Origin of the sequence: Streptomyces sp. ACA25 (assembly GCF_028200735.1) — a bacterium.
Taxonomy (GTDB): Bacteria; Actinomycetota; Actinomycetes; order Streptomycetales; family Streptomycetaceae; genus Streptomyces.
The window spans coordinates 336,267-392,841 of the sequence record NZ_JAQKPV010000004.1 but is presented as its reverse complement, the minus strand read 5'-3'; the positions used below and the strand labels follow the sequence as shown (position 1 = coordinate 392,841).

The following is a 56,575-nucleotide window of genomic DNA, read 5'->3' as shown; positions in this document are numbered from 1 at the left end:
CCCGGGCAGCGGACCGGTGCCGTCGTAGGCGCCGCTGGCCACCAGCAGCTCGCCGGGGACGGCGAGTGCCCCGGTCAGCTCCACCGGTTCTGCGGTGGTGTTGGCGGCGCAGACCACCGCGGTACCGTCGGCACCCCTGCGGCGGAAGGCCAGGATGCCCTCGGGGGCGTCCAGCCACTCCACGCTGTCCCCGGCCCCCAGCGCGGAGTGCTCCCGGCGCACGGCAAGCGCGGTGCGGTACAGCTCCAGGGTGGAGGCGGGGTCTCCGGTCTGCTCCTCGACGGAGAGGGCGGCCCACTCCGGCGGCTGCGGCAGCCAGCTGCCGCCTTCCCCGAAACCGTACGAGGGGCCCTGCGCGGTCCACGGGATCGGCACCCGGCAGCCGTCGCGCAGCCCGTCCTGGCCGTTGTCCTTGAAGAACGACGGGTCCTGGCGCACCTCGTCCGGCAGCTCGGTGACCTCGGGCAGGCCGAGCTCCTCACCCTGGTAGACGTAGGCCGAACCGGGGAGTGCGAGCATCAGCAGGCTGGCGGCCCGGGCACGGTCCGGACTGCCGCCGAGCCGCGTCAGGTGCCGCACGACGTCGTGATTGGAGAGCACCCAGGTGCTGGGAGCTCCCACCGGACGCATCGAGTCGAGCGAGGTGTCGATGACCCGCCGCAGCTCGGCTGCCTCCCAGGGGGTTCCCAGGTAGTGGAAGTTGAACGCCTGGTGCAGCTCGTCGGGGCGCAGGTACAGCGCGGTCCGGTCCTCGCTGGGCGTCCACGCTTCGGCCACGCCGATGCGCTGGCCGGGGTACTCCTCGAGGATCTTGCGCCAGCTGCGGTAGATCTCGTGCACACCGTCCTGGTCGAAGAACGGAAGACGCTGGCTGCCGAGGAGCTTGAGCTGGCCCGCGCTGCCCATGTCGGGCAGGCCGTCGGCCTTGACCAGGCCATGGGCCACGTCGATGCGGAAGCCGTCGACGCCCAGGTCGAGCCAGAAGCGCAGCACCGAGCGGAACTCGTCCTGGACCGCGGCGTTGTTCCAGTTGAAGTCGGGCTGCTCGGGCGCGAACAGGTGCAGGTACCAGTCGCCCGGGGTGCCGTCGGGGTTCCGGGTGCGGGTCCAGGCCGGGCCGCCGAAGATGGATTCCCAGTCGTTGGGGGGCTCCTCCCCGGCGGGGCCCTTGCCGGGGCGGAAGTGGTAGCGGTCGCGCAGCGCGGAGCCGGGGCCCTCGCGGAGCGCACGCTGGAACCACTGGTGCTGGTCGGAGGAGTGGTTGGGCACCAGGTCGACGATGATGCGCAGGGACAGCCCATGGGCGTCGGCGATCAGTGCTTCGGCGTCCTGCAGGGTGCCGAACATCGGGTCGATCGTCCGGTAGTCGGCCACGTCGTAGCCGGCGTCCGCCTGTGGGGAGGCGTAGAAAGGGCTGAGCCACACGGCGTCCACACCGAGCTCGGCCAGGTACGGGAGTCTGCTGCGGACGCCCGCCAGGTCGCCCATGCCGTCGCCGTTTCCGTCGGCGAAGGACCGCGGGTAGACCTGGTAGATGACCGCGTCGCGCCACCAGCCGGGCTGGTCGCCGGGGACGGCTCTCGACTGTGCCGGGACGGCGGCGCTGTTCGGCTGGGTACGGTCGGCGAGGTGCTGCGTCATGTCATCCCTGTAAGTCGTCGGGGGGACCGCCGAGGCCTGCGATGGCCTCCGCCGGGCCGCGCGGCTGCGTGAGCCGTGGCGTGGGAGCGGTGGGCAACGGTCAGGCCTTGGTCGCGCCGGCGGTGAGGCCGGCCTGCAGGTGCTTCTGCGCGTATCCGAACACCAGGGTGGCCGGGATCGCGATGAGGACGGCCGCGGCCGTCATGTGGTGCCATTCCTGGGTGTGCTGGTTGACGAAGGTCTGGAGTCCTCCGGCCAGGGTGAGGTTCTGCTCGCCGGTCATGAAGGCGGTGGCGTAGGCGACCTCGGCCCAGCCGGTGACGAAGCTGTAGAACGCGGTGACGGCGATCCCCGGTTTGGCCAGCGGCATGATCAGGCGCCAGAACGTGCCGAACGGCGAGAGCCCGTCGACCCGGCCCGACTCGTCGATGGAGACCGGGATGGTGTCGAAAAAGCCCTTCATCATCCAGGCGCAGAACGGGACCGCGATGGTGAGGTAGGTGACGATCAGGCCCACCGGCTGGTTGAGCAGGCCGTACCGGGACATCAGGTTGTACAGCGGCACGATCAGCACGGCCATCGGGAACATCTGGGTGATCAGCAGGGTCCACATGATCGAGCGCATCCCGGGGAACCGGAAGCGGCTGAGGGCGTAGCCGGTGGTGGAGGCGATGAACACCCCGAGGAACGTGGTGACCACCACGATCAGCACCGAGTTCCCGAACCAGGTGAGGAACGCCGTGTTGTTCAGTACGTGGTCGTAGTTCTCCAGCGTGAAGTCCGACACCAGCGACAGGGAGAACGTCTCGCTGCGGGGCTTGAAGGAGGTGATCAGCAGCCAGAACGGCGGAAAGAGCGCGAGGAAGGCGGCGAGAAGCAGGCCGGCGTGCAGCCCGAAGGAGGCCAGCGGTCCTCGCTCACCGCGCAGGAGCACCCGGCGCGGCCTGCCGGTGGGCGGGGCGCCCGCCAGCCCGGCCTGACGGGCGTCGGGAGCCGCGGGAATGCTCTCGTGCGGTCGTGCGGTCTTGGTGGCCATGGTCACCACACCTCTCCTTGCTTGCGGAGCACCCGGCGGTAGGCCATGGCGAACAGGATCAGGAGCATGAGGATGAGCACACCCCAGGTCGCGGATTCCGCGAAGTCCCTCGGGCTGCGCTGGAAGGCGAGCTTGAACGCCTCGGTCACCAGGATGTCGGTGGAGCCGGTGGGCCCACCGCCGGTGAGCAGGAAGATCACCGGGAACATGTTGAAGGTCCAGATGGTGCTGAGCAGCACCACCGTGGCGCTGACCGAGCGGACGCCGGGGAGGGTGATGTTCCAGAAGCGCTGCCAGGCGGTGGCGCCGTCCATCTCCGCGGCTTCGTACTGGTCGGCGGGGATGCCCTGCAGGGCGCCCAGCATGACGATGAGCATGAAGGGCACGCCCAGCCAGACGTTCACCGCGATGACGGACACCTTGGCCCAGAACGGATCGGTCAGCCAGCTGAGGGCGCTGAGGCTGCCGCCTTCGAGCGCGGCGTTCAGGATGCCGTTGCGCTCGTTGAAGAGCATCCGCCAGGCGAAGATCGAGACGAAGGCCGGGATGGCCCACGGCAGGATCATCGACATGCGGTAGACCGCCCGGCCGCGGAGCTTGCGGTTGAGCATGTTGGCCAGACCGAGGCCGATGACGAAGGTGATGCTCACACAGCTGATGGTCCAGATCGCGGTCCAGCCGAGCCGGTCCCAGAACTGGCCGCCGGTGAGGACGGCGATGTAGTTGTCGAGGCCGACGAACTCGTACGTGGCATCGATGGTGTTCTCGCCGATGCGCCGCTCGACGTTGCGCTCGTCGGCGTTGGTCAGGGTCAGGTACATACCCCGGAACAGCGGCCATCCGACGATGGCGGTGATCACGGTGATCACCGGAGTGACCATGACCCACGCGTACCAGTGGGTGGACAGCGCCTTGCGCAGCCGTCCGCGTGTTCTCCCGGTCCCGCGGCCCGGGCCGGGGGCACTGCTCGTGCCCCCGGCCCCTGCCACCGACCGGCTGGTCACTTCAGCCATCGTCGGTCAGTCCTCGTCTCTCGTGTCCTGGTGCCTCAGAGTCGCTTCACTGCCAGCCGTCGAGCAGGCCCCGGTAGCGGTCGGCGATGGTCTCCGCGGTCTCCTCGGCGGTCGCCTGGCCGAGCAGCATGGCCTCGACCTCTTCGCCCAGCGGGTCGAACAGCGAGTTGGCCTCGGGGATCCAGGCGCGCTCCTGCGCGACCTCGACGGCCGGCTTGAAGAACTCGACCATCTCGTTGGAGGACACCGAGTCGATCTCGTAGACGGACTCGCGGGTCGGGAGCAGGCTGAGCTCCTCGGTGATCCGCTGCTGCACGTCGGCGGAGCTCATGTACTTCACGAACTCGTAGGAGGCGTCCAGGTTGCCGGAGCCGGCGTAGACGCCGTAGTTCCAGCCGCCCTGCGGGGCACCCTGGGTCTCGCTGCCGGCCGGGACCGGGGCGACGCCCAGGTTCTCCTCGCCGATGCCCTCCCGGGCGTCGTTGATGGCCCACGGGCCGTTGATCATCATGGCCACGTCACCGTCGGCGAACATGCCCATCATGTTGTCCCAGCCGTCCACGGTGTCGGTGATCGCCGCACCGGAGTCGAGCAGGTCCTGGACCGCCTCGAAGGCGGCGACGCCGGACGGGTCGCCGATGGTGACCGTCTCGCTCTCGGCGTCGACCAGGTCGCCGCCCTCACCGTAGATGTAGGGGAGGAACCAGTACGGGTCGTCGCCGCGCAGGTAGAACGGGGCTTCCAGATCGGAGAAGGCATCCACGGAGTTCTTGATGTCCTCGAGCGACTCGGGGACCTCCACGCCGGCGTCGTCGAGCAGCTGCTTGTTGTAGAACAGCGCGAGGGTGTCGATGACCTGCGGGACGGCGTACGTGGCGTCCTCGTACTGGGTGCTGGCCCAGGCCTGCTCGAGAAAGTCGTCCTCGTTGTCCAGGGCGGGGGTGCCGTCCAGCGGCTGCAGGTAGCCGAGGCTGGCGAAGTCGGAGACCCACGCGACCTCGGTGCGCATCACATCGGGGGCCTCGTTGGCACCCGCCGCGTTCTTGAACCGGTCCTGGGCGCCGTCCCAGCCGATGTTGACGTAGTCGACCTCGACGTCCGGGTGCTCCTCGGAGAACTCCTCGGCGACAGCCTTGAAGACCGCGGCCTCCGTCTCGTTCGAGGTGTCCCAGAAGGTGACTGTGCCGGACAGCTCGCCGTCCGCACCGCCGCCGCCCGCGTTGTTGCTGCCGCCGTCGTCGCTGCCGCAAGCCGTTGCCGCAAGCGCCAAAGCAGCGATCACAGCCGTCGTCCCTATGCTGCGTCGCATGTGAACTCCTTCTAGCGATATGCCCGACTTCTGGGGTGGTGTACATACACCCCTGGTGTCGCGCCACTGCGGCGCCGGGCTGATCTGGAACGTAACAGGGGGGCAATATTTTGGAAAGACCTTGCGGCAAATTTCTGCAAGGTCGAAACGCAAGACTGTTGCAAGACCTTGCAGAGCTGCTACCTTCCCGCCACCGGCGCCCCGCTCCCAGGGGAGCCCTTGCGCGAGGAGCGGCCGCATGCGTGCGAGCATATCGGTCAAAAAACGGGCAACTGCCGCCGCGGCCCTGGCCTTCTTCCTCACCCTCCCCGGCTGCGGCACCCTGTCCGGGCCGCAGGAGCCGGACCCCCGGGACGTCTCCGGCCGCGTCACCTGGTGGGACACCTCCAACGAGACGGAGGCCCCGCTGTTCAACCAGCTGGTCGCCGCCTTCGAGAAGGAGTACCCAAGCGTCGATGTGACGTATGTCAACGTCCCCTTCTTCGACGCCCAGCAGCAGTTCCTGGAGGCCGCCCGGGAAGGGGCCGCCCCCGACGTGCTGCGCGCCGATGTCGGGTGGACCGCCGGCTTCGTGGACGCGGGACTGCTCGCCGACCTCACCGGAACCCCCGCCGCCCCCGAGCCCACGGAGTTCCTGGAGAACACCGTCGCGGGCGTCACCTTCCACGGCGGGGTCTACGGCATCCCGCAGGTCACCGACACCCTGGCGCTGCTCTACAACAAGCGGATCCTCGAGGAGGCCGGACTGTCCCGGCCGCCCCGTGACTGGGAGGAGCTGCGGGAACACGCTCTGACCGTGCGGAGCACCACGGACGCGGAGGGCATCGTCCTGAACACCGACGCCTACTTCGCCCTCCCCTTCCTGTACGGCGAGCGCAGCGACCTGATCGATCCGGACCGGAACGCCATCACCGTCGCCAGCCCGGCCTCGGTCCGCGGCGTGACGGCGGCCGCGGACCTGGTGGAGTCCGGGGCTGCTCCGATGCCCCCGGCCGAGGACGCGTACGGCGAGATGCAGGGCACCTTCAAGCAGGGCGGGGCGGCGATGATGATCAACGGCCCGTGGGCAGTCACGGAGCTCTTCGACAGCAGCACCTTCGCCGACCGGAACAACCTCGGCATCGTCCCGGTGCCGGCCGGCTCCACCGGCACGGCGGGCTCCCCCACCGGGGGGCACAACCTGGTGGTCTCCGCCCATACGGAAAGCCCCGAGGCCGCACAGCTCTTCGCCCGGTTCATGACCGACACCGCACAGCAGGAGAAGGCCGCCGTAGCTCTCGGACTGCTGCCGGCGCGCAAGGCCGCCTACACCGAGGACGTGCTCTCCGACCCGGTGCGCAACTCCTTCTACTTCGCCCACACCAAGTCGGTCTCCCGCGTCCCGCTCGTCGAGGGTGCCGAGATGTTCGCCGCCTTCCAGGAGCACTACACCGCCATCCTGCGCGGCGAGCGGAGCGTCACCGAAGGGCTGCTGGACACCGCCCACAGCTGGCGGGCCGACCTGCTGCCGGGCTGGACCGTCGACGAGTGAGCGGAGCAAGCCCGACCCACGATCACGGGTACCGTCCGGACATGGCCACTTCACGGGAGGTGCCGGGTTTCTGGGAGACCGCCGGCGCCACAAAGACCTTCACGCACCCTCTGGACCGGGACCTGCTGACCGCCCACGTACCGCGGGGCGCCCGGGTCCTGGACTACGGCTGCGGCTACGGCCGGCTGACCGGTGAGCTGGACCTGCTCGGCTACCGGGCGCGGGGCGTCGACTCCTCCTCGGCCCTCATCGAGCGCGGGAGACGAGAACGCCCGGCGCCGGACCTCACGCACTGTCCGGATCTTCCGCTCCCCTTCGAGGCCGGATCGTTCGACGCGGCCCTGCTCTTCGCCGTCCTCACCTGCGTACCGCAGGACGTCGCGCAGCGCGAGATCCTCCGGGAGCTCGCCCGCCTGGTGCGGCCGGGTGGGGTGCTGTACCTCAGCGACGTGCCGTTGCAGAGCGACCCGCACCACCTGCGGCGCTACGCGGAGCACGCACCGGAGCACGGCGAGCACGGCGTCTTCAGCACCCCCGACGGCGGCGTCTTCCGGCACCACGAGCCGGACCATCTGCGCACACTGCTCCAGGACAGCGGCTTCACGGTCGACGAGGAGCGCACGGACACGGTCGGGACGCTCGACGGCCACACCGTGGAGCGCCTCCAGCTCCTCGCCCGACGGTCACCGGCGGCAGCGGGGGGACCGGCCTGAGCCCGCCGGGCCAGGTTTCCACAAACCGGACAGATCGCCCCATGCGGTGGGCAGCGGCAAGAGCGGCCGGTACAGTCCACTTGTGTGACCGCACGGCTAGCTGACATCGCAGTGCAGGCGGGGGTCAGCGAAGCGACCGTCAGCCGCGTCCTCAACGGCAAGCCGGGAGTCGCCGCGGCCACCCGCGAATCCGTGCTGACCGCCCTCGACCTGCTGGGGTACGAGCGCCCCGCCCGGCTGCGGCAGCGCAGCGCCGGGCTGATCGGGCTGATCACTCCCGAGCTGGACAACCCCATCTTCCCCGCCTTCGCCCAGGTCATCGGCCAGGCGCTGACCAGGCAGGGCTACACCCCGGTGCTCGCCACCCAGACCCCGGGGGGCTCCACCGAGGACGAGCTGACCGGCATGCTGGTCGAACGCGGGGTCTCCGGGATTATTTTCATCTCCGGCCTGCACGCCGACACCAGCGCCGACATGGAGCGCTACGAGCGGCTTCGTGGGCACGGCGTGCCCTTCGTACTGATCAACGGCTTCTCCCCCAAGGTGCGCGCGCCCTTCGTGTCCCCGGACGACCGGACCGCCATGCGGCTGGCCGTCACCCACCTGGTGTCGCTCGGCCACCGGCGGATCGGTCTGGCGCTCGGGCCGGCCCGCTTCGTGCCGGTGCAACGCAAGATCGAAGGCTTCACTCAGGGCATGACGGCGGAGCTCGGCGTCCCGGCCGAACACGTCCCGGACCTCATCGAGCACTCGCTGTTCACGCTGGAGGGCGGCCAGGCAGCCGCGACCGCGCTGCTCACCCGCGGCTGCACCGCGGTGATCTGCGCCAGCGACATGATGGCGCTGGGTGCGATCCGGGCCGCCCGCCGGCAGCGGCTGGCGGTACCCGAGGACGTGTCGGTGATCGGCTTCGACGACTCCCCGCTGATCGCGTTCACCGACCCGCCGCTCACCACGATCCGGCAGCCCGTCCAGGCGATGGGCCAGGCAGCGGTACGGGCCCTGCTGGAGGAGATCGGCGGCACCCCGGCACCGCACAGCGAATTCGTCTTCCTCCCCGAACTGGTGGTCCGCGGCTCCACCGCGGCTGCCCCCAGGGGTGGGTCCGACGCAGGGGGGAACCCGGAAGGGTAGGACCCGACCAAAGGATGATCGGGGGCCGCGGGGGCTCTGGCAGACTGTTGCCCCATGGGGGCAACCAGCGTCAGTACGAGAGACCAAGACCAGGTGAACGCAGCAGACGGCGCCCCAGGAGCCCCTTCGTCACCGGCCGGGAGCTCCGGGCCGTGGCAGTCCCTGCGCGTGCCGCGCAGACCGCGCCTCCGGTTCGAGCTGCTGCTGATAGCCATCAGCTACTGGATCTACTCCCTGATCCGCAACGCCGTTCCCGAGCGGGTGGACCAGGCGCAGGAGAACGCCCGCTGGATCTGGGAAGTCCAGAAGGACATGGGGCTGGCCTTCGAACAGGCGGTCAACCATGCGGTGAACGAGGTCACGTGGCTGATCGTCGCCACGAACTATTACTACGCGACCTTGCACTTCATCGTCACCATCGCGGTGCTGGTGTGGCTGTTCCGCCGGCACCCCGGGCGGTACGGCGCGACGCGGCTGGTGCTGTTCGCGACGACCGCGGTCGCCCTGCTGGGGTACTACTTCTACCCGCTCGCACCCCCACGGCTCATGGACGGCGTGGACTTCATCGACACCGTCAAGGTGCACAACACCTGGGGTGCGATGTCCTCGGAGAGCCTGGCCGAGGTCTCCAACCAGTACGCAGCCATGCCGTCGATGCACGCCGGCTGGTCCCTGTGGTGCGGCATCACGGTCATGGTGCTGGCCCGGCCGGTGTGGCTGAAGGTCCTCGGTGTGCTCTACCCGGTCCTCACCCTGGCGGTGATCGTGGCCACCGCGAACCATTTCTGGCTGGACGCGGCGGGCGGCATCGTGTGCCTCGCCTTCGGCTACGCGGTCGCCCACCTGTGGTACGGCCGCCTCTGCTACCACCTCCCCCGCCAGATCCCGCTCGCGAGCCCGGCCTACCGGAACGGCACTCAGCCGCCGGAGCAGGACGTGAGCCGGGACCGGGCCCCGGACGGGGACGCGAGCCGGGACGGGCAGGTGAGCCGGGACAGGGACCGGGGCCCTGACCGGCCGCCGTCCTCCTGACCTGACCCCCGCACCACCTCGGCACCCTGACCCGCCGCGGCGGACCGGGTGAGGGGACCGCCGGGGCGCACCGTCAGCTGTCGTCGGTGGCGTAGTCGTAGAAGAGGCGTTCCACCACGGCGCGGGCCCGGCGGGTGGTCCGGCGGTAGTCGTCCAGCAGCTCTCCCGCGTGGCCCAGCTGGTAACCGAGGTAGCGGGCCACGCCGGCCAGCTCCCGGGTTTCGGAGGGGAACGTGTCCGCCGGCCGGCCGCGTACCAGCATGACGGCGTTGCGCACCCGGCTCGCCAGCACCCAGGCCTCGTCCAGGGTCTGCGCGTCGTCGGCGTCCACCAGGCCGGCAGCCAGTGCGGCGGCCAGCGCGGGACGCGTGCCGGTGACCCGCAGGGCGGGCACCTTCCAGGCATGCCGCAGCTGGAGCAGCTGCACCGTCCACTCGACGTCGGAGAGCCCGCCGCGGCCCAGCTTGACGTGCAGCGTCGGGTCGGCGCCGCGCGGCAGCCGCTCCGACTCCATGCGCGCCTTCAGCCTGCGGATCTCCCGCTCCGCGTCATCCCCCGGGCCGCCCTCGGGGTAGCGCAGCGGGTCGATGAGCCGCAGGAACCTCTCCCCGAGCTCGTGATCGCCGGCGACCGGCTCGGCGCGCAGCAGTGCCTGGCTCTCCCAGGTCACCATCCAGCGCCGGTAGTACGCCTCGTAGGAGGAGAGGCTGCGCACCAGGGGGCCGCTGCGGCCCTCCGGACGCAGGTCCGCGTCGATCGGCATCGGAGGGTCGGAAGTGGGGAGCTGCAGCAGGCGGCGCAGTTCCCCGGCGACGGCGAACGCGGCCTCGGCGGCCTCCTCCTCCGGCACGCCGGGCCTCGGCTCGTGCACGAACATGACGTCGGCGTCGGAGCCGTAGCCCTGTTCCCGGCCGCCGAACCGGCCCATGCCGATGACGGTGAACCGGGTGGGCAGGGTGTCCCCCCAGGTGGCGGCGACGGCGGCGCGCAGCGTCCCGGCCAGGGTGGCGGCGCTGATGTCGGACAGGGCGTCGCCGATCCGGTCGATGGCCGCCGCCGGGTCCCCGCCCTCGGCGTAGGCACCGATGACGTCGGCAGCGGCGGTGCGGAACAGCTCCCGGCGGCGGATGCCCCGGGCGGCCGCGACGGCCGTCTCCCCGTCGGGGTGCCGTTTCACCGCGGACAGCACCTCCTGCTCCAGGGCGGTCCGGCTGCGCGGCCGGAGCCCTTCGGGGTCGCCGAGCAGCGCCACCGCCTCCGGGGCCCGGAGCAGCAGGTCGGGAGCGAGGCGCCCGGCGGAGAGGACCCGGGCGAGGTTCTCCGCGGCGGCGCCCTCGTCGCGGAGCAGGCGCAGGTACCAGGGGGTGGTACCGAGGGCGTCGGAGACCTTGCGGAAGCCGAGCAGCCCGGCGTCGGGGTCGGCGGAGTCGGCGAACCGGTCCAGCAGCACCGGCAGCAGGGTCCGCTGGATGGCTGCTTTGCGGCTGACTCCGGAGGCCAGTGCCTTCAGGTGGCGCAGCGCGGCGCCGGGGTCGACGTAGCCGAGGGCCTCCAGCCGCTGCTGGGCGGCCTCGGGGCGGAGCCGGGCCTGGGGGGCCTCCAGCTGGGCGACTGCGTCGAGCAGCGGCCGGTAGAACAGCTTCTCGTGCAGCCGCCGGACCGCGGCGGTGTGCTGCTTCCAGGCCCGGGCGAGCTCGGGGACCGGCTCCTTGTGGAAGCCGAGGGAGCGGCCCAGCCGACGCAGGTCCTCCTCGGTCTCGGGCAGCAGGTGGGTGCGGCGCAGCCGGTAGAGCTGGATGCGGTGCTCGACCGTGCGCAGGAAGCGGTAGGAGGTGTCCAGCGAGGCGGCGTCCTGCCGGCCGATGTACCCCCCGGCGGAGAGGGCGGCCAGCGCGTCCAGGGTGGTGACGCTGCGCAGCTCCGGGTCGGTGCGGCCGTGCACCAGCTGGAGGAGCTGGACGGCGAATTCGACATCGCGCAGCCCGCCGGGGCCGAGCTTGAGCTCCCGCCCGGAGTGGGCGGCGGGGATGGACTCCTCGACGCGGCGACGCATCTGCTGCACGTCGGGAACGAAGTTCTCCCTGGCGGCGGCCTCCCAGACGAGCGGGGCGACGGCCGCATGGTAGCCCGCGCCGAGCGCTGCGTCGCCGGCGACCGGGCGGGCCTTGAGAAGGGCCTGGAACTCCCAGGTCTTCGCCCAGCGCCGGTAGTAGGCGAGGTGGCTGCTCAGGGTGCGGACGAGAGGGCCGTTGCGGCCCTCGGGGCGGAGGTTGGCGTCCACGGGCCAGATGGTGCCCTCGGCGGTGCGGTCGGAGCAGATCCGCATCATCCGGGCGGCGAGCCGGGTGGCGGCCTGCATCGCGTCGCCCTCCGGTGTCCCTTCAGCGGGCTCGGCGACGAAGATGACGTCGACGTCCGACACGTAGTTGAGCTCCCGGCCACCGCACTTGCCCATGGCGATGACGGCGAGCCGGCACCGGGCGGTGTCGCCGGGGGCCTCACGTTCCGCGAGACGCAGGGCGGCCCGCAGGGTGGCGGTGGCCAGGTCGGCGAGCTCGGCGGCGGCTTCGGAGAAGCCGGTGGTGCCGGTCATGTCACGGGCGGCGATCATGAGGAGGGCGCGGCGGTAGCCGACGCGCAGGCTGTCCGGGTCGGTGGCGTCGGCCAGCGCCGTTTCGAACTCCTCGAGCCCCGGGTGGAGGTCGGCGGCGGTGCCGAAGAAGGTCAGGGTGCGCCACTCCGCGGGGTGCCGGGCCAGGTGGTCACCGAGCTCCTCGGAGGCGCCGAGCACCGCCAGCAGCCGGTCCCGCAGTGGCTTGGCGGACAGCAGAGTGTCCAGGAGCTCCGCGCCGCTGCCCGCCGGGCCGGCGTTCTCCCGGCTGGTGCTGCGGCGGTCGTCCAGTGCCTCGCAGAGCCGGGCGAGTCCGCGCAGCGCGAGGTCGGGGTCGGCGGTGGCGCCGAGAGCGTCGAGCAGCGCGCCGTCGCTGCGGACGGCGGCCAGGGCCGGCGCGTCGAGCAGTTTCCCGGCTGCGGCCGGGTCGGTGAACCCGGCGCGCAGCAGCCTTCCGAACCGGCTGCCCCGGCGTCCGCCCTGCTCCACGAAGGTGCCCCTTTCCACGGTGAGCCGCGGCCGTCCCGCGCTGGATGCTCGTGGGTGCCCGCGGGGACGGCCTGCCCGCTACCCAGGAGCGTAACCACTGCCGGGCGGCGGAGCCGGGCGGCGGGCGGACGGCAGCGGTGCGCGGCGCGTTACAGGGCGGGGAGGTTCTTGCGCAGCTCGAAGGCGGTGACCTCGGAGCGGTACTCCTCCCACTCCTGCCGCTTGTTGCGCAGGAAGAAGTCGAAGACGTGCTCTCCGAGGGTCTCGGCCACCAGCTCGCTGCGCTGCATCAGGTCGATCGCCTCGCCCAGGTTCTGCGGGAGCGGCTCGATGCCCAGGGCGCGGCGTTCGCCGTCGCTCAGCGCCCAGACGTCGTCCTCGGCGCCCGGCGGCAGCTCGTAACCCTCCTCGATGCCCTTCAGGCCGGCGGCGAGCAGCACCGAGTAGGCCAGGTAGGGGTTGGCCCCGGCGTCCAGGGAGCGGACCTCGACCCGGGTCGACCCGGTCTTGCCGGGCTTGTACATCGGGACCCGGATGAGCGCGGAGCGGTTGTTGTGGCCCCAGCAGATGTAGGAGGGTGCTTCGCCGCCGGCTCCGGCGGGCCGGTTGGCGCCGCCCCAGATCCGCTTGTAGGAGTTGACCCACTGGTTGGTGACGGCGGAGATCTCCGCGGCGTGCTTCAGGAGCCCGGCGATGAAGGAGCGGCCGACCTTGGAGAGCTGGTACTCGGTTCCGCTTTCGTAGAAGGCGTTCCGGTCGCCCTCGAAGAGGGAGAGGTGGGTGTGCATGCCGGAGCCGGGGTATTCGGAGAACGGCTTGGGCATGAAGGTGGCCTGCACGCCCTGCTCCAGCGCGACCTGCTTCATCACCAGACGGAAGGTCATGATGTTGTCGGCGGTGGACAGCGCGTCGGCGTAGCGCAGGTCGATCTCCTGCTGCCCCGGGGCGCCCTCGTGATGGGAGAACTCCACGGAGATGCCCATCGATTCCAGCATCGTGATCGCCTGGCGCCGGAAGTCCATGCCGACGTTGTGCGGGGTGTGGTCGAAGTATCCGGAGGAGTCGGCCGGGGTCGGCCGGGTGCCGTCCACCGGCTTGTCCTTGAGCAGGAAGAACTCGATCTCGGGGTGGGTGTAGAAGGTGAACCCGAGGTCGGAGGCCTTGGCGAGGATGCGCTTGAGGACGTACCGGGGGTCGGCGTAGGACGGGGAGCCGTCCGGCATCAGGATGTCGCAGAACATCCGGGCGGTCCCGGGTGCCTCTGCCCTCCAGGGCAGGATCTGGAAGCTGCTGGGCGCGGGTTTGGCGAGCATGTCGGACTCGTGCACCCGGGCGAAGCCCTCGATCGCCGAGCCGTCGAAGCCGATGCCCTCGTCGAAGGCCTGCTCGAGCTCGGCGGGTGCCACTGCGACGGACTTGAGAAACCCGAGCACGTCGGTGAACCACAGCCGGACGAACCGGATGTCACGCTCCTCCAGCGTACGGAGCACGAACTCCTGCTGCTTGTCCATAAAAACCCATCCTCGCTGGTCAGGCCGTTGGTTACCGGGCCGCGGGGCATATCGCGGGCACCTGAGCATTTCACCACACAGTTTCGGTGGTGTGACGCACGCGTGTCCGAGCAGCGGAGGCGCCGGCCGGCTTCCGCTCCCGATGCTGCCGTCCGCCGGCCGGTCCGCGCCGGCAGGGACCGGGCGGCCCTGCGCGGCACAGCCACCCGTCCGCCGGATTGGTCCGGTTTGACCGGGGTACCGCGGAGAGGTCGTTTTCACGCTGCGCGTGGGAAGGAGCCGCCATGCAGCCCACTCCTGATCCGCTCCGCCGGCACTCCGTGGTCACCGGCGGAGCCGGCTTCCTCGGCTCGCACCTGTGCACCGCCCTGCTCGACGGGGGTGACGAGGTGACCTGTGTCGACGATTTCTGCACCGGCAGCGCGGGGAACATCGCGCACCTGCTGGACCGGCCCGGCTTCACCGTGGTGGGCGCCGACATCACCGAACCGCTGGAGCTGTCCCGGCCGGTCGACCTGGTGCTGCACTTCGCCTCCCCGGCCTCCCCGGCCGACTACCTGCGCCAGCCCCTGCACACCCTGGAGACCGGGAGCCTGGGCACCCGCAACGCGCTCGCGCTGGCCCACCGTCACCGGGCGCGCTTCGTGCTGGCCTCCACCTCCGAGGTGTACGGGGATCCGCTGCAGCACCCGCAGAGCGAGAGCTACTGGGGGAACGTCAACCCGGTCGGCCCGCGCAGCGTGTACGACGAGGCCAAACGCTTCGCGGAGGCGCTGACCACGGCCGAGGCCGCGGTGCACGGCACCGACGCGGGCATCGTCCGGCTGTTCAACACCTACGGCCCGCGGATGCGCGGCCACGACGGGCGGGCCGTGCCCACCTTCATCCGCCAGGCACTGGCCGGTGAGCCGCTCACCGTCACCGGGGACGGACGCCAGACCCGGTCACCGGCCTACGTCGACGACACCGTGCGAGGCGTACTGGCCATGGCGGACTCCGGGCTGCTGGGCCCCGTGAACATCGGCAACCCGCACGAGATGACCATGCGGGCGCTGGCGGAGAAGGTCATCGGGCTGACCGGGTCGGCCTCTGCCGTCCGGCTGGTGGAACGGCCCGCCGACGATCCCGCCGTGCGCTGCCCCGACATCACGCTGGCCCGCGACAAGCTCCAGTGGGAGCCGCGGGTGCCCGTGGAAGAGGGACTCGCCCGCACCATTGCCTGGTTTCGCGAGCACCTCGCGAACTGAGCAACCCTCCGCCCCCGTCACCGGCTCCCCGGTGCGTCCTCCTGCTGCAGCCGGTGGCCCTCCACCGCGTCCGATCGTGGCGCGGTGCCGCGCGCAACCGGGCGGCCGGTACACCCGCGTCGTGTTCCGGCGCACCGTCACCCCACTGTCCTCCCCGCCGGAAGGTCACCTCCCATGCGCGTTCTCGGCATCAACGCCCTGTTCCACGACCCGGCGGCCGCCCTGGTCGTCGACGGCCGCACCCTCGCCGCGGCCGAGGAGGAGCGGTTCTCCCGCCGCAAGCACGGCAAGCGCCCACTGCCCTTCTCCGCCTGGGAGCTTCCGGAGCAGTCGGCCGCCTGGTGCCTGGCCCAGGCCGGGTTGCGGCCGCAGGATCTGGACGCCGTCACCTATTCCTTCGACCCGGCGCTGGCCCGCCCCGCCGACCGGATGGGGCTGGACGACCCCTGGGACCACCTGCGGCTGACGTACGCCCGGGAGGCCCCCGCGTTCCTGGCCGAGGCGCTTCCCGGGCTCGACTCCGGCCTGGTGCGCTTCGTGCCGCACCACCTGGCCCACGCGGCGTCCTCCGCGTTCGCGGCCCCGGACGCGGAGCACTGCTCCGTGCTGGTGCTCGACGGCCGGGGGGAATGCGCCTCCCACCTGGCGGCCCGGCGCACCGGCAACCGGCTCGCAGCGCTGCGGCAGCAGGAGCTCCCGCACTCCCTCGGCCTGGTGTACGAGGAGCTGACGGAGCATCTGGGCTTTCTGCGGTCCAGTGACGAGTACAAGGTGATGGCGCTGGCCTCCTACGGCCGGCCGCGGATGCTCCGGGAACTGCGGCGGTACATCCACCCGACCGGGGACGGCGGATTCCGCGCCGCGGGCGTCCCGTGGGCGGAGCTGGCACCGCCGCGGCACGGTGACGAGGCGTGGACACAGCCGCACGCGGACCTGGCCGCGAGCGCCCAGGCGGTCCTGGAGGAGACGCTGCTCGACCTGGTGCGCTGGCTGCACGGGCAGACGCACGACGAGGTCCTGACCATGGCCGGCGGCGTGGCGCTCAACTGTGTGGCCAACTCGCGGATCGCCCGCGAGGGCCCGTTCCGCCGGGTGTGGGTGCAGCCCGCCTCCGGTGACGCGGGCACCGCGCTGGGCGGCGCCCTGCTCCACACCGCCGAGCGGGACGAGGCGCCCCGGCCGGTCCCGGGAGCGGACCTGGGCCGCGGCTGGTCCGACGCCGAGCTCGAAGCCTGGCTGAAGACCGCCGCGGTACCGTTCGAACGGCCCGTGGACGTCGCGCGTACCGTGGCCCGGGCCCTCGCGGACGACGCGATCGTCGCCTGGTTCCAGGGCCGCTCCGAGTACGGGCCGCGGGCGCTGGGACACCGCTCGCTGCTCGCCCACCCGGGGAAGTCCGGCAACCTGGAGCGGCTCAACGACGTCAAGGGCCGGGAGCAGTTCCGGCCGGTCGCCCCGATGGTCCTGGCCGGGCGGGCGGCCGAGTTGTTCGACGGCCCGCTGCCCAGCCCGTACATGCTGTTCGTGCACCGGGTGCGCCCGGAGTGGCGGGACCGTATCCCGGCCGTGGTGCACGTGGACGGCACGGCCCGGGTGCAGACCGTGAACCCGGACGCCGAGCCGCTGGCCGGGCGGATGCTCACCGCGTTCGAGGAACTGACCTCGCTGCCCGTGGTGGTGAACACCAGCCTCAACACGGCGGGCCGGCCGATGGCCGACGACCCCCGGGACGCGTTGGAGTGCTTCGGATCCGCCCCCGTCGATCTGCTGGCCATCGGCCCGTTCGTGGTACGGCGCGAGACCTTCTTCTCCCACCGGGGCGAGGGCACCCGCGGGGTCGCGGCCGGGACGGACGGCGGCAGCGGGGCGGAGCACGCCGGAACGGGGCCCGGCCGGTGAGCGCCCCGGGAACCGGCCACGGCGCCGGCCCCGCAGAAGCCGCGGTCCGGGATCGGCCCGCCTACGCCGTGGTGGTGCCCACCCTGGGGCGGCCCAGCCTGACGGCCCTGCTGGAGGCGCTGGCGGACGGTGCGGGCCCGCGCCCCCGCCGGATCGTGCTCGTCGACGACCGGCCGCCGCATGTCCCCGATCCGCTGGACGTCCGGGTGCCCGAGGCCCTCCGCGCGCTGACGCACCTCGTGCCGGGCCGGGCGGCCGGCCCCGCCGCGGCCCGCAACACCGGCTGGCGAGCGGCCCCCGAGCCCTGGATCGCCTTCCTCGACGACGATGTGGTGCCGGCCCCGGACTGGGCCCGGCGGCTGGCCGCCGATCTCGCCGGGGCGGGACCCCGCACGGCCGGGGTGCAGGGCCGGATCAGCGTGCCGCTGCCCGCCGGGCGCCGCCCCACCGACTGGGAGCGAACCACCGCCGGCCTGGCCGACGCCCGCTGGATCACCGCCGACCTGGTGTACCGCCGGGCGGCACTGCAGGACGCTCACGGGTTCGACGAACGGTTCCCCCGGGCCTTCCGGGAGGACGCCGACCTGGCCCTGCGGCTGCTCGGGAACGGCTGGGAGCTGACGGTGGGCAGCCGTTCCACGACCCATCCGGTCCGCCCGGCGGACAGTTGGGTGTCGGTGCGCGCACAGGCCGGAAACGCCGACGACGTCCTGATGAGCCGGCTGCACGGCCGCCACTGGTGGGACCGGGCCGGGGCCCCGCGCGGCCGGCTTCCGCGGCACGTCGCGGTCACCGCGGCCGGGCTGGCCGCACTGGCCGGGGCGACGGCCGGACGGCACCGCGGCGCGGCCTGCTGCGCCGCTCTCTGGCTCGCCGGGACCGTCGAGTTCGCCGCCGCCCGGATCCGTCCCGGGCCGCGCACGGCGGACGAGATCACCCGGATGGCCGCCAGCAGCGCACTCATTCCGCCCGTCGCCGCAGCGCACTGGCTGGCCGGTCTGATACGCCACCGCAAAGCCTTGCCCTGGGCGGCACACAGCGCTGTCCGCACCCCCTCCGGGACAGCCGCACGCGTCGCCCCGGAGACCGTCCGAGCGGGTGACCCGGGTGTTTGAGCAAGGGTGTTCCGGCAACCCCGGGCACATGCCGAGCACACCAGCCCCCCGAGCGGGGTTCTCCGCCGACGGCGGTCCCTGGCTCTTCCCCCCGGGGGACAGTCCGCGCCCCGGCGTCCGGTCACCGGGCGGTGCCGGCCGGCCCCGTACCGCCGTCCTGTTCGACCGGGACGGAACGCTCGTCGAGGACGTGCCCTACAACGGCGACCCCGGCCTCGTGCGGGCGATGCCGGGGGCCCGCGGCGCACTCGACCTCCTGCGGGCCCGCGGGACCGCCCTCGGGGTGGTGAGCAATCAGTCCGGAGTCGCCCGCGGCCTGCTCAGCAGACAGCAGGTGGGCGCGGTGCAGCGACGCGTCGAGGAACTGCTCGGCCCGCTGGATGTGTGGGCGGTCTGCCCGCACGGCCCCGACGACGGCTGCCGGTGCCGGAAGCCGGCTCCGGGGCTCGTGGAGGCCGCGTGCGGCCGGCTCGGAGTCCCGCCGCACCGGACCGTGGTCATCGGGGACATCGACGCCGACATGGGGGCGGCCCGCGCGGCCGGAGCCCGGGGCATCCTGGTACCGACCCCGGTGACCCGCCCCGCAGAGACCTCCGCGGCCGGGGAGACCGCACCCGACCTGCTCGCCGCGGTACGGACCGTACTGCGGATCGGCGCACTGATCGGGGGCGGTTCGTGAGCCGCGCCCCGCGCACCCTCGTGGTGCGGCTGGACAGCGCGGGGGACGTCCTGCTGGCCGGCCCCGCCGTGCGCGCCGTCGCGGCCGGGTCCGCGCACACGGCGGTCCTCTGCGGACCGCTGGGCGAGACCGCCGCGCGTCTCCTGCCCGGAGTGCGGGAGGTGCTGGTGCACGACGCCCCCTGGGTCGGCTTCTCCCCGCCCGAGGTACGGCGGGAGGCCGTCGGGGAGCTGGTCGACCGGGTGGCCGCCGGGAGGTTCGACCGGGCGCTGGTCCTGGCCTCCTCCCACCAGAGCCCGCTGCCTGCCGCGCTGCTGCTGAAGATGGCGGGCGTGCCGTGGGTGGCGGCGGACAGCGAGCACTACCCGGGCACCCTGCTGGACCTGCGGCATCGCCGGGCCCCGGCCCGGCACGAGGCCGAGGCCGCGCTCGACCTCGCCGAGGCGGCCGGCTTCCGCCTGCCGCCCGGCGACGACGGCGCGCCGCGCGTCCTTCCCCCGCCGGACACCGGTGCGCTGACCGGCACCGGTCCGTACCTGGTGGTGCACCCCGGGGCCGCGGTCCCGGCCCGGACCTGGAGCCCGGCGCGGGCCGCCCGGGCGGTGGCCGCCCTGAGCGCCGCCGGGCACCGGGTGGTCGTCACCGGCGGCCCCGAGGAGAAGGAGCTGACCGCGACGGTCGCCGGCCGGCACGCCCGGGACCTCGGCGGACGCACCGGCCTTCCGGAGCTGGCCGGTGTGCTGGCCCGGGCCCGGGCGGTGGTCGCCGGCAACACCGGTCCCGCCCACCTGGCCGCTGCCGTCGGCACCCCGGTGATCAGCCTGTTCGCACCCGTGGTACCCGCCGTCCACTGGCTGCCGCACCGTGTTCCGCTGGTACGCCTCGGCCGGCCGGACGCCCCGTGCGCGGGCACCCGGGCCCGGGTCTGCCCGGTTCCCGGGCATCCCTGCCTGGACTCGGTGAGCGACGCGGAGGTGCTGAAAGCCGTCGCATCCCTCACCGCCGGCGAAGCCCGCACCGCCGGCGACCGGCCGGCACACCCGGCCCGGGAGGCGGCCCGATGAACGTCCTGCTCTGGCACGTGCACGGCTCGTGGACCACCGCCTTCGTGCAGGGTCCGCACACCTACCTGATACCGGTGCTGCCGGACCGGGGACCCGACGGCCGGGGCCGGGCCCGCACCTGGGACTGGCCGGACTCGGTGACCGAGGTGCGGCCCGGGGACCTGCGGGACACGGCCGTCGATCTGGTCGTCCTGCAACGCCCGCACGAGGCCGCCCTCGCCGGCCGGTGGCTGGGCCGCCGCCCCGGCCGGGAGGTGCCCGCGGTGTACGTGGAGCACAACACGCCCGGCGGCGGCGTGCCGCACACCCGGCACCCGTGCGCCGGCCGGGACGACCTGCTCCTGGTCCATGTCACGCACTTCAACCGGCTGTTCTGGGACAGCGGCGGCACCCCCACAGCCGTGATCGAGCACGGCGTCGTCGACCCGGGCCACCGCTGGACCGGGGAGCTCGAGCGGGCCGCCGTGGTCGTCAACGAACCGCTGCGGCGCGGTCGGACCACCGGCACCGACCTGCTGCCCGAACTGGCCCGCCAGGTCCCCCTGGACGTCTTCGGGATGGGCACCGCGGACCTGGCCCGGCAGTTGGGCATTCCCCCCGACCGCTGCCGCACCGAGGAGCTCCCCCAGGCAGCCCTGCACAACGCCATGGCCCGGCGGCGCGTCTACCTGCACCCCGTTCGCTGGACCTCGCTGGGCCTGTCCCTGATCGAGGCCATGCACCTGGGGATGCCGGTCGTCGCGCTCGCCACCACCGAAGCCGTCGAAGCGGTACCGGAAGGCGCCGGAGTGCTCTCCACCCGGCCGGGGGAACTCACACGCGCCGCCGCCGGGTACCTGCGCGATCCGGTGGCGGCGTCGGAGGCCGGGGACCGGGCCCGGCGAGCGGCTCTCGCCCGCTACGGGCTGAAGCGCTTCCTGACCGACTGGAACCGTCTGATGGAGGAGGTGGTCCGCTGATGAGGCGAACATCCCGCGAGCGCACGCTCGCGATCGCCCTCGTCTCCGAGCACGCCAGCCCGCTGGCCGCGCTGGGCGGAGCGGACGCCGGCGGCCAGAACGTGCACGTCGCGCAACTCGCGGAGGGACTCGCCGACCGCGGCCACCGTGTGACGGTGCACACCAGGCGTGACTCCCCCACCGCACCGCCGGTCGTGGAACTGCGCCCCGGGGTGCTGGTACGGCACGTGCCCGCCGGACCGCCCCGGCACCTGCCGAAGGACGAACTGCTGCCGTACATGCAGGCGTTCGGCGACCACCTGGCGGAGGAGTGGTCCGCCGCGCCGCCCAACGTGGTGCACTCGCACTTCTGGATGTCCGGCCTCGCCGCACTCCGGGCGGCCCGCCCCCTCGGCCTGCCGTTCGCCCACACGTACCACGCCCTCGGCACCGTCAAACGGCGTCACCAAGGGGCAGCCGACAGCAGCCCTGCCGGACGGATCGCCCTGGAGACCGAGGTCGGCGAAGCCTGCGACCGCATCATCGCCACCTGCCGGGACGAGGTCGGGGAACTGGCCGCGATGGGCCTCACCCCCGAGCGGACCTCCGTCGTGCCCTGCGGGGTGGATCCCGGCCGTTTCACCCCGCAGGGCCCGCCTGCGCCCCGCGGCGACCGCCGGTACCGGCTGATCCAGATCGGCAGGCTCGTCCCCCGCAAGGGCACCGACGTGTCCCTGGCCGCGCTGGCCGCGCTGCCGGACACCGAACTGGTCATCGTCGGCGGGCCGGAGGCCGCGCGGCTCGACGCGGACCCGGAGGCCCGCCGGCTGCGGTCGGTGGCCGGCCGGCTCGGTGTCACGGACCGGGTCCACTTCACCGGCGGGGTGTCCCGCACGGCCGTTCCGGCTCTGCTGCGCAGCGCGGACGTGGTGCTCTGCCCGGCCGACTACGAACCGTTCGGCATCGTGCCCCTGGAGGCGATGGGCTGCGGCGTCCCGGTGGTGGCGAGTGCCGTCGGCGGACAGCGCGACACGGTGGCGGACCCGGGCACCGGACGCCTGGTGCCGCCGCGGGACGCGGCCGCGCTGGCCGGTGCGGCCGCGGCCCTGCTGGCCGACCCGCGCGCACGCGCCGCCTGCGGGGCGGCGGGCCGCCGCCGGGTCCTGGCGCGCTACCGCTGGGCCAGGATCGCCGCGGCCACTGAGGAGATCTACCTCGACGTCCTCGCCCGTCGGCCCGCCACAGCAACCCGGGCCGGCTGACGGCCACGCTCCGGAGCGCTCAACCGGGCGCTCACCCCGCGCGGGCCGGTGAGGCGCTCCGCACAGACCGCACAGCCGCACACCTGGGAAGGAGCCAGGGGCCCGCAGCCGCACCGGCGGAGCCCTGAACACCATGAGCGACGCACTCCGCACCGCGCACGAGCACTGCCGGTCGCTCCAGGAGGCTCTGGGGCACCTCTGCGACGAGGAACTCGAGCGGATCGACGCCTGGGGCCGGCACCTGGCGGCCGTCCTGCCGAGGGGCGGCCGGCTGCTGGCCGCGGGCAACGGCGGCAGCGCCGCCCAGGCCCAGCACCTGACGGCCGAACTCGTCGGACGCTACCTGAGCGACCGGCCGGCGTACTCCGCGCTCGCCCTGCACGCCGAGACCTCCAGCGTCACCGCGATCGCCAACGACTACGGCTACGCCGAGGTGTACGCCCGGCAGGTCACCGCACACGGCCGGCCCGGCGACGTCCTGCTGCTGATGTCCACCTCCGGACGCAGCCCCAACCTGCTCGACGCCGCCATAGCGGCCCGGGCCGCCGGCCTTCGCATCTGGGCCATGACCGGGCCCCGGCCGAACCCGCTGGCAGGCCTGGCCGACGACACGCTCAGCATCCCGGCCGCCGGCACGGCGACCGTGCAGGAAGTCCACCTGGTCGCCCTGCACCTGCTCTGCGAGGCGTTCGACACCGTGACGGCCGTCCCCCCGGCCGCCGTGGCGGAACGGAGCGTCCGGTGACCGGCCGTTCGCCGCTGGTCGTCGTCGGGGACGCCCTTCTGGACCAGGACATCGACGGGGACGCCACCCGGCTCGCCCCCGACGCCCCGGTCCCGGTCGTCGACGTGGTGTCCGACCGCGCCCGGCCCGGGGGTGCCGCGCTCGCCGCCGCGCTCGCCGCGCGCGACGGCCGCGAGGTCGTGCTGGTCACCGCGCTGGGCACCGATCACGCCAGCGACACCCTCCGTGCGCTGCTGCCGCCGGGAGTCCGGCTGTGCGAGATCCCGCTGCTCGGCGAACTGCCCGTCAAGACCCGGGTACGGGCCGCCGGGCGCCCCCTGGTGCGCGTCGACCGGGGCGGCGGAACGCCCGGCCGGCCCGGGGCGGCGGCTCATGCCGCGATACGCGACGCCCACACCGTCCTCGTGTCCGACTACGGCCGGGGCACCGCCGCCGCGGTACGGGCCCGGCTCGTGGAGGCGGCCCGGCACGTCCCGCTGGTCTGGGACCCGCATCCGCGCGGCGGCCGGCCGGCGGTGGCCACCCGGCTGGCCACCCCCAACGACCGGGAGGCGCGGGCCTTCACCGGCCACGTCCCGGGTGTCCCCGAGGGTGACGACTCGCTGCGCGCCCACAGCCGCCGCGGCTCGCTGCTCGCCGAACGCTGGGGGGCCGCCTCCGTCGCGGTGACCCTGGGAGCGCGCGGCGCGGTCCTCACCCGGGCCCACTGCGACGATCCGCTGTACGTCCCGGTCACCTCCTCCCAGGCCCGGGACACCTGCGGGGCCGGGGACTGCTTCGCAGCCACCGCCGCCGCGGGGCTCGCCGACGGCGACCTGCCCGCCCGGGCCGTCGAACGGGCCGCCGGGGCGGCGGCCTCGTTCGTGGGCGCCGGCGCCGCGGGGAACCCGTTGTGCTGGGCACCGCAGGAACCGCCCCGGCGTCCGGTCCGCCCGGACGTCCCCGGCCGGCTCGGTGACGTCCTCGCCCTGGTCCACGCCGTGCACGCCCGCGGCGGCACCGTCGTCGCCACCGGCGGCTGCTTCGACCTGCTGCACGCCGGGCACGTCGAGCTGCTGGAGAAGGCCCGGCGCGCCGGGGACCGCCTGATCGTGTGCCTCAACTCCGACGCCTCCGTACGGCGGCTGAAGGGGCCCGGCCGGCCGCTCAATCCGGCGGCCGACCGCATCCGCGTCGTGGCCGGGCTCGACTGTGTGGACGCGGTCCTGACCTTCGGCGAGGACACCCCCGCCACCCTGCTCCGCAGACTGCGGCCGGACATCTGGGTGAAGGGCGGTGACTACAGCGTCAGCGCCCTTCCGGAGGCAGCCGTGCTGCGCGAGTGGGGCGGGCAGGCCCTGGTACTGCCGTACCTGGACGGGAGATCGACCACCGAGCTCGCCCGCCGGGCCGCGGCACACACGCCCGCCCCTCCCTCACCCGCCTCATGACCTCGCCCAAGCCGGCCCTTCTGGTGCTGCGCGCCCTCGGCCTGGGTGACCTGCTCACCGCCGTGCCCGCGCTGCGCGGGCTGCGCCGGGCCTTCCCCGGGCACCGGGTGCTGCTGGCCGCGCCTGCCCGGCTGGCCGACGCGGCGGCGGCGACCGGCACCGTGGACGGGCTGCTGCCGGTGCACGCCCCCGACCGCGGGGTGCCGGCCCGTATCCCCTGGACCGGGACGCCGCCCGAGCTGGCGGTCGATCTGCACGGCAGCGGCCCGGCCAGCCTCCGTCCGCTGCGCGCGCTCCGGCCCGGCCGGCTGTACGGCTACGCGCGGCCGGACGGGCCCGTCTGGCGGGAGGACGAGCACGAACGGGAACGCTGGTGCCGGCTCCTCGGCCGGTACGGCGTTCCGGCCGATCCGGGCGAGCTGCACCTGGACCCACCGCTGCCGCGGTCCCCCGCACCGGGTGCCGTGCTGCTCCACCCGGGGGCGGACGCCGCGGCCCGGCGCTGGCCCCCCGGCCGGTTCGCCGCCGTGGCCCGCGCCCTGCACCGCGCGGGCCGGCAGGTCGTGGTCACGGCGGGCGCGGGAGAGGAGCCGACGGCCCGGGCGGTCGCCGGTGAGGCCGGGCTTCCGGCCGGGGCGGTGGCCGGTGGCGACCGGGACCTGCCGTTCCCGGAGCTGGCCGCGCTCGTCGCGGAGGCGCGCGCGGTCGTTGTCGGGGACACCGGGCTCGCCCACCTGGCGACGGCGCTCGGCACCCCGTCGGTGATCCTCTTCGGGCCGGTGTCGCCGCGGCTGTGGGGGCCGCCCGAGTCCCCACGGCACCGCGTCCTGTACCGCCCGGGTCCCGGGCCTCATCCGCCGGGCCGCGCGCTGCGACCGGGGGACGCCCACGGTGACCGTCCCGACGAGCGCCTGCTGCGGATCACCCCGCACGACGTGCTGGCGGAGCTGGAGGCGCTGCCTCCGCCGGGCCGGCCGCGTTCGGTCCCCACCGCCGCCCCCGAGCCGTCCGCGTCGCCCCACGACCGAGCCCTTGACGACCCGAACGCACACCCGACGCCCCGAGGAGAACCGCCATGACCACGGACCCCGGCGTGGACCCCGTCCACGACAGCAGCACCGGCCGCACCGGAACAGCGGTGATCACCGCCGGTGACTCCGGCATCGGGCGGGCCACCGCCGTCCGGCTTGCCATGCAGGGCATGGATGTCGGCATCACCTGGAATACCGACGAGGAGGGCGCCCGCGACACCGCCGCCGAGATCCAGGACCTCGGCCGCACCGCCCACACCGAACAGATGGACCTCACCGGGCTGCCGGAGGCAGCCGACGCGGTGGACCGGCTGGCCGACCGGCTGGGCCGGATCGACGTCCTGGTGAACAACGCCGGTACCGGTACCTCGACCCCCTACCTCGAGATCGGACTGGAGACGGTGCGGGAGGTGCTCGACATCAACCTCGTCGGCCCCTTCCTCTGCGGGCAGCGAGCCGCGCGCCGCATGGCCGGACAGGGCGGCGGCCGGATCATCAACGTCACCAGCGTGCACGAGCACGCCCCCCGGGTCGGTGCCGCCCCCTACTGTGCGGCCAAAGGCGGGCTGGGACTGCTGACCCAGGTGATGGCCCTGGAGCTGGCCGAGCACGGCATCTGCGTCAACGCCGTCGCGCCGGGCGAGATCGCCACCCCGATGACCGGACAGGAGGACCAGGACCCCCGCGGCACGCACCGGCCGGGTGTCCCGCTGGGCCGGCCCGGGGATGCCCGGGAGGTCGCCGCCGTGATCGCCTTCCTGGCAAGTGGTGAGGCCGGCTATGTCACCGGTGCCTCCTGGCTGGTGGACGGCGGCATGCTGCGCATGGGTCCGCAGGCCGGCTCCCACCTGGAGAGCGACGCCTGGCGGCGTCCCTGACCGGCCCCGGCGGTGCGGGCCGGCCCCGCCCCGCACCGCCGCCCGCGCCCGCCCGGCGCGGGCGGCGGTGCCCGGTACCGGGCGGCTCAGCCGACGTACCGGCGGGCCTTCGAGGCGCGCTGAGCACGGTCCAACGGCCTCAGCAGGTTCTCCACCTCGGGCGGCACCACCCGGCGTTCGCGCAGCAGCCAGGGCAGGCCGGCCAGCGCGCGGCCGATCGCCCGCGTGGTGGTGCGGTCGCGCGGCGCGGTCCGCAGCAGGTGGCCGGAGCGGCGCAGGGCGGGACCGACGGGCCGGCGCAGCCACGTGGTCCACAGGGTGTTCCGGATCCCGTCCTCCCTCCGCCCGGTGGAGTCGCGCAGCGCGGAGGGAGCGTGATGGACCGTCAGGTGCCCTGCGTGGACGAGCCACCAGCCGGCCGTCAGCAGGTCGCAGGCGAGCAGTTCCTCCTCTCCGCCGAGCCACAGCCGGGGGGAGAATCCGCCGGCTGTCCGGAACGCGTCGGTGCGCAGGACGGTGGCAGCCGCCAGGAAGCTGCCGAGGGCGGGACCGGGCAGGCCGGGCGGGGCGGGCACCGGTGACTCGCGCAGCTCGGCCACGACGGGATCCTCGTGACCACCGGGCTCCACGAGGATGCGGGCGGTGACCGCCCCGACCCGGGGGTGCGCGTCGAGCAGGTCGGCCGCCCCCGCGAGGGAGCCGGGGGCCCACCAGGAGTCGTCGTCGCAGAAGGCGAGGTAGGGGGTGGTCACGTACCGGGCCGCCAGGTTCCGGCCGACCGCTCCCAGGTTGGCACCGGGGCTCAGTACCCGAACGCCCGGGTGACGGCGGGCGACCGCTTCCGCGACGCTCCCCGCGTCGCCGGTGCGGTCGGCCGCGGCGCGGCCGGGGCCGCGGTCCACGGCATTGTCGGTGAGCAGGACGGCGGGCTGCTCGGGCAGCTCGGCCAGCCGGTCGAGGGTGTGCAGCAGCTCCTCGCGACGGTGATGCGTAATGATCACCACGGAGGTCCGGTCATCCCCCACGGCCGCTCCTCGCCGGCTTCTCCGGGCGCGTGCGCTCCAGCCGCCGGACGGCCGCTTCCACCCCGGCCGGCAGCCGGCGGCGGTGGGCCAGCGCCGCGGGTATCCGCGGCAGCGCGCCCCGCAGCGCCCGGCGGGCGGCGGGGTCCCCGGCGGCTTCCCGCCCCAGCCGCCCGGTGCGGCGCAGGGCGACCGGCAGCGGCCGGCGAAGCCAGACGGTCAGCAGTTCGTTGCGCCGCACCAGCGCGCGGCGGTGCGGCCTAGGGCCGTCGGAGGGATGGTGGTGGGCGAGGACGTCGGGGGCGTGGCAGACCAGGTGGCCCCGGGCGGTGAGGTCGTAGGCGAGCAGGGTCTCCTCCGCGCCGAAGAAGAGCAGGGGGTGGTAGCCGCCGGCATCCAGGAACGCGGAGCGGCGGACCACGGCGGCGCAGCCGAGGAATCCGAGGACCAGCGGGCCGGGAAAGCCGGGCGGGCGGCCGAGCGGGGAGGCGGCGAGTTCGGCGTTGAGCGAGTCCGGTGCGGCTTCCGGGCCGACGAGGGTGCGGGCGGCGAGGAGCCCGATCCGCGGGTGGGTGTCCAGGTGGTGCGCCGCGGTGCCGAGCGCGCCCGGCTCCCACCAGGAGTCGTCGTCGCTGAAGGCGACGTAAGGGGTGTCCAGCAGCCGGACACCGTCGTTGCGGGCCAGGGCACCGCGGTTGGCGGGCAGCGGGAGGACGCCGACCCGGGGGAACCGGCGGGCGATCATGTTCCGCGTGGAGTCGGTGGAGGCGTTGTCGACCACCAGAACCCGGGGACGTTCGGGCAGGGCGGTGAGCCGGCTCAGCGTGGTCGCGAGGCCGGCGGCGCGGTTGCGGGTGGCGATGACCACCCCGACGGAGGGCTGTGCCATGGCGGGCTCCGGGTGCCCCGTGCCGGGCTCCGGCAAACGGTCTCCCGCGGGTACGGGGAGCGGGCGTTCCGGGCCGGCGTTTCGGGCCGGGACCGCCGGGGACCCGGCCGCGATGGCGACTCACGGCGGACGGACTCTGCTCACCGGCTGGTTCAGCTTTGTCGAGGGGGAGACGACGGCGGGGGACGTACTGGCGCTGCGGCGCGTGCAGCAGGTGCTCGGCCGCGTGGGGGTGCCCTACGACGTCGCGTGGAGCCCGCGTTTCCGCCCCGGCGGCCTGGCTCTGGCGGACGCCCGGCCGTCGGACTACGCCCGTCTGATCTTCGTGTGCGGACCGTTGCACGGGCCGCAGGTGGCCCGCCTGCACCGGAGATACGCGCAGTGCCACCGGGTCGCTGTGGGCACCTCGGTCATCGACCCGGAGGATCCTGCGGTGACCGGGTTCCACCGGGTGCTGGCACGGGACGGAGGGGACGTCCCGCCGTCCCCGGACCTGGCAGCCCGGGCCCCGCACGCCGCGGAGGTTCCGGTGGCCGGGGTACTGCTGACCCATGGCCAGCACGAGTACGGCGAACGCCGCCTGCACGGGACGGTGGCGCAGTGCGTCACCGGATGGCTGGCCGGCACGGACTGTGCGCGGGTGGCGGTGGAGAGCCGGCTGGACACGCGGGACGGCCTGCTGTGCGCCACCGACGGGCAGTTCCTCTCGCTGCTGCCGAGGCTGGATGTCCTGGTGACCGACCGGCTGCACGGTCTGGTGCTCGGCCTGCGGGCCCGGGTCCCCGTTCTCGCGGTGGATCCGGTGCGCGGCGGGGCCAAGGTGACGGCGCAGGCGCGGGTCTGCCGCTGGCCGGCGGTGATAGCCGCCGAGCGGCTGGAGCCGGAACGGCTGGACGCGTGGTGGTCGTGGTGTCTGACCGACGGGCGGGAGGCCGCCCGTCGGCGGAGCCGGGCCATGCGGGCGGCGGAGGACACCGCGGACCGTCTCGCCGGAGTACTCGCGGACCGCATCCAGGGGGACGCAGGAGTGTCTGCTGGGGACACCGAGGCAGACCTCTGGCCAAGACCCCACGAGCAGTGATGTGCCCATAAGCGACACAAGTGGACATACACCCTCGCGCGCTTGGCGCGCACGCCCCGAATGCAACGACGCGCCAGTCGAGTTCGCGGGAATCGCTGCGCCACTACAGGGAGTCCGCCTACCCTCCCAGTCACACAGAGAGGCGTCACCGCTACCCAACGTGGCGGCCGTTGTCAGTGGCATACGCCCGCTGCCGTTTCCCGTCCCTCGCGAGACCCGTAAGGATTCCCATGGTGCGTGCCGGCGCATTGACGCAGAGCCGACGCCCCGCCTTCCCCGGTGTGTGGCTCGTCCCTCCGCTCCTGGTCGCGGCCAGTGCCGTCATAGCGGTCCTCACCGTCCCCGCTGCCGCCCGGATCCCGGTGATCCTGTCCGGAGCGGTGGCGACGGCGGCCGTGACCGCGCTCGCCCTCGAGGTGGCGCGTCGCGGACGCGTGACAGCCGCCCTCGAGCGCCGGGTGGAGCACCAGCTCGCGGAGACCCACCGTCTGGTCCGGGAGCTCCCCCTCCTCATCGCCGAGCTCGAGCAGGAGGACAGCTCCGGCGAGGCCCCGGCCCGCAGTCCGGAGGCGCACCGCGCCGACCCGCAGCTCGCCCGCGCGCACGAGCATCTGCTGCACCTCGTCGCCACCGCCCTGCAGGACCGCGAGTACCAGCGGGACTCCGCCCGGCGCGCGATCGTGAACATCGCCTGCCGGATCCAGTCCGAAGTGCACCGGCTCCAGGACGACCTGCGGAAAATGCAGTTCCGCCACGGCAGCCCGGAGGTGCTCGGAGACCTGATGCACCTGGAGCACCGCGTCAACGTCGCGGGGCGGGTGGCCACCGGTCTCGCCGTGCTCGGCGGCGGCAGCCCGGTCCGCCAGTGGCAGAAACCGGTGGCCCTGTACGACGTACTGCGGGCGGGCAGCGCACCGATCGTCGAGTACCTCCGGGTAGAACAGCACCGGGTCGCCGACATCGCGGTGATCGGCGCGGCGGTCGAGCCGCTGATGCTGGTGCTGAGCGAGCTGCTGGACAACGCCACCCGGTACTCCCCGCCGAGCAGCTCGGTCGTGGTGAACACCGAGGAGGTGGCCTCCGGGGTGGAGATCTCCGTCGAGGACAAGGGCATGGGGCTGACCGAGGAGGCCCGGGCCCGGGCCGAGTTCCTGCTCACCCAGTCGGTCGACGGTCTCGACCTGGCGGACCTCGGCGAATCCGCCCGGATCGGCCTGCGCGTGGCCGGCATCCTGGCCACGCGGCACCGCCTGCGGATCTCGCTCCGCCCGTCGACCTGCGACGGCGTGCGGGCGGTGGTGTTCGTCCCGCACGAGCTGCTCACCCCGCTGCCGATGCCGGCACCGCTGCCGGGCAGCCGCACAGCACCGGCACCGGTACCGGCCGGCCGTTCGGTCCCGCAGCCGAGGCCCGGGCGGCTTCCTGCCGCTCCCCCGGCGGACCCGCCCGCTCCCGAGGACCCCGGCGTCCACGAGCGCAGCGCCGACGGGCTCCCGCAGCGCCGCCGCGGCCAGTCGGTCGCGGCTCCCGCAACGCCGTCCGGCGGCGGCCCGCGCCCTGCCCCCGGCGGCGGGCCCGGCGCCGGGCCGCCCGCGGAGAGCGGGCTGTGGATGGGGGACTTCTTCGGGCCGGCCGGCCCCGACGAGGCCCCGGCACCGGCCCCCTCCAGCCGTACCAGCAACGATTCCCGAAACTGAGGGTGGAGAGCACGTGACACAGCAGCGGCTCAAGGACATGGACTGGATGCTCGAGGACCTTGCCCTGAGTGTCCCGCGGACCCGCCATGTCGTGGTGCTGTCGGCCGACGGCCTGTGCATGGCCCGGTACAGCACCGACCAGGACACCGGCGACCGGCTGGCTGCCGCCTCTTCCGGCCTCAAGAGCCTGGCGCAGTCCGTGGCCGGGGAGTTCCCGCACAGCACGGGGGAGGTGCGCATGGTCGTCCTCGAGGTGGACGGCGGCTTCTTCTACCTGATGGCGGCCGGGGACCGCTCCTACCTCGCGGTGACGGCCGACGACGGAGTGGACGCCGGGCTGATGAGCCAGCGGATGAGAGATCTGGTCGCCCGGATCGGCGCCCACCTCTCCACCGCGCAGCGACTTCCCGAGCAGGCCACATGAACGCATCCGGCGGCCGTGGGAGCCGAGAGCGTCAGCACTGGGACGAGGGCACACCCGTCCCGCTGTACGTCGTCACCGGCGGGCGCAGCGAAGCAGCGGGCGAGTCCTCGGTGCTGGACCTCGTCACGCTGGTGGTGGCCCGGCATGCACCAGGGCCCGGCATGCCTCCCGAGCAGGCCGCGATACTGCGGATGTGTGTGAAGCCGCTCTCCGTGGCCGAGATTTCCGCGTACCTCGCCCTGCCGTTCAGCACGGTCAGCGTGCTGCTGGCCGATCTGGCCGCCGGTTCGCACGTGGAGATCCGGGAGGCCCGAGAGGCCCGGGAGGCCCGGGAGAGCGCCCCGGACACCCCCCTGCCCGAACCCGACATCGAGATCCTGAAGGCGCTGATCGATGGACTGCAACGGCTGTGACCCCGGCCGGGGCCCCCGGCCGGAGGATCTGCTGCCCGCCTCGACGGCGAAGTCGGTCAAGGTGGTGATCGTCGGCGGCTTCGGCGTCGGGAAGACGACGATGGTCGGAGCGGTCAGCGAGATCAGACCGCTCACCACCGAGGAGACCATGACCCGGGCCGGGATCGGGGTGGACGACGTCTTCGGCGTGGAACGCAAGACCGAGACCACCGTGGCCATGGACTTCGGCCGGATCTCCCTCAACGAGCGCCTGGTGCTCTACCTGTTCGGCACCCCCGGCCAGCAGCGGTTCTGGTTCCTGTGGAACGGCGTGCTCGAAGGTGCCCTGGGCGCGGTGGTCCTGCTGGACCCCCGCAGACTGGAGGACAGTTTCCAGGCGGTGGACCGGCTCGAGGAAAGCGGTCTCCCCTTCGTCGTCGCCGTCAACAGCTTCGCCGACGCACCCGTGCACCCGGTGTCCGCGCTCCGCTCGGCACTGGACCTCCCGGAGCACGTGCCGGTGGTCGACTGCGACGCCCGCAATCCCGACTCCAGCCGCCATGTGCTGCTGACGCTGATGCGCTACCTGTACTCGAACGCGACCTCGGAGAGACTGTGACCCCGCTGCCACCCGACTCGTTCCGCGCCAACGGTGCGACGGTGCCCCCACCCGGCTGCCCCGCACGCGCCGGCAGCACCGGCCCCCGGGCAGCGTTGTACGGCCCGGAGGCCACCACCGACCCGATGGGCCTGTACGAGCGGCTGCGGAACGAGCACGGCGCCATCGCCCCCGTCCTGCTGGAGGGCGATGTCCCCGCCTGGCTGGTGCTGGGCTACGACGAGATTCTCCATGTGGCCCGCAGCCCGCGGAGGTTCACCCGGGACTCCCGGTACTGGCGCGACTGGCAGGAAGGGCTCGTCCCGGCGGACGCCCCGGTCGTTCCCATGCTGGGCTGGCGGCCCAACTGCCTCTCCCAGGACGGCACCGAGCACCACCGGCTGCGAGGGGCGGTCAACGACAGCCTGGAACGCTTCGACCGCCGCGGGCTGCGCCGCAGCGTCAACCGCTACGCCGGGCAACTCATCGACCGGTTCGCCCGCGACGGCCGGGCCGAGCTCATCAGCCAGTACGCCGAGCAGCTGCCGATGCTCGTGCTGATCCGGCTGTTCGGCCTGCCCGAGGAGGAAGGGCCGCAGCTCGTCGGCGCCAGCCGCCAGCTGGTCCGGGGCAGCCGGAAGGCCGTCACCAGCGCCCAGTACATCCAGGACGCCCTGCGCCGGCTGGTGGCGGAGCGAAAGGCCAGGCCAGGCCGGGATCTGGCGACCTGGCTGCTGCAGCACCACTCCCAGCTCACCGACGAGGAGGTCGAGCAGCATCTACGGCTGGTGCTCATCGCGGCCAACGAGACGACCACCAACCTCATCGTGAACACCCTGCGGGTGGTCCTCACCGACCCGCGGTTCCGGGGCACGCTGAACGGCGGGCAGATCACGCTGGCCGGCGCGGTCGACCAAGTGCTGTGGGACGAGCCGCCGCTCATGGTCTGCCCGGCGCGCTTCGCGACCTACGACATGGAGATCGACGGGCACACCGTCCGCCGGGGCGATCTGCTGCTGCTCGGCCTCGCCGCCGGGAACGTCGACCCCGCCGTCCGCCCCGGCCCGGGCGCCGACATGCAGGGCAATCGCTCGCACCTGTCCTTCAGCAGCGGCCCGCACGAGTGCCCGGGTGCCGACATCGGCCGGGCCCTCACGGGCAGCGGCATCGAAGCTTTGCTCAAGCATCTGCCCGACCTGCGGCTGACGCTGGACGAGGAGGATCTGTCCTGGACCTCCTCCACCTGGGCCCGCCACCTGGACGCGCTGCCCGTCGAGTTCACCCCGCGCCGGGTGGGTGCCCGCCCCCCGGCGGCGCCCTTCCCACGGCTGCGGTCCGACGGGCCGGCCGCCCTCCCCGCCGGCCGCGCCGCCCCGGAAGATCCCCTCGGGCCTGCGCGCGGCCGTCCTGCGGCCGGAAGGCAACCCGGAGGCGGCTGACCGGCCGGTGAGACTGCGGCCCGGAGGCCGCCCCTGCCGCGTCGTGGCCTCACCGCCCGACGCACTCTCCGCACCTGGTTCCGGGCCGTACGTGTCCGCTGCCTGCTCCCGCCCCTCGTGTCAGTCGGACGATTAGACTCACCGGTGTGCCTCAGCTACGTCTCGCCCTGAACCAGATCGACGCATGCGTCGGTGACCTCTCCGGAAATGCCGAGGCGGTGGTCCGGTGGACCCGGTACAGCGCCGAGCACGGCGCCCACCTGGTCGCCTTCCCGGAGATGATGCTGACCGGGTATCCGGTGGAGGACCTGTCGCTCCGGTCCTCCTTCGTGGAGGCCAGCCGTACCGCGCTGCGGGAGCTGGCCTCGCGGCTGGTCCGGGAAGGGCTCGGCGGAACGCCGGTCGTCGTCGGCTACCTGGACCGTGCCGAGGAACAGCCCCGGTACGGGCAGCCCGCCGGGGCACCGCAGAACGCCGCTGCCGTCCTGCACCACGGCGAGGTGGTGCTGACCTTCGCCAAGCACCACCTGCCCAATTACGGCGTCTTCGACGAGTTCCGCTACTTCGTGCCCGGCGAGACACTGCCCGTCATCCGGGTGCACGGGGTGGACGTGGCCCTGGCGATCTGCGAGGACCTGTGGCAGGACGGCGGCCGGGTGCCCGCCACCCGCGCGGCCGGTGCCGGGCTGCTGCTCTCCGTCAACGCCTCACCCTATGAGGTGGACAAGGACGACACCCGGCTGGAGCTGGTCCGCAAGCGCGCCCGCGAGGCCGGCTGCGCGCTGGCCTACCTCGCGCTGACCGGCGGCCAGGACGAGCTGGTCTTCGACGGCGACAGCATCGTCGTCGATGCCGACGGCGAGGTGCTCGCCCGCTCCACGCAGTTCGCCGAGGAGTGCCTGCTGCTGGACATGGAGCTGCCCGCCGCCGCGGCCGAGGCGCCGTCCGGGAGGGTCGACGACGGCATGCACGTCCGGCACCGGACGCTGTCCGGTGCCCCGCTCCCCCGGTACGAGCCCCGCTGCACCGGGGGCGAGGCCGAGCGGCTGAGCACCGACGAGGAGGTGTACGCCGCCCTGGTGCTGGGGGTGCGTGCCTACGCCGGGAAGAACGGCTTCCGCTCGGTGCTCCTCGGCCTGTCCGGCGGCATCGACTCCGCCCTCTGCGCGGTCATTGCCTGCGACGCGCTCGGTGCCGACCACGTGTACGGCGTCTCGATGCCTTCCCGCTACTCCTCCGGCCACTCCCGGGAGGACGCGGCCGAACTCGCCCGCCGCACCGGTCTGCACTACCGGACGGTGCCGATCGGCCCGATGTTCGACGCCTACATGGAGTCGCTGGCCCTCACCGGCCTGGCCGAGGAGAATCTCCAGTCCCGGCTGCGCGGCACGCTGCTGATGGCCCTCTCCAACCAGGAGGGCCACATCGTGCTGGCCCCGGGCAACAAGAGCGAGCTGGCCGTCGGCTACTCCACCCTGTACGGCGACTCGGTCGGTGCCTACGGGCCCATCAAGGACGTCTACAAGACGATGGTGTTCCGGCTCGCCCGGTGGCGCAACGAGAGCGCCGCCAAGCGCGGGGAGACCCCGCCGATCCCGGAGAGCTCGATCAGCAAGCCGCCGAGCGCGGAGCTGCGGCCCGGTCAGGCCGACACCGACTCCCTGCCCGACTACTCGGTGCTGGACGCCGTACTGGAACGGTACGTGGACCGCGACCTGGGGCGCGCGCAGATCATCGCCGACGGCTTCGCCCCGGAGCTCGTTACCCGCGTTCTCGGCATGGTGGATGCCGCCGAGTACAAGCGCAGTCAGTATCCGCCGGGCACCAAGATCTCCCCCAAGGGCTTCGGCAAGGACCGCCGTCTCCCCATCACCAACCGCTGGCGCGAGACCGGCTGACCGCGCCCCGCGCCGGGCTTCACGGTTCGATGCGGGCGGCCACCGGAAGATGATCGCTGGTGGTCGCCGGCAGCGTCCAGGAGGACACCGGCTCGATCCCGCGCACCAGGATCTGGTCGATCCGGGTCACCGGGAACCGCGCGGGGAAGGTGAAACCGAAGCCCGCACCGGTCGCGCCCTGGGTGGAGCGCATGTGGGAGGTCAGCGGGGCGAGCGCCCGGTCGTTCATCGTGCCGTTCAGGTCACCGAGCAGCACCACCTTCTCCACCGGGTCGCCAACGATGCTGTGCGCGAGCCGGTCGGCCGCGTCGTCCCGCTGGCCGGCGGTGAAGCCCGCCCGGAACTGCAACCGCACCGACGGCAGGTGAGCGACGTACACCGCGATGTCGCCGTCCGGCGTGCGCACCGTGGAGCGCATCGCGCGTGGCCAGCCCATCCCGATGTCGACCGGCCGGGTGTGGCTCAGCGGGTACCGGCTCCACACCCCGACGGTGCCCTCCATCGCGTGGTGCGGATACGTGTCGGCGAGCGCAGCCGCGTAGGTGTCCCGCTGGCCGTGCGGTATTTCCTGCAGGGCGAGCACATCGGGCCGGGAGGAGATCAGGTCCTGGGCGGTGCCGGTCGGGTCGGGGTTCTCCGCGTCCACGTTGTGGCTGACGACCAGCAGCGCACCGCCGTCCTGTGTCTTGTCCGCCAGCAGGCCGCCGAACAGATTCAGCCAGAGTGCGGCGGGCACCAGCACCGCCAGCACGGCTGTCAGAGAACGCCGCACCACAGCGGCGGCCAGGAGCAGCGGAACGGCCAGGCCGGTCCACGGAAGGAAAGTCTGCAGGAGGCTGCCGAGATGGCCGATCGAGTTGGGCACCCGGGAGTGAAACAGCATCAGCAGGGTGGTCAGCAGTGCCGCGGCGGAGATCACCCACCCGCGTCGCCAGCGGCCCCGCCGGTCCTTCCACCTGGGTCGGCCACTCTGGTCGTCGACCGTGTTGCCCTCCTCCTGCTGCAGCGTGTCCTGGGGGTTCGTCCGTGCCATGGTGCTGCCCTCGCCGGCCCTTGTACGTCAGCCCGGGCACCCTACGCGAACCCGGTCGGACCCGGCATACTCCCTGCTCAGCGCTGCGGTATGCGGCTCCTTGCTCACAAGACGTTTCCGGATCGCCCTGCAGTTCCCGGACACCGCGGCCGTCCCTGTCCGGTTCCGGCTTCCCTCCCGGCGGGTGTCGGTGCGACGATGGGCGTGATCCGGGGACGCCGAGCGGGCGCCTCGAGACGACGAACAGGAGCACTGCGATGACGCAGCGACACGAGCCTGCCCGTAAGCCGGGCACACAGGAGCAGCCGGGGCTCTACGGCGGCAAGAGCAGCCGCCGCATCACCGTCCGGGACATCGCCGCCGCCAAACGGCGCGGTGAGAAGTGGCCCATGCTCACCGCCTACGACGCCATGACCGCCTCCGTGTTCGACCAGGCCGGGATACCCGTGATGCTGGTGGGCGACTCGATGGGGAACTGTCACCTCGGCTACGACAGCACGGTGCCGGTAACCATGGAGGAGATGATCATGCTGTCCGCCGCTGTGGTCCGCGGCACGCAGCGGGCCCTGGTCATCGGCGACCTGCCGTTCGGCTCCTACCAGGAGGGAGCCACGCAGGCGCTGCGCAACGCCACCCGGCTGCTCAAGGAGGCAGGGGTGGGGGCGGTGAAGCTGGAGGGCGGCGAGCGGTCCGCCGACCAGATCGAGCTGCTCGTGCAGTCCGGTATTCCGGTGATGGCGCACGTGGGCCTCACCCCTCAGTCGGTGCACGCCTACGGAGGCCACCCGGTGCAGGGCCGCGGCGAGGAGGCTGTCCAGCAACTGCTGCGGGACGCCAAGGCCGTGCAGGACGCGGGTGCGTTCGCGGTGGTACTGGAGCTGGTCACGGCCGAGGTCTCGGCCGAAGTGACCCGCGGTCTGCACATCCCGACCGTGGGCATCGGTGCCGGTGCTGAGTGCGACGCGCAGGTTCTGGTGTGGACGGACATGGCCGGCATGACCGACTGGGCGGGCGGACGGATGCCGCGCTTCATCAAGGAGTACGCCCAGCTGCGGCAGAACCTCGGTGACGCCGCCAGGGCGTTCGCCGAGGATGTCGTCGGCGGCACCTACCCGGGGCCGGAGCACAGCTTCACCAGCTGACCGCCGGAAGGCGGGAGAGGATGGTGGTCCCGCAGTACCGGCGGGGCCGTCGTCAGGCCCTCGGAGCGTGACGACGGCCCCGCCCGTCCGTCGGTCCGCCCCCGGCGGTCACGTCGCGGGGGTACCGGGCCGCTGCCGGGCCTTGCGGAGGTAGTAGTAGGCCATGTTCGAGGACAGCCCCGCGAGCAGCACCCAGACGATGCCCAGCAGCCAGCTGCTCTGGGCGAAGGCGACCACCGCCGCGACGACGGCGAGCGCGCAGAGAATCATGGCGAAGAGGGCCAGGCGGGGCATGGGACGGCTCCGGGGTCGGGGACGGGACGATGCCCCCATTGTCACCCACACCCCCGCGGCACCGACGCCGCCGCCCGTGCGGTGCCCCGGCCCTCCGCCGCCGGCTCCGGCGGGCGGGGACGGCGGGCGGGGGCCGTCCCCGGGGCGGTGCGGGTCAGACGTCGGTGAGCCGGACGCCCGCGTGGGCCCGGTAGCGTCGGTTCACCGAGATCAGGTTGGCCACCAGCGACTCGACCTGGTGCGCGTTGCGCAGCCGCCCGGCGAAGACCCCCCGCATGCCGGGGATCAGCCCGGCGAGCGCCTGGACGATCTCGCAGTCGGCACGGGCCTCGCCGAGGACCATCACGTCGGTCTCGATGCGCTCGGCCTCCGGGTCCTGGAGCAGCACCGCCGACAGATGGTGGAAGGCGGCCGTCACGCGCGAGCCGGGCAGCAGCGCGGCGGCCTGTTCGGCCGCGCTGCCTTCCTCGGGCCGCAGCGCGTAGGCGCCCTTCTTGTCGAAGCCGAGCGGGTTGACGCAGTCGACGACAAGCTTGCCCGCCAGCTCCTCGCGCAACGACTCGAGGGTCTTGGCGTGGCCGTCCCACGGCACCGCGATGATCACCACGTCGCTGCGCCGTGCGCACTCGGCGTTGTCCGCTCCTTCGACCCCCTGCTCGGCGAGCAGCGTCTCAGCCGCGACGGCCTGAGCCCGTTCCGCCGACCGCGATCCGATGATCACCCGCTGTCCGGCCCGGGCCAGCCGGTAGGCGAGCCCGCGGCCCTGGTCCCCGGTGCCGCCCAGCACACCGACCACGAGGCCGGACACGTCCGGCAGTTCCCACGGGTCCTTCGGCTGCTGCTTCCCTGCGTCTGTAGTCATGCTCCCGATACTCCCAGCATGCCGGGGACGGTGTCCCGGCACGTCCCCCGGGAGGGCACACCGTCGCACCAGGAGGTGGCCGCGTGAGCCGCGCAACCGAGTTGCTGCTGGGCGGGACCGTGCTGTTCCTCCTGGGGCTTGCCCTGCGGGTGTTCACCGCCGGGGTCGAGCAGGGGATCCTCGCGCTGAGCTACGTGGGCACGGTCATGATGGTCATCGGCGGACTGGAACTGCTCGGGGCCGGCTACCTGTTCCTGCGGAAGTGAGCCCGGCAGCGCCGGCCGGGCTCCCGACCCGGGGGCAGGACCCGGTGCGGGACCGGAGCCGTCCCGGCGAGGCAGGTCAGGGCTGCCCGCGAGGTCCGGCGGCCGGGCCGTCGGGGCCGCCACCGCGGCCTTCGTCACCGCCGTCCTCGCCGTCCTCGCGGTCGTCCCAGCGCGGGTCGGTCCGCCATTGCATGTTGCGGTCCCGGGCGGTGTCCATGGCCCGTGCGGCCTCGTCAGGGCTGGGGTAGGGCCCGAAGCGGTCCTTGGCCGGGCATTCGGGGCCTTCCTCGACCTTGCCGTGCTTGAGGCAGTAGAACCACTCACCGGGGCTGCCGACCGGTTTGCGACTGAAGAGAGCCATACCGCCATCCTGCCCGCCGGACGGCCACCCGACCACCGGCGGGCGCGCGCGATTAGACTCACAGGCATGTCTGGCCAGTCTCTCCTCGTCCCCGGCACCATCTCGCCGATGCGTACCGTCCCCTCCTCGATTCCCCGCCCCGAGTACGTGGGCAAGAAGGCTCCGACCCCTTACTCCGGTCCCGAGGTGCAGGACGCGGAGACCATCGAGCGGATGCGGGCCGCCGGGCGCCTCGCCGCGCAGGCCCTGGCGGAGACCGCGGCGCACATTGCTCCGGGGGTGACCACCGAACAGCTCGACGAGGTGGCGCACACCTTCCTGTGCGACCACGGCGCCTATCCTTCGACACTCGGCTACCGGGGCTTCCCCAAGTCCCTGTGCACCTCGGTCAACGAGGTGATCTGTCACGGCATCCCGGATTCCACGGTGCTGCACGAGGGCGACCTCGTGAACCTCGACATCACCGCCTACCTCAACGGAGTGCACGGGGACAACAACGCCACCTACTTCGTCGGCGGCGAGGAAGCCGTGGACGAGGAGTCGCGGCTGCTCGTGGAACGCACCCGGGAGTCCCTGAACCGGGCCATCAAGGCGGTGCGGCCGGGTCGGCAGATCAACGTCATCGGCCGGGTCATCGAGTCCTACGCCAAGCGCTTCGGCTACGGCGTGGTGCGGGACTTCACCGGCCACGGCATCAACACCTCATTCCACTCCGGGCTGATCGTGCCGCACTACGACGACCCGGGCTCCACCACCGTGATCAAGCCGGGCATGACGTTCACCATCGAGCCGATGCTGACTCTGGGTACCTACGACTGGGAGATGTGGGCGGACGACTGGACGGTGGTCACCAAGGACGGGAAGAGGTCGGCACAGTTCGAGCACACCCTGCTGGTGACGGAGAGCGGTGCGGAGATCCTCACGCTGCCGTGATCGCCCCTGACCGGCCGGGATCACTCCTGACCGGGAAGCGCCGTGACGGGGGTCCGGCGAGGTAGCGTCCGGAAATTTTACCGACAGCCCGTCGGGAACAGCTTGACTTAGGTAAGCCTAAGTAGGGAGGATGGCGGGTGCGGCGGTCAGCCGCGCCCGATTCCCGGTTCCGGAGGCCCTCTTGACCGCGTCCGACGCGACCCCGTTCTCCACCCTGATCCGCGATGCCTCGCACGAGCAGCACACGGAGGCCGAGAACTCGTCCTTCATGAGCGACCTGCTCGGCGGCAGGCTCGGACCGGAGGCCTTCACCCGTTACACCGAACAGCTGTGGTTCATCTACCGCGCCCTGGAAGCCTCCGCCGACCGGTTGTCCGGCGACCCGGTGGCCGGTCCGTTCATCCGGCCGGAGCTGGCCCGCACCACGGCGCTCGAACGAGATCTCGGCCACCTGCACAAGGGAGCGGACTGGCGGGCGACGCTCACACCGCTGCCCGCCACCGAGGCCTACGCGGCCCGGATCCTTCAGGTGGCGCGGGACTGGCCCGGTGGCTACGTCGCCCACCACTACACCCGCTACCTCGGCGACCTCTCGGGCGGTCAGATCATCCGCGGCACCGCCGAGAAGACCTGGGGCTTCACCCGCAAGGGGGACGGCGTCCGCTTCTACGTCTTCGAGGACATCGGCAACCCCGCCGCGTTCAAACGCGAGTACCGGACCGCCCTGGACGCCCTCCCCGCCGACGGGGCGGAGAAGCTGCGGATCGTGGACGAGTGCCGGCGCGCCTTCGCCCTGAACACCGCGGTCTTCCGGGATCTGGCCGAGGTCACCGTCCGCTGACGGCCCGTCTGCCGCAGGCGAGCGCCCGCTCCTCCGCACGGAAGGAGCGGGCGCCGCCGTGCTGCGTGCCGGACCGTCAGCCGGCAGCGGGGGAGGCCGTGCGGCGGCGGGTGACCCAGAAGGCCGCACCGCCGGCCGCGGTCAGTGCCGCGGCGCCGCCGATCATGGACAGCACCGGGGAGCCGGTGGCGGCCAGCGCGCCTCCGGTGGCGCCGCCCATCGGCCCGGTGCCACCGGTAACGCCCCCGGTGGACGTGACCACCGAGGTACCGCCGCCGGACGTGCCCCCGCCGGGAGTGCCGGGGGGCAGCTCCGCGTTCTCGCTGAGGGTGACCGTGACGGTGAGCGGGTCGAGTGCGGCGCCGGCGGCGTAGAAGCCGCCGAATGCCTCGGCCCCGTCAGCGGTGAGCGTGGCGGGCAGGGCCTCCAGTACGAGCACGTCGTCCCGGGCCGTCGCTCCGCCCGACGGAAGGGCGAGTTCCGCGACGGTGACGGCGGCGGTCCGCGTCACCGCGCCGGTCTCCCGGTCCTTGGACGAAACATCGGCGACGAGTTCACCGCTGCTGCCGTTCACCTCGACCGTCAGCGCGGAGAACTTCAGGTCCAGCGAGTACTCACCGTGGTGCTCGTGGGCGAGGAAACGCACGCTGCCCTCGAACGCCGCCTCCAGGCTGCCCGCTTCGGCGTCGTACTCGCCCCGGGCGTTCGGGAAGCGGTACCCGTGGGCGTGCTCGGTCGCCCCGCCCACCAGCTCGACAGTGCCGCCGCCGACCGGACCGGTGACGTAGGAACGGAAGGACTCCTTGACCCCCCAGTCCGCGGTGCCGTCCACCACGGTGCCCGGGGCCTCGTCCGGGGTGTCGACCGGAACGCCGCCCGAGCCGCCCGCCGGATCACCGGAGCCGCCACTGCCACCGGAGTCCGTCGTGCCGCCCGTACCGCCGGTGTCCTCCCCACCCCCGGAACCGGTGCCGCCCGTACCGCCGGTGCTTCCCGTACCGCCGGTGCTTCCCGTTCCTCCGGTGCTTCCCGTTCCTCCGGTCTCGCCTCCGGATTCCCCGCCGGTCTCGCCGCCGCCCGAAGTGCCGCCGCCGGAACCGGTGCCCACGGTCAGGGTGGCCGGGTCCAGTTCGGTGCCCGGCTCGTACATCGGGTTGCCCTGGTAGCGGAAGGCGTCCGCTCCGTCGGCGGTCAGCGTCGCGGGAATGTCCGCGAAGGACAGGGTGCCGTCCTCTCCCCGGTCCGGTGAGACACCGGACAGGTCCAGGGTGGCGAACTCGACCGCTTCCTCCCTCGCACCGTCGACGGTGACATCGGCGATGAGGACGCCGTTCACCCGTCCCTCGGTGACCAACTGCAGGTCCGAGAGCTGGAGGTTGAGCTCGCCGTGATGGCTCTCGAAGCGGACGCTGCCCGGGAAGGCGGTGTCCACCGAGTGGGTGCTCGTGTCGTAACTGCCGCTGCCGCCGCTGAAGCGGAAGCCACCGTTCTCGGTGCGCTCGGCACCGTCGGACACGGTGATCTCTCCACGGGCCATCGGGCTGGTGACATAGGAGCGGAAGGACTGCTTCACACCCCAGTCCAGGACGCCGTCGCTCAGGTCGATCGTCCGGGAAGGCTGCGCCGGGGCCCCGTCGGCCATCGCGGCCGGGGCGAAGGCGGTGGCAGCCAGGCAGGTGGCGGTGGCGGCCGCGAGCAGCAGGGCGCTGTTGCGGGCGTATCTCTGTCGGGTGGCGGTCATGACCGGGGTGTCTCCTCGGTGGTGGGAAGGGTGTCGGTATCGGTGTCGGTGCGGGTACGGCGATCGGTGCCGGGTGGTCCTGGGGGTGTGGTCGTAGGGGGCGGGGTGGCCGCGTCCGCCGGGCGGCGGTTGCGGCGCAGCAGCAGGAGACAGACCGTGCTGAGCAGCAGCAGAGCGCCCGCAGCGGTCGTGGCGAGAAGGGGCAGGGAGGAGGAGGACGCGGCCGGTCCGGCGTCACCGGGCTCCGCGTGCCCCGGCGCCTGCACGGGGGCTCCGGCCGGCTCGGGCTCGGCGGGGGGCTCACTGCCCAGGTCGGGCAGGACGGGGAGTTCGGCCTCCGCGTCGAGGGCGACGGCCAGGGTCACCGGGTCCATGCCGGTGCCCGCCGCATAGAGTCCGCCGAATGCCGCGGCACCGGCGTCGGTGAGCCGTGCGGGTGCCTCGGTGACGAGCAGCAGCCCTTCCTCGGGGGCGAGTGACGGCGCGTCGAAGGTGACGAGCGGCCGGCCCTTCTCGGTGGTGCCGTCGCTGCGGACGTCGGCGGACAGGGTTCCCTCGCCGTCCTGGACAGAGACAGTGACGGCGCTCAGCGTGAGGTCGAGGCCGTTGCCGGTGAAGTGCAGGGTGCCGCTGAACCGGGCGTCCACCGTGCGTTGCCGCGCGTCGTGGTTTCCCTTGCCCGCGGTGAAGCGGAACACCGCGCCGCCGTCCCGGGCTCCGTCCGTCACCTCCCATGTCCCCGCGGCGATCTCGCCGGTGACGTACTCCCGGAAGGTGCGCCGCACGCCCCAGTCGACGACCGCGTCGGCGATGGCGCCGGTGTCCGCGGGCCCGGCTTCTTCTTCCGCTGCTTCCCCGTCGGCGGGGTCCGGGTCGCCGGGGGTTTCCGGGGCGTCCTCCTGTCCGGGGTCCGGATCCAAGGTGTCGGCGGACAGGCTGACCGGGTCGAGGGCGGTGCCCGCCTCGTAGTACCCGGCGAACGCCACGGCGCCTTCGGCGGTGAGGGTGGCCGGGATGCCGGAAACCGCAACGCCGGTGCCACCGCGCAGGTCCACTCCCGTCAGGTTCAGTGTGGCCAGCGGGACCTGGGCACGGTCGAGGAAGTCGCCGGAGGCCCGGTCCCGGCTGCGCATGTCGGCATGCAGGGTCCCGGAGCCGCCGGAGAGCCGTACCGTCGGGTTACTGAGGGTGAGGTCGAGGGCGGCTGAGCCGTCGCTCTCCGGGTGCCCGGTGAAGCGCACGCCACCGGCGTAACGGGCGGTGGTGGCTCCGCTGCCGGGGTCGTAGGAGCCCTGGGCCGAGTGGAACCGGAACGCGCCGGTTCCGAGGGTGGCGGCACCGGCGGACAGGCTCCAGCCGCCCTGGGCGACGGGGCCGGTGACGTAGGTCCGGAAGGAGGACTTGACGCCCCAGTCGAGGCGTCCGCCGGAAACCGTGCGCTCCGCGGCGTGCGCGAGGGAGGCCGGCAGCAGCGCGAGCGGCAGGGTGAGCAGAAGAGCCGCCACGAGGGCGCGCGGAAGTGCGGGCAGCATCGGGTCCCTCCGGGAGACCAGGAGTCGAGGAGCAAAACTGAGGTTAGGCTAACCTAACTTCAACGTGTTGCCGCTCCCTCCCCCCTCACCCGGAAAGGCGGTCCCCTGGTGCACCACCGGCCGAGACTGCTCGGATACCTCCTCCTGCCCCTGCTGGTGCTGCCGGCTGCCACCGGCTGCGGCGGCACGGCGGACGCCCGGCCGGAACAGCACCCGGCCGGGGCGACCGACCGGATCGAGCCGCTCGACGGACCCTCTCCCGTGCCGGAGTTGCCGGCCGTGGCCGAGTCCGCGGACGGGCTACGGGTGACCGTGGAGTCCGCGGACCGGATCGTGCCGCTGTCCGGATCGCTCGCCGAGGTGGTGTTCACCCTCGGGCTCGGGGACCGGGTGGTGGCCCGCGACATCACCGCGACCTTCGAGGAGGCCGACGGGCTGCCGGTGGTCACCCGCGGGCACGAGGTCTCCGCGGAGAGCGTCCTGTCGTTGCGCCCCGATGTGGTGCTGGCCGAGGTCACCACCGGCCCCGAGGAGGCCGTCGGACAGATCCGGGCAGCGGGCGTACCCGTGATTCAAATCGGCGCCGCCCTGGAACTCGACGATGTCACCGGACGGATCGCCGCGGTGGCGGAGGTACTGGGGGTGCCGGACGCCGGGGCCGCGCTGACCGAACGCACCGAGGCCCGCATCTCCACGGCGCGGGATCAGGTGCCCGCGCACGGTGACCGGCCCCGAGTGGCGTTCCTCTACCTTCGCGGCAGCGCCTCGGTGTACCTGATGGGCGGCGCCGAGTCGGGGGCGGTCTCGCTCATCGAGGCCGCCGGCGGCATCGACGCGGGCGCCGAGTCCGGCCTGGTCAGGGATTTCACCCCGCTGACCAGCGAAGCGCTCGCGGCGGCCGCACCGGACGTGATCCTGCTGATGGCCAAAGGACTTGACTCGGTCGGCGGCATCGACGGGATGCTGGAGATTCCCGGGATCGCCGAGACCCCGGCCGGCCTGGACCGCCGGGTGGTGAGCATCGACGACGGGGTCCTGCTGAACTACGGGCCACGGACCGACCAGGTGCTGTCCGACCTCGCCGCCCAGCTCCACGCGGACGGCGACGTGCAGGGGCGCAGCCGGCCATGACCCGGCCCGCCTCGACATCCCGGGGGCCGTCCGGGCCGGGACCGGCTCCCGCCGCCCCGGAACCCACCGCTCCCCAGCTCGCCGCCGGCCCCTCCCAGGAACCGGGGACGGCGCTCCCCCGCCAGGCCCGGTCCCGCCGCACGACGCTGCTGACGGCCGCCCTGCTGACCGGAGTTGTCTTGCTGGTGCTGCTGTCCGCCGGGGTGGGTGCCTTCCGGATTCCGCTCGGCGAGGTGCTCTCCTCCTTCGCCCACCGCGCCGGGATCGGCGGTTCGCCACTGGACCGGGTCGGGGAGAGCGTGCTGTGGAACGTCCGGCTGCCCCGGGTGGTGCTCGCCCTGCTGGTCGGTGCCTCCCTCGGCTGCGCGGGGGCATTGATGCAAGGGGTGTTCGGCAACCCGCTCGCCGAGCCCGGCGTCATCGGCATCTCGGCCGGGGCGGCCGTCGGGGCGGTGGGAGCCATCGCCTTCGGGCTGCGCTTCGCCGGCAACTGGACGGTGACGGCCTGCGCGTTCGTGTCCGGGCTTCTCACCGTGCTGCTGGTCTACGCGTTGTCCCGCTCCGGAGGGCGCACCGAGGTCGTCACGCTGATCCTCACCGGCATCGCGGTCAACGCCTTCGCCGGCGCCCTGATCGGGCTGTTCATCTTCTTCGCCGACAACGCCCAGCTCACCGAGATCACCTTCTGGCAGCTGGGCTCGCTGGCGCAGGCCACCTGGCCGAAGGTGCTCGCCGTCGCCCCGTGCGCCCTGCTCGGCCTCGCGGTGGCTCCGCTGTACGCCCGCCGGCTCGACCTCCTGGCACTGGGCGAGCGGCCCGCCCGGCACCTGGGGGTGGACGTCGAACGGCTGCGGATCGCGCTGGTCCTGGTGGTGGCGCTGCTGACGGCGGCTGCCGTCGCGGTGGCCGGCGTCATCACGTTCGTCGGCCTGCTCGTCCCCCACCTGCTGCGGATGGCCGCCGGCCCGGGCCACCGCTTCCTGGTGCCCGGCAGTGCGCTGGCCGGCGCCCTGGTCCTGCTCGCCGCCGATCTCTTCGCCCGCACCCTCGCCGCCCCGGCGGAACTGCCCCTGGGCGTGCTGACCGCGCTCATCGGCAGCCCGTTCTTCTTCTGGCTGCTGCGCCGCACCCGCCGCCGGCAGGGAGGCTGGGCATGATCCGGGATCTGCTGAGGAGGCGCGCCCCTCGACTGCCGGGGACCGCCACGCCGGGCGCGACGGTGGCCGGGGCCCATGGCGTGTCCGTGCGGCTCGGCGGACGGACCGTGCTGTCGGGCGTCGACCTGTCGGTGACCGCCGGGGAGGTGCTCGCCCTGGTGGGACCCAACGGGGCCGGCAAGTCGACCCTGCTGTCCGTGCTCGCAGCGGACACCCCGGCCGGGGCCGGGGAGGTGCGGATCGCCGGACGCCCGGCCGGCGCCTGGGGAGCACGGGAGCTGGCGATGCGCCGGGCCGTGCTGCCGCAGGACGCCTCGCTGTCCTTCCCCTTCACGGTCGAGGAGGTGGTGCGGATGGGCCGGGCGCCCTGGGCGGGCACCCCCGCGGAGGACTCCGACGACGCCGCCGTTGCCCAGGCCCTTGGCGCCACCGAGGCCGCCGAGTTCGCGGAACGCCCGTTCTCCGCACTCTCCGGCGGCGAACGGGCCCGGGTGGCGCTGTCGCGGGTGCTCGCCCAGCGGGCTCCCCTGCTGCTGCTGGACGAGCCGACCGCCGCCCTCGACCTGCGCCACCAGGAGCTGGTGCTGAGGATCTGCCGGGAACGGGCCGCGGCAGGCGACGCCGTGGTGGTGGTCCTGCACGACCTCGGACTGGCCGCGGCCCACGCCGACCGGGTACTGGTGCTGCGGCACGGCACCGTCGCCGGCGACGGCCCGCCGGCGGCCGTACTGACGGAGGAGCTCCTCCGCAACGTCTACCGGCACCCGGTGGACGTTTTCCCGCACCCCGTCACGTCCTGCCCGGTGGTCCTTCCGCGCAGACACGAAAGGAACGCGCCAGCGTATCGAACATTTACGTAAAGGTGTGCCGAACAGCGGGAGAAATCCCGGGGATTGCCCTAGTCTCCTCAAGGCAACGAAGCGCGCCGCACATGGGGAGATGTGGGACGCGCTTCTTCATTGGTGCCCGCCCTGGGGGGTTGATGAGCTACACGGACGTTCCACGTCCCGAGTCCGTCCACACACCGTCCACACCCGTCCGCCCGCGCCGCGGTCCGCACCGGGACAAGGCAGCGTGGTATCTGCCCGTCGTCCTGGCCGCCGACGCCGCGGGCGTTCTCCTGCCGGTACTGCTGGTGTTCCAGCTTGCCGGAGAACCGCACGCCGTACCGGCCGCCCTGGTGGCCACGCTCTCCTGGCTCGCGATCCGCACCGGCTACGGCCGGTACGGCTCCCGCTCCCTCGGCGAGTCCCGCGGGCTGCTCGCCACCCTGCACGACTGGCTCCTGCTCGGCGGGCTGCTCGCCGTGCTGCGGGTGATCACCGGTGAGAGCTCAGCGGTGCTCACCGCCCTGCTGGCCCTCACGCCCGCACTGTTCTTCTCCGGTCCGGCCCGGGCACTCGTGCACGGACATCTCAGCGCCCAGCGCCACCAGGCACAGGCCGTCCGCCGGGTCCTGGTCGTCGGCGAGTGCTTATCCCTGGACACCGTCACCGATCAGCTGGCCGCCCGCACCGATCACGCGTATGTCGTGGTCGGCGCCGTTCCGGTCGGAGCCGGGCGGCTCGCCAGCGGGGTCCCCGAGGCCGGCCGGCTGGACGGCGAAGGAACACCGGGCGGCCCACCCGCCCGCGGCGGCAGCGGCGAGAGCGACGGCCTGACCGTCCTGCGCGCCGCCCGGCGGCATGACGCGGACCTGGTGCTGGTCGCCCCCGGCTCCCGGCTCACCGGGGACCGGCTGCGCCGCCTCAGCTGGGCGGTGCAGGACGCCGGGCTCCTCCTGGTCGTCGCCTCCGGGCTCACCGACATCACCCGGCGCCGGGTGGAGGTCTTCACCGCCGCCGGGCTGAACCTCCTGCACATCACGCCCCCCGTCCGCCAGGGCCCGCAGCTGGCCCTGAAGAGCACACTCGACCGCACCGGGGCGGCAGTCGGGCTGGTCCTTCTCTCGCCGGTGCTGGCGCTGCTCGCGCTGGCCGTACGGCTGGACTCCCGCGGTCCGGCCCTCTACCGGCAGACCCGCGTCGGGCAGCACGGAATCCCGTTCACCATGTGGAAGTTCCGCACCATGGTGCCCGACGCCGAGGCCCGGCGCCCCCTGCTGGAGGAATTGGGCGAACAGAACGGACCGTTGTTCAAGATGCGCCGCGACCCCCGGGTCACCCGGCTGGGCCGCTTCCTGCGGCGCAGCTCGCTGGACGAGCTGCCACAGCTGGTCAATGTGGTCCGCGGGGAGATGTCGCTGGTCGGCCCCCGTCCCCCGCTGCCGCAGGAAGCGGCCGGGTACAACGCCGTGGAGGCCCGCCGCCTCGGGGTGAGACCCGGCATGACCGGTCCGTGGCAGATCAGCGGACGCTCCGACCTCTCCTGGGACGAGAGCGTCGCGCTGGACCTGTCCTACGCCGACAACTGGTCCGTGACCGGCGACCTGGACGTGCTGGCCCGCACTGTCCGCGCGGTCGCCAACGGCCGCGGCGCCTACTGACCGCGCGGTCAGGCACCCGTATGCAGCCACCACTCATAGGTGTCCCGGATCCCGTCCGCGAGCGGGATGCGCGGCGCGAAGCCCAGCTTTTCCAGCCGGGTCACGTCGAGCAGCTTCCGGGGCGTGCCGTCGGGCCTGGACGGGTCCCAGCCGATCCTGCCCCGGAAGCCGACCGCCTCCCGGACGGTCCCGGCCAGCTCCGCGATGGTGAGGTCCTGGCCGCAGCCCACGTTGACCGGCATCTGGTCGTCGTACCCGCGCAGCAGCATCAGGCAGGCCCGGGCCAGGTCGGAACTGTGCAGGAACTCCCGCCGCGGCGTGCCGCTGCCCCACAGCACCACCTCCTGCCGGTCCTCGACCTTCGCCTCGTGGAAACGGCGGATCAGTGCGGGCAGCACATGCGAGGTCTCGGGATCGAAGTTGTCCCCGGGCCCGTAGAGGTTGGTCGGCATCGCGGCGATGTACCGGCGCCCGAACTGCCGTCGGTAGGAGCGCACCTGGGATATGCCGGCGATCTTCGCCAGCGCGTACGGCTCGTTGGTCGGTTCCAGCGGACCGGTCAGCAAGGAATCCTCCGGGATGGGCTGCGGCGCGTGCTTGGGGTAGATGCACGAGGAGCCCAGGAAGAGCAGCCGGTCCACGTCTGCGGCGTGCGACCCGGCGATGACGCTCAGCTGAATGCGCAGGTTGTCCTCCAAAAAGGGCACCGGGTACCGCTGGTTGGCCATGATCCCGCCCACCTTGGCCGCCGCCAGCACAACGGCATCCGGGCGGATGTCCCGCAGATAGGCCTCCGTCCGCGCCGCGTCCCGGAGATCGAGCTGATCCCTGGTGCGCACGAGCACTTCGTGGCCGTCGGCCTCGAGGTGCCGGGCGACGGCGGAACCGACAAGACCCCGGTGTCCCGCGACGAAGATCCGGGCAGCGGCGGGCAGCAGTGCGGAAGCAGTTGTCATGGCACGGGATTGTGCCAGGACAAGACCGCGTGAATGAAGCACACCGCATATTTCCTTCCATGAACGCATAATCCCACCAAGGGGTGTCGATGACCGAGACCGCTGCCAGAACCGCACTGATCACCGGAGTGACCGGACAGGACGGCTCCTACCTGGCCGAGTTGCTCCTCAGCAAGGGCTACACCGTGCACGGGCTGGTTCGCCGCTCCTCCTCCTTCAACACCGAGCGTCTGGACTCCGTCTACCAGGGCCCGCAGGAGCCGTCCCGCACCCTGGTGCTGCACCACGCCGACCTCACCGACGGGGTCGCCCTGGTCAATCTGCTGCGCGAGATCCAGCCCGACGAGGTCTACAACCTCGGTGCCCAGTCACATGTCCGGGTCTCCTTCGACGCCCCCCTCTACACCGCGGACGTGACCGGGCTCGGTGCCCTGCGGCTGCTGGAGGCCATCCGGGCCAGCGGCATCGAGACCCGCATCTACCAGGCGTCCTCCTCGGAGATGTTCGGAGCCGCCCCGCCGCCGCAGAACGAGCGGACACCGTTCCATCCCCGCAGTCCGTACGGCTGCTCGAAGGTCTTCAGTTACTGGGCGACCGTCAACTACCGCGAGGCGTACGGGCTGCACGCCAGCAACGGCATCCTGTTCAACCACGAGTCCCCGCGCCGCGGGGAGACCTTCGTGACCCGCAAGATCACCCGCGCCGTGGCCCGTATCAAGGCCGGCCTCCAGGACCGCCTCTACCTCGGGAATCTCGACGCGGTCCGGGACTGGGGGTACGCACCCGAGTACGTCGAGGCGATGTGGCTCATGCTCCAGCAGGACCGGCCCGACGACTACGTGGTGGCCACCGGTGAGGCCGGCACCGTCCGGCAGTTCCTGGAGGCGGCCTTCACCGCCGCGGACCTCGACTGGTCCGGGTACGTGCGGTTCGACCCCAAGTACGAGCGCCCCAGCGAGGTCGACGCCCTGATCGGGGACGCCACCAAGGCACGGGAGCAGCTCGGCTGGCAGCCGACCGTCCGCTGGCCCGAGCTCGCCCGCCTGATGGTCAGCGCCGACATCGCGGCCCTGGACGCGGAACTGTCGGGCGCCATGGTGCGGGTGGACCGGTGACCGGGGCGCCCTTGTGTCCTTCCGTTCGTCCAAACCGGTGACGGATTGACCGGCGGCGCCCTAACCTTCCGCTATCGACGCCAATAGGCTTCGTGGGGGCGCTACTTGAGAGCGGCAGCGCGGACCGGCAGCCGGCTCCGGCCGGATCACGCACAAGCTGTGGGGACACCATGAGAAGCAGCAGTGGGGGAACACGTATGAGAAGAACCGGAGCGTTCACCGCGGTCCTTGCCCTGACGGCGGGGGCGCTCATCGGCGCCGACGCCCTGAAGGCACCGCCGGCCCAGGCCCTTACCCCGCCGGTGGCCATCACCGCCAACGAGTTGCCGACCTGGCAGACCAACGGCATCGTCTGGGACCTGGCCGAGGCGAACGGTGTCGTCTTCGCCGGCGGCTCCTTCACGGCGGTGCGCCCGCCGGGCGCCGCGCCGGGGACGAACGAGCAGCCCGCCCGGAACTTCATCGCGCTCGACGCGGCCACCGGTGCGCCGATCGAGAACTGCGACCTGTCCTTCACCGTCGGCTCCGGCATCGAGACCGTTCGCGCCCTGGAAGTCTCCCCCGACGGGGAGACCCTGTACGTGGGAGGCCGGTTCAGCGCCGTCAACGGCATCGGGGCGGGCTCGCTGGCCGCCATCGACACCGCCACCTGCGCCCCCAAGCCGTTCCCGGTGACCGCCAGCGCCACTGTCCGCGGCCTCGCCGTCACGGACGACCGCGTCTACCTGGCCGGGGACTTCACCCAGCTGAACGGCCAGAGCCGGAGCTTCTTCGGCGCCCTCGACACCGCCGGGAACCTCCAGAACTGGGTCGCTGATGCCGACGAGGTCGGCCGGTCCGTCGTGGTGACCCCCGACGGCGAGAACGTGGTGCTGGGTGGTGACTACTTCACCGTCAACGGTGCCGATTCCCACGCCCTGGCCATCGTGGACGCCGGCACCGGCGCCCTGGTGCGCGGTTACCCCCTCGGCTTCATCGAACGGCGCTCCGTCGTCATCGATCTGTTCACCGACGAGACCGGCATCTACACCGGCAACGAGGGCACCGGCGGCGGCGTCTTCGACGGGCGCATCGCCCTGGACCACGGCACCTTCGATCAGCGCTGGCGCGACACCTGCACGGGCGCGACCCAGGCCGTCCATGTCTACGAGGGCATGCTGTACAGCGGCCACCACGTGCACGACTGCTCCAGCATGGGGCTCTTCCCCAATCAGGTGCGCTACCACCTGTGGGCGCAGTCCATCGACGACCCCACCGAGCTGGGCTGGTTTCCCGACACCAACGACGGTCTCGGCGAGAGCGTCGGACCGCGCACCCTGACCGTGGCCGAGAACCATCCCGACGACCCGCGCGACTTCCTGTGGGTCGGCGGCGAGTTCACCACCGTCAACGGCTCCCCGCAGTGGAGTCTGACGCGGTTCGCCACGGCCCCCGACACCGGCAACCCCCTGGCGCCGGAGGCCCACGCCCTGAGCCTGGCAGCCGGTGAGATCGAGGTGACCTGGCGCTCCAGCCTGGACCTCGACGACACCCTGCTCACGTACCGGGTGTACCGGAACGGATCGGCGGTGCCGGTGCACACCGTGGAAGCCTCCTCCGTGCCCTGGAAGCGGCCCCAGCTGTCCTGGACCGACACCGAGGTGACCGAGGGCGCCGCCTACACCTACCGGATCACCGCGACCGACGCCGCCGGGAACACCAGCCCGCTGTCGTCCCCGGCGACCGTGACCGCGGCAGCCGGCGGCCAGCCCTACGCCGACGCGGTCCTGGCCGACGACCCGGTGCTGTACTGGAGGCACAACGAGACCTCGGGCAACTTCGCCGCGGACGCCTCCGGCAACAACAACTCCGGCGTGCACCGCGGCGGTCCGCAGCGCGGGGTGCTTCCCCCGGCGGTCGGCGGCCCGGACGCCGCGGCCATCGGCCACAACGGCAGCAGCACCTACACCTACAGCGACACCGGATTCTCCTCCCCCAACGAGTTCACCGTCGAGACGTGGTTCCGGACCGAGACCAACCAGGGCGGGAAGCTGATCGGCTTCGGCAACCGCATCCTGCAGAACAGCTCCACCCGGGACCGGCACATCTACATGCGCAACGACGGACGGCTGACGTTCGGCGTGTGGGTCAGCGGGGCCCGCACCGTCACGACCTCCTCCTCCTACAACGACGGCGAGTGGCATCACGTCGCCGCCACCCTCGGCCCCAACGGCATGCGGCTGTACGTCGACGGCCAGCTGGAGGCATCGCACCTGGCATGGACCAGCGCGCAGAACTACGGCGACATCCTCGGGTACTGGCGGGCCGGCGGTGACGCGCTGAACGGCTGGCCCAACCGGCCCTCCACGGACTTCTTCGAGGGCAGGCTCGACGAGACGGCCGTCTACCACCATGTTCTGCCGGCCTCCCGTATCGCGGCGCACTACGCCGCGGCGTCCGCACCGATCGACACCGTCACCGACCTCACCCCGTCGGCGGACACCTATGTCAACCAGGGCGCGCCGAACAACGTGCACGGCACCCACCAGAAACTGGCGGTGCGCGGCACCCCCGGGTACGAGAGCTACCTGCGTTTCCAGGTGCCGCCGGCGCCGCCGGGGACCGTACTCAAGGCCGCGTCGCTGCGGGTGACCGTGGCCAACGACTCCTTCGCCGGCTCCGAGGACGACCAGCAGATCGTGCCGGTCACCGGAGCATGGGACGAGGCCACCACCACCTGGGCGAACCGGCCCGCCCTCTCCACGGACCTGTGGGGCACCCTCAGCGGGGCAGACACACCCAGCACGGTGCACACGGTCCAGCTCGACACCGCGGCGGTCGGCGGGCACCTGGGGGGCGACCTCGATCTCGCGGTGCTCGGTGACGGCTCCTCGAGCCTGTGGCTCTGGTCACGGCAGGCGTCGGCGAACAACCAGCCCCGGCTGCTGCTGACCTTCGGGGCACCGTAGTGCGCAGAGTTCCGGTGAGTGCCGCGGCGGCCGTCCTGGTGGCCGCCGCGGCACTCACCGCATGCAGCGGCGGCAGCGACGACGGAGACGCTGCCGCCGCACGCCCGGCACAGTCCGCGGACAGTTCCACGGCACCGTCCCCCGAGGCGCACGAGGACGGCCCCCGCGACCAGGACGACCCGGACGACGGCGACGACGGGGAGGGCCCGGAGGAGACGGTCCGGGACGGCACCGCTCCCGACAGCTCCGGCGGCGCTCCCGGCACCGGCATCCAGGACAGCCACGACCCGGACCGGCTGGGCAAGCCGGTGCCCGAGGACGAGCTACTCGCCCCGGAGGAACGCGAGTTCACCGCCGAGGAACGCGACTATCTCAAGGACCGGGTGCCCGAGGGCGCCGACCCGGCGGCGATCCTCGACTCCGGCCGGGAAGCCTGCCGGCGGGTCGGCTACCTGTCCCGGCACGACCGGGCAGGCGCCGTCGAAGCCCTGCGGGACGGTGAGATCGAGAACGCCGAGGACGCCATCGGATCGCTCTGTCCGGAACACCGGCCCCTGCTCACCGAAGCACGAGGAAAGGACTGAAGCGCGCGTGACGAAGCTTCCGATCGTGGTGGCGATCCCCACCAAGAACGAGGCGGAGAACATCACCCACGCCGTGCGGTCGGTCATCGACCACTTCCAGGCGGTCGTGGTCGTGGACTCCGACAGCACGGACGGGACCCGGGACCTCGCGAAAGCGGAGGGAGCCGAGGTGATGCCGTACACCTGGGACGGCAAGTACCCCCGGAAGAAGCAGTGGTGCATGGACCATGTGCACCCGGAGACCGACTGGATTCTCGCGCTGGACGGGGACGAGGCCGTCAGCCCGGAACTGCTCGCCGAGCTGCGCCGCATCTTCCTCGACGGCCGCCCGGTCAGACCCGCGGCGTTCGACATCCCGCTCGGCTACTGGTTCGCGGGACGGCGGCTGCGGCACGGCCACACCATCGTGAAACGCTCCCTGGTGGACCGCACCCGGGCGCACTTCCCGGAACCCGACGACCTGGCCGCCCCCGGCATGGGCGAGGTGGAGGGCCACTACCAGCCCATCGCCGAACCGGCATACCGGCTCACCGGCACCATCGAGCACCGCGACCTGGACCCGGTCGGCTCCTGGATCGACCGGCATTCCCGCTACGCCGACTGGGAGGCCTGGCTGGAGGTCAACCCCGTGGTGCGCGAGGAGATCCGGATCGCCAAGACCCGGCAGGGCCGGCTGTTCCACCGGGCACCACTGAAGCCGCTGCTGTCCTTCGCCTACGGATACGTGTACAAGCGCGGCTTCCTGGACGGCCGGGCCGGTCTGGACTACGCCCTCGGGCTGAGCTTCTACCGCTGGCAGATCGGGCTCAAGGCCCGCGAGATGGCCCGGGGGGCCGGCGCCCCGGGCACCTCGAACACCCTCACCGGCGAGCGGCCATGACCCGCCCGTAGATCTCCGCCAGCGACTCCACCACCGAGTCGTCGGTGAACCGCTCCCGGATGACCCGAAGTCCCGCCGCGGACGCCTCGGCGTTCGCGGCGGGCTCGAGCAGCTCGCACACCGCGCGGCCCACCAGCTCACCGTTGTCGGCATCCGCCACACTGTCCACGACCCGCCCGGCACCCGCCGCCGCCACATCGGGCGACACGCCCCCGCTGCCGGTGACAACCACCGGCACACCCACCGACATCGCCTCCAGCGCCGAGACGGCGAACGGCTCGAAGATCGACGGCAGGACGTACACGTCCGCGGTCCGCATCCGCCGCAGCACTTCCGCGTGCGGCAGCGGCCCAAGGTACTCAAGGGCGTGCTCCACTCCCAGGCGCCGGGCCAGCGCCAGCATGTCCGCGGCGAGCGGCCCGGTGTCCGGCCCCGCCATGACGAACCGCGCCTCCGGGTGCTCCTTGAGCACCGTGGGCATCGCCGAGACGAAGTCCTGCGGCCGCTTCACGTCCTGCAGACGGGCGGCGAACAGCACCGTCGGCGGCCGGCCCACGCCCGTGGGA

Annotated in this window: 50 protein-coding genes (2 of these 50 only partly in view); 34 read left to right on the top strand and 16 right to left on the bottom strand. The window is 72.9% G+C overall.

Features of this window, described 5'->3' with window-relative positions:
• From PJ985_RS09850 to PJ985_RS09835, 4 genes are all read right to left on the bottom strand, one after another.
• Window positions 1-1,641, bottom strand: the 5' portion of a protein-coding gene (locus tag PJ985_RS09850; RefSeq protein ID WP_271683224.1) for a glycoside hydrolase family 13 protein. It extends 27 nt beyond the left edge of the window; the window shows 1,641 of its 1,668 coding nt (coding positions 1-1,641); it begins with the start codon at window positions 1,639-1,641; its stop codon lies off the left edge, out of view.
• A 100-nt stretch (window positions 1,642-1,741) separates the two neighbouring features.
• Window positions 1,742-2,677 (bottom strand): sugar ABC transporter permease, encoded by a 936-nt coding sequence (locus tag PJ985_RS09845; RefSeq protein ID WP_271683223.1) that lies wholly within the window; start codon window positions 2,675-2,677, stop codon window positions 1,742-1,744.
• A 2-nt stretch (window positions 2,678-2,679) separates the two neighbouring features.
• Window positions 2,680-3,690 (bottom strand): carbohydrate ABC transporter permease, encoded by a 1,011-nt coding sequence (locus tag PJ985_RS09840; RefSeq protein ID WP_271683222.1) that lies wholly within the window; start codon window positions 3,688-3,690, stop codon window positions 2,680-2,682.
• A 46-nt stretch (window positions 3,691-3,736) separates the two neighbouring features.
• The gene (locus tag PJ985_RS09835; protein WP_271683221.1) at window positions 3,737-4,999 is read right to left on the bottom strand and encodes an extracellular solute-binding protein; all 1,263 of its coding nucleotides are present in this window, start codon (window positions 4,997-4,999) and stop codon (window positions 3,737-3,739) included.
• A 238-nt stretch (window positions 5,000-5,237) separates the two neighbouring features.
• Between PJ985_RS09835 and PJ985_RS09830 the strand changes: the two genes are divergently transcribed.
• The 4 genes from PJ985_RS09830 (at window position 5,238) to PJ985_RS09815 (ending at window position 9,409) form a co-directional block, all read left to right on the top strand.
• A complete protein-coding gene (locus tag PJ985_RS09830; RefSeq protein ID WP_271683220.1) occupies window positions 5,238-6,530 on the top strand; it encodes an extracellular solute-binding protein in 1,293 nt (430 codons plus the stop codon).
• Between the two features lie 41 nt (window positions 6,531-6,571).
• On the top strand, window positions 6,572-7,243 hold the full coding sequence (locus PJ985_RS09825) for a class I SAM-dependent methyltransferase (protein WP_271683219.1): 672 nt from the start codon (window positions 6,572-6,574) through the stop codon (window positions 7,241-7,243).
• A gap of 84 nt (window positions 7,244-7,327) precedes the next feature.
• On the top strand, window positions 7,328-8,377 hold the full coding sequence (locus PJ985_RS09820) for a LacI family DNA-binding transcriptional regulator (protein ID WP_271683218.1): 1,050 nt from the start codon (window positions 7,328-7,330) through the stop codon (window positions 8,375-8,377).
• A gap of 54 nt (window positions 8,378-8,431) precedes the next feature.
• Window positions 8,432-9,409, top strand: a complete 978-nt coding sequence (locus PJ985_RS09815) for a phosphatase PAP2 family protein (protein ID WP_271683217.1) — start codon at window positions 8,432-8,434, stop codon at window positions 9,407-9,409.
• A 73-nt stretch (window positions 9,410-9,482) separates the two neighbouring features.
• On the opposite strand, the gene PJ985_RS09810 is transcribed toward PJ985_RS09815, so the two are convergent.
• Together PJ985_RS09810 and PJ985_RS09805 are read right to left on the bottom strand one after the other, a co-directional pair.
• A complete protein-coding gene (locus tag PJ985_RS09810; RefSeq protein ID WP_271683216.1) occupies window positions 9,483-12,509 on the bottom strand; it encodes a bifunctional [glutamine synthetase] adenylyltransferase/[glutamine synthetase]-adenylyl-L-tyrosine phosphorylase in 3,027 nt (1,008 codons plus the stop codon).
• 149 nt (window positions 12,510-12,658) lie between these two features.
• Window positions 12,659-14,020 (bottom strand): glutamine synthetase family protein, encoded by a 1,362-nt coding sequence (locus PJ985_RS09805; protein WP_271683215.1) that lies wholly within the window; start codon window positions 14,018-14,020, stop codon window positions 12,659-12,661.
• Between the two features lie 284 nt (window positions 14,021-14,304).
• On the opposite strand from PJ985_RS09805, the gene PJ985_RS09800 reads away from it, so the two are divergent.
• The 11 genes from PJ985_RS09800 (at window position 14,305) to PJ985_RS09750 (ending at window position 26,308) form a co-directional block, all read left to right on the top strand.
• Window positions 14,305-15,267, top strand: a complete 963-nt coding sequence (locus PJ985_RS09800; protein ID WP_271683214.1) for an NAD-dependent epimerase/dehydratase family protein — start codon at window positions 14,305-14,307, stop codon at window positions 15,265-15,267.
• Between the two features lie 174 nt (window positions 15,268-15,441).
• Window positions 15,442-17,166, top strand: a complete 1,725-nt coding sequence (locus PJ985_RS09795) for a carbamoyltransferase family protein (protein ID WP_271683213.1) — start codon at window positions 15,442-15,444, stop codon at window positions 17,164-17,166.
• Window positions 17,163-18,281, top strand: a complete 1,119-nt coding sequence (locus tag PJ985_RS09790) for a glycosyltransferase family 2 protein (protein WP_443033447.1) — start codon at window positions 17,163-17,165, stop codon at window positions 18,279-18,281. The genes PJ985_RS09795 and PJ985_RS09790 overlap by 4 nt, the downstream gene beginning before the upstream one ends.
• 28 nt (window positions 18,282-18,309) lie before the next feature.
• Window positions 18,310-18,960 (top strand): D-glycero-alpha-D-manno-heptose-1,7-bisphosphate 7-phosphatase, encoded by a 651-nt coding sequence (locus tag PJ985_RS09785; protein WP_271683212.1) that lies wholly within the window; start codon window positions 18,310-18,312, stop codon window positions 18,958-18,960.
• The gene (locus PJ985_RS09780) at window positions 18,957-20,024 is read left to right on the top strand and encodes a glycosyltransferase family 9 protein (RefSeq protein ID WP_271683211.1); all 1,068 of its coding nucleotides are present in this window, start codon (window positions 18,957-18,959) and stop codon (window positions 20,022-20,024) included. Before PJ985_RS09785 ends, PJ985_RS09780 begins: the two co-directional genes overlap by 4 nt.
• Window positions 20,021-20,983, top strand: a complete 963-nt coding sequence (locus tag PJ985_RS09775; protein ID WP_271683210.1) for a glycosyltransferase — start codon at window positions 20,021-20,023, stop codon at window positions 20,981-20,983. Before PJ985_RS09780 ends, PJ985_RS09775 begins: the two co-directional genes overlap by 4 nt.
• The gene (locus tag PJ985_RS09770) at window positions 20,983-22,224 is read left to right on the top strand and encodes a glycosyltransferase (protein WP_271683209.1); all 1,242 of its coding nucleotides are present in this window, start codon (window positions 20,983-20,985) and stop codon (window positions 22,222-22,224) included. The genes PJ985_RS09775 and PJ985_RS09770 overlap by 1 nt, the downstream gene beginning before the upstream one ends.
• Before the next feature lie 133 nt (window positions 22,225-22,357).
• A complete protein-coding gene (locus PJ985_RS09765; RefSeq protein ID WP_271683208.1) occupies window positions 22,358-22,969 on the top strand; it encodes a D-sedoheptulose-7-phosphate isomerase in 612 nt (203 codons plus the stop codon).
• Entirely contained in the window at window positions 22,966-24,399 is a 1,434-nt protein-coding gene (gene rfaE2 / locus PJ985_RS09760; protein ID WP_271683207.1) for a D-glycero-beta-D-manno-heptose 1-phosphate adenylyltransferase, read from the top strand. Before PJ985_RS09765 ends, rfaE2 begins: the two co-directional genes overlap by 4 nt.
• Window positions 24,396-25,478 (top strand): glycosyltransferase family 9 protein, encoded by a 1,083-nt coding sequence (locus PJ985_RS09755; protein ID WP_271683206.1) that lies wholly within the window; start codon window positions 24,396-24,398, stop codon window positions 25,476-25,478. The genes rfaE2 and PJ985_RS09755 overlap by 4 nt, the downstream gene beginning before the upstream one ends.
• A complete protein-coding gene (locus tag PJ985_RS09750) occupies window positions 25,475-26,308 on the top strand; it encodes an SDR family oxidoreductase (protein ID WP_271683205.1) in 834 nt (277 codons plus the stop codon). Before PJ985_RS09755 ends, PJ985_RS09750 begins: the two co-directional genes overlap by 4 nt.
• A gap of 86 nt (window positions 26,309-26,394) precedes the next feature.
• Here the strand turns inward: PJ985_RS09750 and PJ985_RS09745 are convergent, their stop codons facing one another.
• Together PJ985_RS09745 and PJ985_RS09740 are read right to left on the bottom strand one after the other, a co-directional pair.
• Window positions 26,395-27,333, bottom strand: a complete 939-nt coding sequence (locus tag PJ985_RS09745; protein ID WP_271683204.1) for a glycosyltransferase family 2 protein — start codon at window positions 27,331-27,333, stop codon at window positions 26,395-26,397.
• Window positions 27,323-28,219: a glycosyltransferase family 2 protein gene (locus PJ985_RS09740; protein ID WP_271683203.1), complete on the bottom strand. Its 897-nt coding sequence runs from the start codon at window positions 28,217-28,219 to the stop codon at window positions 27,323-27,325. The genes PJ985_RS09745 and PJ985_RS09740 overlap by 11 nt, the downstream gene beginning before the upstream one ends.
• Window positions 28,220-28,331: 112 nt before the next feature.
• On the opposite strand from PJ985_RS09740, the gene PJ985_RS09735 reads away from it, so the two are divergent.
• From PJ985_RS09735 to PJ985_RS09705, 7 genes are all read left to right on the top strand, one after another.
• Window positions 28,332-29,300, top strand: coding sequence for a polysaccharide pyruvyl transferase family protein (locus PJ985_RS09735; protein ID WP_271683202.1), 969 nt, complete (start codon window positions 28,332-28,334; stop codon window positions 29,298-29,300).
• A 230-nt stretch (window positions 29,301-29,530) separates the two neighbouring features.
• Complete coding sequence (locus PJ985_RS09730; RefSeq protein ID WP_271683201.1) at window positions 29,531-30,997, top strand: ATP-binding protein; 1,467 nt, start codon at window positions 29,531-29,533, stop codon at window positions 30,995-30,997.
• A gap of 37 nt (window positions 30,998-31,034) precedes the next feature.
• Window positions 31,035-31,421, top strand: a complete 387-nt coding sequence (locus PJ985_RS09725; protein WP_271683264.1) for a roadblock/LC7 domain-containing protein — start codon at window positions 31,035-31,037, stop codon at window positions 31,419-31,421.
• Window positions 31,418-31,834: a DUF742 domain-containing protein gene (locus tag PJ985_RS09720; protein ID WP_271683200.1), complete on the top strand. Its 417-nt coding sequence runs from the start codon at window positions 31,418-31,420 to the stop codon at window positions 31,832-31,834. Before PJ985_RS09725 ends, PJ985_RS09720 begins: the two co-directional genes overlap by 4 nt.
• The gene (locus PJ985_RS09715) at window positions 31,815-32,432 is read left to right on the top strand and encodes a GTP-binding protein (protein WP_271683199.1); all 618 of its coding nucleotides are present in this window, start codon (window positions 31,815-31,817) and stop codon (window positions 32,430-32,432) included. The genes PJ985_RS09720 and PJ985_RS09715 overlap by 20 nt, the downstream gene beginning before the upstream one ends.
• Window positions 32,429-33,850, top strand: coding sequence for a cytochrome P450 (locus tag PJ985_RS09710; protein ID WP_271683198.1), 1,422 nt, complete (start codon window positions 32,429-32,431; stop codon window positions 33,848-33,850). Before PJ985_RS09715 ends, PJ985_RS09710 begins: the two co-directional genes overlap by 4 nt.
• 146 nt (window positions 33,851-33,996) lie before the next feature.
• On the top strand, window positions 33,997-35,748 hold the full coding sequence (locus PJ985_RS09705; RefSeq protein ID WP_271683197.1) for an NAD+ synthase: 1,752 nt from the start codon (window positions 33,997-33,999) through the stop codon (window positions 35,746-35,748).
• 19 nt (window positions 35,749-35,767) lie between these two features.
• On the opposite strand, the gene PJ985_RS09700 is transcribed toward PJ985_RS09705, so the two are convergent.
• A complete protein-coding gene (locus PJ985_RS09700) occupies window positions 35,768-36,781 on the bottom strand; it encodes an endonuclease/exonuclease/phosphatase family protein (RefSeq protein WP_271683196.1) in 1,014 nt (337 codons plus the stop codon).
• Window positions 36,782-37,038: 257 nt separating this feature from the next.
• Between PJ985_RS09700 and panB the strand changes: the two genes are divergently transcribed.
• Window positions 37,039-37,923, top strand: coding sequence for a 3-methyl-2-oxobutanoate hydroxymethyltransferase (gene panB, locus PJ985_RS09695; RefSeq protein WP_271683195.1), 885 nt, complete (start codon window positions 37,039-37,041; stop codon window positions 37,921-37,923).
• A gap of 108 nt (window positions 37,924-38,031) precedes the next feature.
• On the opposite strand, the gene PJ985_RS09690 is transcribed toward panB, so the two are convergent.
• Window positions 38,032-38,217 carry a hypothetical protein gene (locus PJ985_RS09690; RefSeq protein WP_271683194.1) on the bottom strand — a complete coding sequence of 62 codons (186 nt, stop codon included), beginning with the start codon at window positions 38,215-38,217 and terminating at the stop codon, window positions 38,032-38,034.
• A 154-nt stretch (window positions 38,218-38,371) separates the two neighbouring features.
• A complete protein-coding gene (npdG, locus tag PJ985_RS09685; protein ID WP_271683193.1) occupies window positions 38,372-39,079 on the bottom strand; it encodes an NADPH-dependent F420 reductase in 708 nt (235 codons plus the stop codon).
• A gap of 83 nt (window positions 39,080-39,162) precedes the next feature.
• Here npdG and PJ985_RS09680 point away from each other — a divergent pair, with 83 nt between their 5' ends.
• Entirely contained in the window at window positions 39,163-39,345 is a 183-nt protein-coding gene (locus tag PJ985_RS09680; RefSeq protein WP_271683192.1) for a DUF5708 family protein, read from the top strand.
• Between the two features lie 76 nt (window positions 39,346-39,421).
• Here PJ985_RS09680 and PJ985_RS09675 read toward each other — a convergent pair whose 3' ends face one another.
• Complete coding sequence (locus PJ985_RS09675) at window positions 39,422-39,706, bottom strand: hypothetical protein (RefSeq protein ID WP_271683191.1); 285 nt, start codon at window positions 39,704-39,706, stop codon at window positions 39,422-39,424.
• Window positions 39,707-39,772: 66 nt separating this feature from the next.
• On the opposite strand from PJ985_RS09675, the gene map reads away from it, so the two are divergent.
• Window positions 39,773-40,639 carry a type I methionyl aminopeptidase gene (gene map, locus PJ985_RS09670; RefSeq protein ID WP_271683190.1) on the top strand — a complete coding sequence of 289 codons (867 nt, stop codon included), beginning with the start codon at window positions 39,773-39,775 and terminating at the stop codon, window positions 40,637-40,639.
• 130 nt (window positions 40,640-40,769) lie between these two features.
• The gene (locus PJ985_RS09665) at window positions 40,770-41,480 is read left to right on the top strand and encodes a biliverdin-producing heme oxygenase (RefSeq protein WP_271683189.1); all 711 of its coding nucleotides are present in this window, start codon (window positions 40,770-40,772) and stop codon (window positions 41,478-41,480) included.
• A 76-nt stretch (window positions 41,481-41,556) separates the two neighbouring features.
• On the opposite strand, the gene PJ985_RS09660 is transcribed toward PJ985_RS09665, so the two are convergent.
• A complete protein-coding gene (locus tag PJ985_RS09660) occupies window positions 41,557-43,221 on the bottom strand; it encodes an HtaA domain-containing protein (RefSeq protein WP_271683188.1) in 1,665 nt (554 codons plus the stop codon).
• Complete coding sequence (locus PJ985_RS09655; RefSeq protein WP_271683187.1) at window positions 43,218-44,753, bottom strand: HtaA domain-containing protein; 1,536 nt, start codon at window positions 44,751-44,753, stop codon at window positions 43,218-43,220. Before PJ985_RS09655 ends, PJ985_RS09660 begins: the two co-directional genes overlap by 4 nt.
• 108 nt (window positions 44,754-44,861) lie before the next feature.
• Between PJ985_RS09655 and PJ985_RS09650 the strand changes: the two genes are divergently transcribed.
• The 4 genes from PJ985_RS09650 (at window position 44,862) to PJ985_RS09635 (ending at window position 49,526) form a co-directional block, all read left to right on the top strand.
• Window positions 44,862-45,884 (top strand): heme/hemin ABC transporter substrate-binding protein, encoded by a 1,023-nt coding sequence (locus PJ985_RS09650; RefSeq protein WP_271683186.1) that lies wholly within the window; start codon window positions 44,862-44,864, stop codon window positions 45,882-45,884.
• The gene (locus PJ985_RS09645) at window positions 45,881-47,041 is read left to right on the top strand and encodes a FecCD family ABC transporter permease (RefSeq protein WP_271683185.1); all 1,161 of its coding nucleotides are present in this window, start codon (window positions 45,881-45,883) and stop codon (window positions 47,039-47,041) included. Before PJ985_RS09650 ends, PJ985_RS09645 begins: the two co-directional genes overlap by 4 nt.
• A complete protein-coding gene (locus PJ985_RS09640; RefSeq protein ID WP_271683184.1) occupies window positions 47,038-47,901 on the top strand; it encodes a heme ABC transporter ATP-binding protein in 864 nt (287 codons plus the stop codon). The genes PJ985_RS09645 and PJ985_RS09640 overlap by 4 nt, the downstream gene beginning before the upstream one ends.
• Window positions 47,902-48,023: 122 nt before the next feature.
• Window positions 48,024-49,526, top strand: a complete 1,503-nt coding sequence (locus PJ985_RS09635; RefSeq protein ID WP_271683183.1) for an exopolysaccharide biosynthesis polyprenyl glycosylphosphotransferase — start codon at window positions 48,024-48,026, stop codon at window positions 49,524-49,526.
• An 8-nt stretch (window positions 49,527-49,534) separates the two neighbouring features.
• Here PJ985_RS09635 and PJ985_RS09630 read toward each other — a convergent pair whose 3' ends face one another.
• A complete protein-coding gene (locus PJ985_RS09630) occupies window positions 49,535-50,482 on the bottom strand; it encodes a GDP-L-fucose synthase family protein (protein WP_271683182.1) in 948 nt (315 codons plus the stop codon).
• An 89-nt stretch (window positions 50,483-50,571) separates the two neighbouring features.
• Here PJ985_RS09630 and gmd point away from each other — a divergent pair, with 89 nt between their 5' ends.
• From gmd to PJ985_RS09610, 4 genes are all read left to right on the top strand, one after another.
• A complete protein-coding gene (gene gmd / locus PJ985_RS09625; RefSeq protein WP_271683181.1) occupies window positions 50,572-51,597 on the top strand; it encodes a GDP-mannose 4,6-dehydratase in 1,026 nt (341 codons plus the stop codon).
• Between the two features lie 197 nt (window positions 51,598-51,794).
• Window positions 51,795-54,545: a LamG-like jellyroll fold domain-containing protein gene (locus PJ985_RS09620; RefSeq protein WP_271683180.1), complete on the top strand. Its 2,751-nt coding sequence runs from the start codon at window positions 51,795-51,797 to the stop codon at window positions 54,543-54,545.
• 14 nt (window positions 54,546-54,559) lie between these two features.
• On the top strand, window positions 54,560-55,129 hold the full coding sequence (locus tag PJ985_RS09615) for a hypothetical protein (protein WP_271683179.1): 570 nt from the start codon (window positions 54,560-54,562) through the stop codon (window positions 55,127-55,129).
• 7 nt (window positions 55,130-55,136) lie between these two features.
• Window positions 55,137-56,009, top strand: coding sequence for a glycosyltransferase family 2 protein (locus PJ985_RS09610; RefSeq protein WP_271683178.1), 873 nt, complete (start codon window positions 55,137-55,139; stop codon window positions 56,007-56,009).
• On the opposite strand, the gene PJ985_RS09605 is transcribed toward PJ985_RS09610, so the two are convergent.
• Window positions 55,990-56,575: the 3' portion of a glycosyltransferase gene (locus tag PJ985_RS09605; RefSeq protein WP_271683177.1), read on the bottom strand. The gene runs 569 nt beyond the window's last position; 586 of the gene's 1,155 nt are visible here — the last part of the coding sequence; the start codon falls outside the window, past its right edge; its stop codon occupies window positions 55,990-55,992. The two genes, PJ985_RS09610 and PJ985_RS09605, sit on opposite strands and share 20 nt — an antisense overlap.

Bases quoted from the DNA above. Each gene is read 5' to 3' on its own strand.
- gmd (WP_271683181.1), top strand. From the start codon at position 50,572: ATGACCGAGACCGCTGCCAGAACCGCACTGATCACCGGAGTGACCGGA.
- PJ985_RS09655 (WP_271683187.1), bottom strand. From the start codon at position 44,753: ATGCTGCCCGCACTTCCGCGCGCCCTCGTGGCGGCTCTTCTGCTCACC.
- PJ985_RS09735 (WP_271683202.1), top strand. From the start codon at position 28,332: ATGGCGACTCACGGCGGACGGACTCTGCTCACCGGCTGGTTCAGCTTT.
- PJ985_RS09750 (WP_271683205.1), top strand. From the start codon at position 25,475: ATGACCACGGACCCCGGCGTGGACCCCGTCCACGACAGCAGCACCGGC.
- PJ985_RS09725 (WP_271683264.1), top strand. From the start codon at position 31,035: ATGGACTGGATGCTCGAGGACCTTGCCCTGAGTGTCCCGCGGACCCGC.
- PJ985_RS09715 (WP_271683199.1), top strand. From the start codon at position 31,815: ATGGACTGCAACGGCTGTGACCCCGGCCGGGGCCCCCGGCCGGAGGAT.
- PJ985_RS09755 (WP_271683206.1), top strand. From the start codon at position 24,396: ATGACCTCGCCCAAGCCGGCCCTTCTGGTGCTGCGCGCCCTCGGCCTG.
- PJ985_RS09700 (WP_271683196.1), bottom strand. From the start codon at position 36,781: ATGGCACGGACGAACCCCCAGGACACGCTGCAGCAGGAGGAGGGCAAC.
- PJ985_RS09785 (WP_271683212.1), top strand. From the start codon at position 18,310: ATGCCGAGCACACCAGCCCCCCGAGCGGGGTTCTCCGCCGACGGCGGT.
- PJ985_RS09770 (WP_271683209.1), top strand. From the start codon at position 20,983: ATGAGGCGAACATCCCGCGAGCGCACGCTCGCGATCGCCCTCGTCTCC.
- PJ985_RS09805 (WP_271683215.1), bottom strand. From the start codon at position 14,020: ATGGACAAGCAGCAGGAGTTCGTGCTCCGTACGCTGGAGGAGCGTGAC.
- PJ985_RS09635 (WP_271683183.1), top strand. From the start codon at position 48,024: ATGAGCTACACGGACGTTCCACGTCCCGAGTCCGTCCACACACCGTCC.
- PJ985_RS09795 (WP_271683213.1), top strand. From the start codon at position 15,442: ATGCGCGTTCTCGGCATCAACGCCCTGTTCCACGACCCGGCGGCCGCC.
- PJ985_RS09835 (WP_271683221.1), bottom strand. From the start codon at position 4,999: ATGCGACGCAGCATAGGGACGACGGCTGTGATCGCTGCTTTGGCGCTT.
- npdG (WP_271683193.1), bottom strand. From the start codon at position 39,079: ATGACTACAGACGCAGGGAAGCAGCAGCCGAAGGACCCGTGGGAACTG.
- PJ985_RS09660 (WP_271683188.1), bottom strand. From the start codon at position 43,221: ATGACCGCCACCCGACAGAGATACGCCCGCAACAGCGCCCTGCTGCTC.
- PJ985_RS09620 (WP_271683180.1), top strand. From the start codon at position 51,795: ATGAGAAGAACCGGAGCGTTCACCGCGGTCCTTGCCCTGACGGCGGGG.
- PJ985_RS09800 (WP_271683214.1), top strand. From the start codon at position 14,305: ATGCAGCCCACTCCTGATCCGCTCCGCCGGCACTCCGTGGTCACCGGC.
- PJ985_RS09645 (WP_271683185.1), top strand. From the start codon at position 45,881: ATGACCCGGCCCGCCTCGACATCCCGGGGGCCGTCCGGGCCGGGACCG.
- PJ985_RS09720 (WP_271683200.1), top strand. From the start codon at position 31,418: ATGAACGCATCCGGCGGCCGTGGGAGCCGAGAGCGTCAGCACTGGGAC.
- PJ985_RS09730 (WP_271683201.1), top strand. From the start codon at position 29,531: ATGGTGCGTGCCGGCGCATTGACGCAGAGCCGACGCCCCGCCTTCCCC.
- panB (WP_271683195.1), top strand. From the start codon at position 37,039: ATGACGCAGCGACACGAGCCTGCCCGTAAGCCGGGCACACAGGAGCAG.
- PJ985_RS09665 (WP_271683189.1), top strand. From the start codon at position 40,770: ATGGCGGGTGCGGCGGTCAGCCGCGCCCGATTCCCGGTTCCGGAGGCC.
- PJ985_RS09845 (WP_271683223.1), bottom strand. From the start codon at position 2,677: ATGGCCACCAAGACCGCACGACCGCACGAGAGCATTCCCGCGGCTCCC.
- PJ985_RS09775 (WP_271683210.1), top strand. From the start codon at position 20,021: ATGAACGTCCTGCTCTGGCACGTGCACGGCTCGTGGACCACCGCCTTC.
- PJ985_RS09815 (WP_271683217.1), top strand. From the start codon at position 8,432: ATGGGGGCAACCAGCGTCAGTACGAGAGACCAAGACCAGGTGAACGCA.
- PJ985_RS09690 (WP_271683194.1), bottom strand. From the start codon at position 38,217: ATGCCCCGCCTGGCCCTCTTCGCCATGATTCTCTGCGCGCTCGCCGTC.
- PJ985_RS09640 (WP_271683184.1), top strand. From the start codon at position 47,038: ATGATCCGGGATCTGCTGAGGAGGCGCGCCCCTCGACTGCCGGGGACC.
- PJ985_RS09765 (WP_271683208.1), top strand. From the start codon at position 22,358: ATGAGCGACGCACTCCGCACCGCGCACGAGCACTGCCGGTCGCTCCAG.
- PJ985_RS09840 (WP_271683222.1), bottom strand. From the start codon at position 3,690: ATGGCTGAAGTGACCAGCCGGTCGGTGGCAGGGGCCGGGGGCACGAGC.
- PJ985_RS09675 (WP_271683191.1), bottom strand. From the start codon at position 39,706: ATGGCTCTCTTCAGTCGCAAACCGGTCGGCAGCCCCGGTGAGTGGTTC.
- PJ985_RS09630 (WP_271683182.1), bottom strand. From the start codon at position 50,482: ATGACAACTGCTTCCGCACTGCTGCCCGCCGCTGCCCGGATCTTCGTC.
- PJ985_RS09740 (WP_271683203.1), bottom strand. From the start codon at position 28,219: ATGGCACAGCCCTCCGTCGGGGTGGTCATCGCCACCCGCAACCGCGCC.
- map (WP_271683190.1), top strand. From the start codon at position 39,773: ATGTCTGGCCAGTCTCTCCTCGTCCCCGGCACCATCTCGCCGATGCGT.
- PJ985_RS09825 (WP_271683219.1), top strand. From the start codon at position 6,572: ATGGCCACTTCACGGGAGGTGCCGGGTTTCTGGGAGACCGCCGGCGCC.
- PJ985_RS09830 (WP_271683220.1), top strand. From the start codon at position 5,238: ATGCGTGCGAGCATATCGGTCAAAAAACGGGCAACTGCCGCCGCGGCC.